This window comes from Pacificoceanicola niger (assembly GCF_048553275.1).
In the GTDB taxonomy this organism is placed as follows: Bacteria; Pseudomonadota; Alphaproteobacteria; order Rhodobacterales; family Rhodobacteraceae; genus Pacificoceanicola.
Genome location: NZ_JBLZMW010000021.1, coordinates 1 through 55,650 on the forward strand (window position 1 = coordinate 1; position 55,650 = coordinate 55,650).

A 55,650-nucleotide genomic window follows, 5' to 3' on the forward strand; every position below is an offset into this window, starting at 1 on the left:
TTCATTCGAAATCTCCTCGTTCATCTTGCCGAGAAAATTCTACGTTTGCAGCCCCTTAAAATCGGGGGGGATTACCCATCATCCCGGGCTTGTAGAGATAATGCTTGTCCCAGACATGCCCGGTCGAGCCGGCCGATATCGCCGGGCGTGCTGCGAACCTGACATTCGAGCGGAACTTGTGAAAGTACGAGTCCACGCTGCGCAGCGTTGCCCGACGCAGCAGGCGCGCAGCGGACATCGGAGATTGCCCTTGCCGCCAGGTTGGTATGCGGACGACCTTGTTGGGTTCGGACTTTCGCGAAAACGCGAAGCGCTTGCCCTTATCCATAGGCCAGCCGGCTACGAGCATATAGCTGGCGAAATCGACGAGTTGCGCGTAGTCCTCGTTCGGCAGCTCGCGAATGGCGCTGATGGGCGTGCCGGTCAGTCCGGCCAGAAGGCTTTGACCTGCGGCGACGACCTGATTGCGCGCATCGTTCGTCATGCCCTTGTCGAAGCTGACCACGGCCAGATCGGCGCGCCTCTCCTGGATCTCATCGACAAAAGCTGCATGAAAGGCAAGTTGCAGGCCCTTGTCGTCGTCCATCATGAGCAGAAGCGGCACATCGGTGCCTGAAAGCATTTCGCGGACCCGAAGCGCGTGCGCGCATTGCAAGACGTCGTAGCGCACCAGCGCACCATCGTGCGGCAACTGGTAGAGTTCCGTGTCTGGGATCTTCTTCTGCTTGCGGAGCTTGAACAGGTATTGATCGAACTCGGACTGCGTCCAGACGCGGGCGTGCTGGCGGAAGGCGACCGAGACATCGTCCTCGTCCGCAGCCAGAGACTGCGCCTCGGCTTGCTCCATGGTCATCGACGGGTCGAACTGGAACGCTGCTTCCATGATGTAGCCCGAGCGGTGGTGGGCCGTGCAGAGGTGCTGAACAGCCACCGGTGTGCGTTTGCGCTTCGTGGGCCAATTCAGCATCAGGGTCTGGCTATCCGTGGCGAACCGCGACCCGACCTCCCCGAAATCAACCCGCCCGAAGTCTTCCCGCTGGGCGATGAAGGCCTGGATTTGGTCGTGAAAGAAGTCGATCTTGCCGTATAGGTCTCGATACGATGTGTCGGTGATCTTGCAGATCTTCGAGAGCGAGACGTCGTTGCAGAGCATCTTGAAGATCACCCGGTTTTTGTCGCTGCGCAGATGGCGTCTGGCGGGCTTGCCGATCGAGAAGGTCTTCTTGCACAGGCCGCACTGGAAGCGAGGGTCACCGTTCGCGGTCCTGCCGTAGCGACGGTAGAACTCCGGATGCTCGTCCGGGGACATGCCATGTGCGAAGCAATCCTTCGAGCGGCATGAGGGGACAGTCGGATCGAACTCTTGCAACCGCTTGAGTCGCTGGTATTCTTCCCAGACGGCCCTGTTATTCTTGATCCTGGCTGTCTTGTTGCAGGTCGGGCACTGGAAAAATTCCGCGTGCTTCGCGCCTGACACTTCGCCACGCAAGACTCCCGGCGGAGCAGGCGGCGCGCCGTTGGGCCGCTTGAACGGATCGGGCGGCACGCCGTAGCTCGCGCAAGTCGGATTGCGGCAGAAGTTGAGATCGAGCCCCTCGAATGCGGGAGGCAAACGCCGTTCCAGTCCGGAATCGGCTGTCGAAGATATTTTCGAGAGATCCAGCACCTGTTACCTCCTTCGAGAGATCATTCAAGGTGCTGTTTTTGAGAGTAATGTTGGCCGCAGTGCGGCCAACAGAAGCGATTAAATCAACATTTGCCGTAAGGGGCTGGCCCCTGTGGCCGCCTTTTCCTTATCAATCCGGCCTGCGCCCGACGGTGGAATCCCTTACCCCGGCGACCGCATAGATAGACTCGCGGCCAATTCTCACTTACCCTTACGTCAGCGGCCAGTATTTTTTTGGTCGCATTTCGCGACGGCTCAGGCCGTCCGATCCGACGATTGCAACAGTGAGAACAGTCCCATGACCCATTTTTCCAAGACCATGATTGCCGCCCTCTTTGCCACCGCTATCGCAGCGCCCGCCGTCGCGCACGATATCGAAAGCCGCACCGTGGCGTTGCCAGTGATCGGCGCAGGCGATGCTTATGAGGTGGTGATCAAATGCCACCACGGCTATGCGCTCTCCGGTGGCGTCAAGAAAGGCAAGCGGATATTTCCCGACGGCCCCTTGGTTGTGTCCGGCAGCTATCCCAAGACCACCCGCAGCTGGGCCATTGAGCTGACGAACCGCAGCGGACGACCGACCGGCGCGATGGAGACCTCCGCCACGGTCTATTCGCTCTGCGGCTACCACCATTGATTCCGGTTTGCGCACCGCACAGACGGTGCGCATCTTTGGACAGGTGATCTCCGGGCCAAACGCGTTACGTTACGGTCAACAATTGGAGAAACCCCATGCAGACAGTACAGGCCCAAGGCGTCCACCACATCACCCTTGTCGGCGCGAACCGCCAGAGTTCAATCGATTTCTGGGAAGGCGTGCTCGGCATGCCCTTCGTTTTCGAGCAACCCAACCTCGATGATCCGGAGCAAAGCCATCTCTATTTCGATCCTGGCGATGGTCGGCTGATCACCATTTTCACGGCCGAGGATCGCACCCCGGACAGGCGCCCGACACCTACGGAACCGGGCTGCGTCCACCACATTGCCTTCAACATCAGCCGCGCCAACTGGCTGTCGGCCAAGGCCCGTCTGGAGGCGCGCGGGATTTCCGTCACGGCGCGTGATCGCGGTTTCATGGACTCGCTGTATTTCCGCGATCCGCTCGGGCTGACCATCGAGCTTGCCAGCTACAAGTTCGAACCGCCCTTCGGGCGCAGCCATACAGAAGTGCTGCACAAGGCGCATTTAATCCGCGTCGAACAAGGCGATCAAGCCATCGAAACCGAACACGTCGCCTTGGCCATTGATCGAATGGGGGCAGAGCGCGATCTGTCTCTGTCGACGGACCGCACACCCAAAAACCCATTCAAGTCAAAAGGCTAGACCTCAATCTGTGGTTTCCACCACCATCAGTTCCCGCTCCGACGCGCCGCGCGCATGGCTCAGCGCCTCCTGGTAGGCGTCGGAGTGGTAGCAGTCCACCGCCGCTTCGACGCTGGGGAACTTGGCCACCACGTTACGCGGCCGTTCCTTGCCTTCAAGCTGCACGAAACGCCCGCCCCGGGCGAGGAACGTGCCGCCGTGATCGGCAATCGCCGGTCCGGCCAGCTTGGCATATTTGCCGTAGGCCTCTTCATCCGTAACGGTCACATGTGCGATCCAGAGTGCTGGCATCTTGGTCTCTCCTTGAAAAATATCTGGCGAAACGCTGCCCCGCATTATCTCCGGGGCAGCAGGCTCAGCCCGCAATCACCGCTTCAGACGCCTTGATGGCCGCATCGGCATTCTCGACGGAGGGGCCCCCGCCCTGAGCCATGTCCGGACGACCTCCGCCGCCCTTCCCGCCCAGTTCGGCAACAGCCGCCTTGACCAGATCCACAGCCGACAGCCCGGCCTTGAGATCGTCGGTTACGCCCGCGGCCACCGCCGCCTTGCCGCCCGCGTCCGCAATCAGCAGCACGGCCCCCGAACCAATGCGCGTCTTGTGCTCGTCGATCAGCGGCGGCAGGTCCTTGCCGGTCACGCCACTGAGCACCTGAGCCACGAACTTAACCCCGTTGATCTCGCGCGTCTCGCCGCCAGAAACGCCCGCCCCGGCGCCGCCAGCCATGGCCAGCTCGCGCCGCAGCATTGCGACCTCATTTTCGAACTTCTTGCGCTCATCAAGCAGCGCCTTGACCCGCGCGGGCACATCCGACGCCTGCGTTTTCAGAACCCCCGCCACTTCGGAGAGCCGCTTCTCCTGCGCCCCCAGATACGCCAGAGCCACCGCTCCGGTCAGCGCCTCGATCCGGCGAACCCCGGCGCTCGAAGCGCTGTCGCCAAGCAGGACAAAAGCGCCAATATCGCCGGTCTGCCGCACATGTGTGCCGCCGCAAAGCTCCAGCGAATAGGTCTTGCCGTCACTGCCTTTGCCGGAACCATCCTGCACGCCCATCGAGACCACGCGCACCTCGTCGCCGTATTTTTCACCGAACAACGCCTGAGCACCGATCGCCCGCGCATCGTCTGGCGTCATGATCCGGGTGTTCACAGGCGAATTCTGCCGGATATAGGCGTTCACATCCTGCTCGACCCTGGCAATTTCCTCTGTGCTCAACGCCTTGCCGTGGCTGAAGTCAAAGCGCAGCCGGTCCGGCGCGTTCAGCGACCCACGCTGCGCCACATGATCCCCGAGCGCCTCGCGCAGGGCCTCGTGGAGCAGGTGCGTGGCCGAGTGGTTCGCCCGGATGGCACCGCGCCGGCCATGATCGACCTCCAGAGCCAGGGCATCGCCGCGTTTGATCGTGCCACGATCGACCGTCACATGATGCGCGAACACCTTGCCGCCGCCCATCTTCTGGGTGTCGGTCACGCTCGCACGCTCGTCTTCGTTTTCCAGCCGCCGCAGCCAGCCGGTGTCACCGACCTGACCGCCGCTCTCGCCGTAAAACGGTGTCTGGTTCAGCACAACCCAACCGCTTTCGCCCTCGGCAATCGCATCGACCAGCGCGCCATCCCGCACCAGCGCCAACGCCTGCCCCTCCGCGGCTTCAGTGTCGTATCCGAGAAAATCCGTCGCGCCATGCTTGTCCGCGATCTCGAACCAGACCGCGCCATCCGCAGCCTCACCAGAGCCGCTCCAAGCCGCCCGGGCCTTTGCCTTCTGTTCGGCCATCGCCGCATCGAAGCCTTCGGTGTCCACCGAACGGCCCTTCTCGCGCAAGGCATCCTGCGTGAGGTCCAGGGGAAAACCATAGGTGTCATAAAGTTTGAACGCCGCAGCCCCCGGAAGCGGCGCATCCTCGGCCAGCCCACCCAATTCCTCATCGAGCAGCTTCAAGCCGCGATCCAGGGTCTGTTTGAAGCGCTTTTCCTCATTCTCCAGCGTTTCCTGAATAAGCGCCTGCGCCTGTCCCAGTTCCGGATAGGCTTCGCCCATCTGGCGCACCAGCGAGGGGACCAGCTTGTGCATCACCGTATCCTGCGCGCCCAGCAAATGCGCATGGCGCATTGCCCGCCGCATGATCCGGCGCAGAACGTAGCCGCGCCCGTCGTTCGACGGCATTACCCCATCGGCAATCAGGAAGGAGGTCGAGCGAAGGTGATCCGCGATCACGCGGTGGTGCATCTTGCCCGGACCGTCGGGATCGGCACTTGTCGCATGGGCGGATGCTTCGATCAGCGCGCGCATCGTGTCGGTATCATAGTTGTCGTGGCTGCCCTGAAGCAGCGCGCCGATGCGCTCAAGGCCCATTCCGGTGTCGATCGACTGCATGTCGAGCGCCTTCATCGAGCCGTCCTCGAACTGCTCGTTCTGCATGAAAACCACGTTCCAGATCTCGATGAACCGGTCGCCATCTTCCTCGGGGCTTCCCGGAGGGCCGCCCCAGATGTGATCGCCATGATCGTAGAAAATCTCGGTGCACGGACCGCAAGGACCGGTCGGCCCCATCTGCCAGAAATTGTCCGACGTGGCGATGCGGATGATCCGGTCCTCTGGCACACCAACCTTCTTCCAGATCTCGAAGGCCTCATCGTCCGTATGGTAAACGGTGGTATAAAGCCGCGAGGGATCGAGCCCGAATTCCTTCGTCACCAGCTCCCAGGCGAAGGGGATCGCGTCATCCTTGAAGTAATCGCCAAAGGAGAAATTCCCCAGCATTTCAAAGAACGTATGATGACGCGCCGTGTAGCCGACATTGTCCAGATCGTTGTGCTTGCCGCCAGCGCGCACGCATTTCTGCGCCGTGGTTGCTCGCTTATAATCACGCGTCTCGACGCCGGTGAAACAGTTCTTGAACTGCACCATGCCAGAGTTGACGAACATCAGCGTCGGATCGTTGCGCGGCACCAGCGGGCTGGACGGCACGACCTGATGCCCCTGCTTCTCGAAGTAGTTCAGGAATGTGGAACGGATGTCGTTCAGACTTGCCATGGGATCGGAGCCTCTTTTCGGGCGAAAACTTGTCCAAACGTCTATCGTCGCGCGTGCCGCGTGTCCATAAGCCAGACCACCCACAGACCGCCTCAAAAGACCTATTTTCAAACGAAAAGAGGCGCCCAAAGGACGCCTCTCGTCAAGAATGGCAATGGTCCGGGATCAATCGTCCTCGACCATATCCCCATCGCTCTCGTCCATCTGGAAATCCAGACCATGCGCGGCACGGATCTTATCCTCGATTTCCATCGCGATCTTTGTGTTTTCCTTCAGGAAATTCTTCACATTCTCGCGGCCCTGGCCGATGCGCTCGTCGCCGTAGGAATACCAGGCGCCGGATTTCTCCACCACGCCGGCCTTCACTCCAAGGTCGATCAACTCTCCGGTCTTGGAGATGCCTTCGCCATACATGATGTCGAATTCCACCTGCTTGAACGGCGCGGCGACCTTGTTCTTCACGACTTTCACACGGGTTGCGTTGCCCACGACCTCGTCCCGGTCCTTGATGGCACCGATCCGGCGGATGTCCAGACGCACCGAGCTGTAGAATTTCAGCGCGTTGCCGCCCGTCGTCGTCTCCGGCGAGCCGAACATGACGCCGATCTTCATCCGGATCTGGTTGATGAAAATCACCATGCAGTTGGTCCGGCTGATCGATCCGGTCAGCTTGCGCATGGCCTGGCTCATCAGACGGGCGTGCACGCCCACGCTGCTGTCGCCCATGTCGCCTTCAAGTTCAGATTTCGGCGTCAACGCCGCAACCGAATCGACCACGACCATGTTCACAGCCCCCGAACGCACCAGCGTGTCGGTGATCTCCAGAGCCTGCTCGCCGGTGTCGGGCTGCGAAATCAGCAGCTCGTCGAGGTCGACACCCAGCTTCTTTGCGTACTGCGGATCGAGCGCGTGCTCGGCATCAACAAAGGCACAAACACCGCCCTTCTTCTGCTCTTCCGCAATCGCATGGAGCGTCAACGTCGTCTTGCCCGAGCTTTCCGGGCCATAGATCTCGATGATCCGACCCTTCGGCAGGCCGCCGATGCCGAGCGCGATATCCAGGCCCAGCGAGCCGGTCGAAGTCGACTCGATATCGCGGATCGCATTGTCTGCGCCGAGTTTCATGATCGACCCTTTACCGAACTGCCGTTCGATCTGGGCCAGGGCGCTGTCGAGCGCCTTTTGCTTGTCCGCGTTCTTCTTGGAATCCATAGTCAGGAGGTCTGCCGTTGCCATCACTTCCGTCCTTATTTCACACGCCGTCTCCGGCGGCAATCACTGCATGTGTTCTTGCCTTGTTCTCAACGGTATGGGATCAAAACAGGAACATTTCAAGACAAATCTTACTCTTCTCACTTTGCAGACGGCGGGTTAAGACTTCGTTGACGCGGGCAAACATGGCACGAAGGGCTGACAATGCTGGTTTTCTGGAAAGCGCGGCTGGTGTTTCTGGCTGTCCCCAAGACCGGAACATCGGCCTGGGAAACCACGCTGCTGCCCTTTGCCTCCATGACGGTGCTCGACCCGCCGGAGCTGAAACATGCGCCTGTCTATCGCTATAATCGCTTTTTCCGGCCCATGTACGACAAGATGGGCGCCTCGGACATGGAGCTGCTGGCAGTGGTGCGCGAGCCGATTTCCTGGCTTGGGTCGTGGTATCGCTATCGGCAGCGCGGCTTTCTCGAAGGCAAATCGACCTCCACGCGTGGCCTGAGTTTCGATGCGTTCTGCCGGGCCTATGCAAGTGACACACGTCCCGCCTTCGCCAATGTTGGCAGCCAGGCGAAATTCATCGAACCGCGGCCCAACGGCGTCTCCGTCAGTCATTTGTTCAAATACGAGAATCAATCCGGCCTGATCGACTTCCTGCAAGATCGGCTGCAAATCGCCATCGAGCTGCCACGGGAAAACGTCTCGCCGCGGCGGGAACTCGATCTCACCGCAGAGACCGAAGCCTTGCTTCGCCGGACCTGCGCAGACGACTTCGCGGTCTGGGACAGCGCCCGCTAACGCTCCCTGCGGGCCGGTCAATTCAACTGCTGGTGCACCGTCTCCGTCAGATCCGTCAGTGAGAAGGGTTTGGGCAAAAAGACGGAATTCGGGATTTCTTCCCGCCCCTCGCCAAAGGCATCCTCGGCATAGCCCGAGACAAAGACAACGCTGACGTCAGGCCGTGTCTTGCGCGCCTCGCGCACCCAACTGGGACCATCCATGCCCGGCATGACCACGTCGGTGACAAAGATATCCACCGCCAGATTTTCATCTTCGAGCGTCGCCAAAGCCTCTTCCGCCGTTTCCGCCTCGATGACCGTGTAGCCGCGCAAACGCAGCGCCCGCGCCGCAAACGCGCGCACCGGAGCTTCATCCTCGACCAACAGCACCACGCCAGAGCCCTTCTCAGGCAGCTTGCGCGCTTCGGGTTCGGGCCTCGCCACTTGCGCCACCTCCGTCGGTTCGAAGGCCGGCAACAACAAGGTGAAACAGGTTCCCTGCCCGACCACGCTGTCCACGAAAATGAATCCGCCCGTCTGCTTCACGATGCCATAAACCGTCGACAGTCCAAGGCCCGTTCCCTCGCCCGGGCGCTTGGTGGTAAAAAACGGCTCGAAGACCTTCTGCAGCTTGTCCTTTGGAATGCCCGTGCCCTCGTCGGTGATCCGCACGGAGACATACGTGCCCGGCTCCACCACCGCCCGGTCACGCTCCAACGCCTCACGCAGGATACGCCGCTCGGTTTCCACGGTAATCTCGCCTCCGTCCGGCATGGCATCCCGCGCGTTGACAACAAGGTTGACGATAACCTGTTCCAACTGCCGCTTGTCACCGCGCACAGGCGGCAGCACCGGATCATGCCTGAGCCGAAGCGAAACCCGCTCGCCCACAAGCCGGTTCAGAAGATGCGTGAGGTCAGAAAGCGTATCGCGCAGATCCAGCACCTCCCGCCGCAGGTTCTGCTTGCGGGAAAACGCCAGAAGCTGGCCGACGAGCGAAGCCGCCCTGTTCGCGTTCTGATTGATCTGCACGAGGTCGCTGTAATCCGGATCGCCCTGATCGTGACGCAGCAACATCAGGTCACAATGGCCGGAGATCGCAGTCAGCAAGTTGTTGAAATCATGCGCAACGCCACCGGCAAGCTGGCCGATCGCCTGCATCTTCTGGCTCTGGACGAATTGCATCTCCAATGTCTTCAGCTCGGTCGCGTCATTCAGAACGGCCACAAGGCAGGGTTTGCCTGCCTCTGTCACCTGCTTGAGCGTCACCTGGACATAAATTTCCTGATCCTCACGGGTCAGCCGAAGGAACTCGGATCTGTGCAGACCGCGGCCCTCGATTGCTTCCTGAAGCCAGTCAGTCAGCGCACGCCCGAGTCCCACCATGTACTCTGCAAGATTGCCACCGCTGGTGGACTCCAGTGAAAGCATGCGCCGCGCTTCGGGATTGGCGCGCAGGATACAGCCTTCTGAATCGACCTTTACCAATGGCACCGGCAGATTGTCGAAACCACCATCGACCTCGCCGGACGCAGTCTCTTGCGGCGCTTTGTCAACGACAGGAACAAGACTGAGCTCTACCCGCCCGGCCCCGATTTCAGAGGCATGGAGCAGCATCGGCTCTGGTCCGCCGGACGTCAGAACCCGGTGCACACTTCCCGACCGCAACGGCATGTCGTCGATCACCTCTTCGATGCGTTTGACGCGCTTTCCAGCCACTTCGCGCGCACGCGGGTTCATGTAGAGAACAGCGCCGTTGCGCCCGAGCGTGAGAACCGCCTGATCATTGCGCGCGGCAGCGGCCTGCGCACCGTCTGGCTCAAGCCTCCAGAACACGATCGGCCCCGGCAGAATCCTTGTATAGACACAGAACCCCTCCGCGTGGCTGGTGATGTCTTCGACCGCGTACCCGTCCTTTTCGGCGCGGTTCTGCAGGCGGTAGATCACCCCTTCGGCACTGGCAAAAACATCGCGCAGAATCACTGCAAGCGGTGCACCATCAGCAACGGAGAACCGCGTACGGGCGGCTTTGTTGGCGCCGATAAGGCCGCCCTCGCCATCCGTGACGAAACAATAATCGGGATCGCCCTCGACCATATCGAGCAGGAGCGACGTGCGTCGCAGACGCCGCCAATCGGACAGCGCCTTGGTCAAAAGCCAGCCAAGCCCGAGACTGCCCATCGCGCCGGTCGCGCCAAGCAAGGAGGTTCGCATCACCCCTTGTGGCACAAACCACGACGCAACAAGCGCCGCGGCGGCCATCATCAGCATCGCAAAGGCGCCATATCGAAAGGCGAGGCCAAGGCCCTGATCGCTCTCTTGGTAAGATGTAGCGGTCAAATTCCGACTCCCATGGCGAATCTTGCGTTTGATTAAAAACACCCGAGCCTTAATCGCTGGTTAACCGATTTTACGAAACACCCTTAAATTGCAATATACCGGGAAAATTCGCAACCTATGGTGCACGAAGACAGGCAACGAAAAAACCATCGCCCCCATCGGAGGGCAAAAATTGCCGCGTTGCAAGGGCTTTCCAGCCCGGATTTTGTTCATGAAATATTTGGGTTTGGCCGGCATTTTCCTCGGACAGCACCGAACATGTGGCATAGGCAAGGACTCCGCCGGGCGCGACCAAGCCGGCACAGGTCTGCAAAATTTCTGCCTGTGTCCGGCACAGGTCTTCGAGCGCCTCCGGCGTCAGTCGCCATTTTCCCTCCGGGGAGCGCCGCCACGCGCCGCTGCCGGAACAGGGAGCATCGGCGAAGACAAGATCATAAGGGCCCGTCGGCCGACCCACCTGCTGCACCGGGACGCCCGCCCGCGCCGCGCGCGGCGCCAGATCGGACATTCGCTTCGGGTCCGCGTCATGCACGTCAATCCGTGTGCCCGGAATGCGGGCCCCCATGGCAAGGGTCTTGCCGCCGCCGCCCGCGCAATAATCGAGGACCCGCATTCCGGGCTCCAGCGGCAGGAAATCGACCACGGCCTGGCTCGCCGCGTCCTGCAGTTCCACCAAACCATCGGTGAAAGCCGTACTCCGCGCCACCTGCCGCGCACCGTCCATCACCGCCAGAGCGGTCCGCGACAGCCCATGCGGCAGAGCCACGACCCCGTCCTGATCAAGGGCCGCAATCGCGCCTTCGACGTCTGACTTCAAAGTGTTGACCCGCAGAAAAACCGACGCGCGACCCTGCAGCGCCCGGGCCGTTGCCCCAGCCTGCTCGCCCAGGCTCGCTTCAAACCGAGCGCCTATCCAATCGGGCACATCCCAGGCTTCGAACCCATCCGGCGCGCGCCCCGCGCCATCCGCAGCGCCAAGCGGTTCCGGCGCATGACGTCCGCCCACGAACATTGTGTCCAGATCAATACCCTGCAAGCGCAGCAGGCCCAATACCCGCGCGCGGCCGGTCTCGCCACCGCCTAGCGCGGCGCAGCTGCGCCAGCGCCGCAGCACATCAAACACAAGATCGCGCACCGCCGCACGGTCCTTGGACCCGGCATAACGCGCGCCGCGCGCCCAATTGGTCAACGCCCGCTCAGCGGCCTCGCCCATGGCAATCCGGTCAATGATTTCGATGGCGGTCTGAATGCGCGCGGCGGGTTGCATGGGCTCTCTCCTGTAAAACCCCGCCGATGTGACGCAAGCGGCGCAGCCTGTCCAGCCTCAGCGCACGTGCAACAGCTTGCGATAGCGCTTCTGCGCGCCTTCCAGATGCAACCGCATGGCACTTGCCGCTGCCTCCGCATCCTGTTCGAGGATCGCATCGACAATCCTTCGGTGCTCTTCGTCGATAAACGCCAGGTAGCTGTCAGGTGCCCGCACCCCGGAGCCCTTCTGCAGCGCCTTTCGGGGGATCGCCGCCGCGCCCAACATGCGCAGCACCTCGGCGAAGCGTGGATTGTTGGTCGCCTCGGCAATCGCAATGTGAAAGGCGAAATCCGCTTCCGACGTGGTCTCATGTGCCTGCACCCGGCGGCTGACCTCGCTTGCAGCCTCAAAGATACTTTCGATCTGCACCGCAGAGCGCCGCACCGCCGCGATCCGCGCACTTTCGACCTCGATCGCAGTGCGCAGTTCGAGCACCTCGATCACCGAGGACACGCGGTCGAAATCGACGTCGGTAAAGGCCAGGCCGTTGTCGATGCTGTCCCGGACGACGAACACACCGGCGCCGCGCCGGGGCTCAACCAGCCCATCCGCACGCAGCGAGGCCACCGCCTCGCGCACCACCGTGCGGCTGACCCCGTATTCCTCGCAGAGCCGCGCTTCGCTCGGCAATCGGGACCCGAGCGCGAACTCTCCACCAAGGATCCGCGCCGAGAGCGCCTCCTTCGTCGAATGCACCAACGTGCCGCCTTGCGCCCTGATCTCCACGGTCGTTCCTCCTGAAAACAATCAGCCCTTATGTCACCGGAGCGGGGTTGAACAAGGCCAAAGCGTTGTACAATCCCAGCGCCTCCGCCTTGGTCGCCTCACCACTGGCGGCGCGCAGGATGTGCTCGAACACCCGTTGTCCCATCTCTTCGATCGTCACCGCGCCGGTCGCAATCGGCCCGGCATCAATGTCCATCAGATCGTGCCAGCGCCGCGCGAGATCGCTGCGCGTCGCCACCTTGAGCGTCGGCAGAGCAGCGAGATTATACGGTGTGCCGCGCCCTGTGGTAAAGATGTGCAGCGTCGCCCCCGCCGCCAGCTGCAGCGTGCCGCAGATGAAATCACTGGCCGGGGTCGCACAGTAAAGCAGCCCCTTGTCCCGTGCCCGCTCGCCGGGCGGAACCACCGCCATGATCGGAGCGTTGCCACTCTTGACGATGCTGCCCATGGCTTTCTCGACGATATTGGACAGCCCGCCGGCCTTGTTTCCCGGCGTGGTGTTCGCAGCCCGGTCGACACCGCTGCGCGCGAGATAATCGTCATACCAACTCAGCTCGCGTATGATGTCGTGCGCCACGGCTTCGGTGTGCGCACGCGCGGTCAACTGCGCAATGCCGTCGCGCACTTCGGTGTTTTCCGAGAACATCACCGTGCCACCTGCCCGCACGATCAGCTCCGCCGCCGCGCCAAGCGCAGGGTTCGCCGTCACACCGGAAAACGCATCCGAGCCGCCGCACTGCATCCCGACCACGAGATCCGACGCCGGACAACACTCCCTGCGCCGTGCGTTCAAAGCCTCGAGATGCACCTCCGCCTCGGCCATGATCCGTTCGATCATCGGCTCGAACCCGTCCTCTTCCTGCAAGGTCACCAGCGCCGCCTCGGGCAGTTGCAACAAGGCCGGCTGCAGTTTTTCACAGCCCAAGGACACCACCAACGCCCGACCGCCGAAATTCGGGTTCTTTGCAATATTCGACAATGTCCGGATCGGGATCACCGCCTCAGCCGCGTCAATCGCTACGCCGCAGCCATAGATATGCTCCAGCGCAACAACACCATCGACATTCGGATAACGCGGCAAAAGCGTATCGCGAATGCGCCGCACCGCGTGTTCCACCACGCCCGCAACACATTGCACCGTCGTCGTCACCGCCAGCAGGTTGCGCGTGCCCACCGAGCCATCGGCATTGCGATAGCCTTGAAACGTCGCCTCGACCGGCGCGCCGAGATCAACCCGGCGTGTCGCCATCGGCAAGGCGTCCAGCCCCGGCGCCTCCGGCAAGCCACTGTTGTGCTCATTGACCCAGGATCCGGCGGTCAGATCCTCTGCAGCGATGCCAATGATCACGTCATAGCGCCGCACCGCATCGCCCGCCTTCAGATCGACAAGCGCCACCTTGTGACCCTGCGGAACCCGGCTCTGAAGGCGTACGCCCATCGCCTCCGCCCCCGCTGGCAGCCCGTCATCGTTAACCACGATGGCCACATTGTCGTTTGGATGCACCCGGATTAGGCGCGCAGGAGTCGTCATCGTTCCATCCATCAGAATTTCGGTCTTTCAAAGGTCCACTCCGGCCAATGCTTTCGCATCTCCGTTTCGTCGTCGCGGTGTGTGTATCCGCAGTCGAGATAATTCTGATGCAGCCGCTTCAGCGCCGCCCGATCCAGTGTCACCCCAAGCCCGGGCCCCTCGGGCACCGTGACACAGCCGCCTTCGATCTTCAGCTTTCCGCCTTCGATCACCTCATCGGTCTGCCACGGGTAATGCGTGTCGCAATCATAGGTCAGGTTCGGCGTCGCGGCGGCCAGATGCGTCATCGCGGCCAGAGAAATGCCCATGTGGCTGTTGGAATGCATCGACAGGCCAAGACCCCAGATCCGGCAAATCTCCGCCAAATCGCGCGAGGCCTTCAGCCCGCCCCAATAATGGTGATCGCTCAGGATCACGCGAAAGGCATCCTGCGCCATGTTCGGCGGCAGATGCTCCTGCGCGACCACATACATATTGGTGGCAAGCGGTATTTCGGTTCGGGCCTGCACCTGCGCGTTGCCTTCAATGCCCACGGTGGGATCTTCGAGATATTCGATCAACCCTTCGAGGCGGGGCAAATACTTGAGCGTCGTCTCGACTGTCCAGCCCCCGTTCGGGTCAATCCTCAGCGGTGCCTTGGGGAACCGCGCACGCAGCGCCTCCAGCCCGGCGATCTCCTCCTCCGGCGGCAGGATACCCGCCTTGAGCTTGATCGCCTCGAACCCATAAGTGTCGAGAAAGCGCTCCGCCTCTCCCACCAGCTGCTCGGGCGTCAGAACCGCGCCCCACTCATCCGCCGCTTGCCCGGCGTGGCCTGCAAACTTGTAGAACAAATAGGCGGAAAACGGGACTTTTTCGCGCACTTTGCCCCCCAGCAGGTCACAAACCGGATGATCAAAGGCCTTTCCGAGCGCATCCCACATGGCCACCTCGATCGCGGCGACAACCCGCGGCAGAAGGGCCTCCTGCCCCATGTAACCGGTCAGATTGCCAACCACACTCGCCCGCGCCTTCGCCCACAGCGCATTGAGATCGGTCACCGTGATCCCCCGCAAGGACGGCGCCAACGCTTCCACTGCGTCGATCAGCTTGCGGGTGCCATAGCTCTCCCCAAGACCGATCACACCGTCCTCGGTCTCCACTTCGATCACCGAGCGCAGCGCAAACGGTTGGTGGCAGCCAGCGTTGTTCAGCAGCGGCGGATCATAGAATGCGATGGGCGTGATGCGTACATCGGCGATGCGAAGGTCAGTCATTTTGCCTCTCATGCCCGTGCCTGTGGCAGGCATCGGGCCAGTTTGGATATTTGCACAGAGAAGAAGAGCGGGGCCGCGCCCTCAGACCAGATGCGTTTCGATATAATCGAGGTTGAGATCCTGCCCGAGCCCCGGCTCCTCGCGCCCATGCACGTAGCCGTCACCATCCATCTCGTCGTCGATGCGGTTCTGATATTCCTTCGGCTTGTCATAGTCGATGAAGGGATGCAGCAGGCCGCGTTCGTAGAAACTTGTGTTGTGGATCGCAAGCGCGACGCTGAGATTGCCAGCGCCGGTGCCGTGCATTTCGCAGGACATGTGAAAGCTTTCGGCCATGTTCGCAGCCTTCATCGATGGCGTGATGCCGCCCACGTCCCAAACGCCGCAGCGCACCAGATCGACCGCGTCGGCCTTCACGTACTCGGCGCGGATCCAGTGTTTCCCGGTCATCGTCTCCGGTCCGAGGATATTGAGATCGCAGCTTTCGCGCAGCCATTTGTAGGAAGAAATCGACGCCTCCTCCATCGGCTCTTCCATCCAGCGGAAATCCAGCTCGGCCAGTTTGCGCGCCAGCCAGAGCGTATCGGTGCGTGAATAGAAATGGTGAGGGTCGAGCATCAGTGGCACATCCGGGCCCACCGCTTCGCGCACGGCGGCGCAGGCGGCATAGTCCTTCTTCGGGCTTGGCGCACCCGGCATAGGGGGCATCCAGCCGTGCAGCTTGACCGCCTTGTAGCCACGCTCCTTGACCATCCATTCGGCAAACCGTGCGTAATCCTCCGGCGTCGCCAACCCGTTTGCCAGATCGTCGCCGCACATGGTCGAGCCATAGGCCAGGATCTTCGGTCGCGCGCCGCCGAGCAGTTTCCACACCGGCTGGCCGCAGATCTTGCCCTTGAGATCCCAGAGCGCGAGGTCCACCGCCGTCAGGGTCCGGTCGCTCAACTGGCCACCCGACAAACGCTGCCATTCGTAGATCCGATACCACAGCGCCTCTGTCACCATTGGGTCCCGGCCGATCAGGTTCGGCCTGATGAACCTTTCCAGCAGAGCTTCGCGCACTTCGGCCGGACGGCAGATTACGCGCCCCTCGCTGCCGTCGTCGCAGGTGATGGTCAGCAAGGCGCTTGTTGTCTGGCTCTCCGGCCCCGGATGGCCGTGGCCATCACTGTCGCGCACGGTGTTCGAGCTGTGGGTGAAAACCTTGGCGGTCACCGATGAAATCTTCATGTCATCTCCGGTTCTATGATGTGTCTGAGAGCCTTGGCCGCGCGGCTCAGGCAGATGTCAGCGGCGGGAATCAACCGTCCGCGATTGATGAACCCATGGGTCACCCCAGGTTCGATGTGCAGGGTGTTCGGCACCCCGGCCTCGGTCAGCCTGGAAGCCAGCCGCCGTGAATCGTCGGCCAAGACGTCAAGCTCAGCGGCGATGATTTCGCAGCGCGGCATGCCGCGCAAATCGCCCTTGAGCGGCACCAGACGCGGATCGTTCCGATACATCTCTTCGGGATCATAGAGCGAGAACAGCTCCTGCATCCGCGCCCGGGTAAGGCCGAAGCCTTCTGCGTATTCGTAATAGCTTTGCGTGTCGAAGTCGTCTCCGCAGACCGGGTAGAAAAGCAGCAGCACCGCCAGCGGTCCGCCCTCGGAGAGCGCACAGGCCAGCGCCAGATTGCCCCCTGCCGAAGCCCCGCCAAGCGCGACGCGCTCTGGCTGGAACCCAAGCCCTCCGCCGCGCAGCCAGCGCAGCGCCGCGCAGCAATCACTGAGCCCTGCCGGAAACGGATGCTCCGGCGCCAGACGGTAGGACACCGACAGAACGGACCAGCCGCCCTCCGCCGCCAGCGCTGCACAGGCGCGCTCGTTCAGGTCGATCGAGCCACCGGTCCATCCGCCGCCATGCATGAACAACAGCACCGGCGCGTGCTCTGCGCCGCGATAGAGCCGCGCCGCCTGGGTCTGCCCCGCGCCGCCCGGCACCGTGAGATCGACGGTCGGCACGGCGGCGGCCCCCTCCGCCCAGAACGCCGCTGCCTCTTTCGGCGAGGCAAACCCCTGGTTTCGGCGCATCGCGTCTTCGACACCTTCGGCGAACATTTACGCCACCTCCGGCACATAACGGTGCCGCTGCCGCGATCCGCGCTGCGACGGATCGGCAATCGGCACCGAACTCAGAAGCGCCTTCGTGTAGGCATGCTGCGGGTTGGTGATGATGTCCTCGGTCTCGCCGATCTCGACGATGCGCCCGCGATACATCACCGCCACGCGGTCGCAGAAGTAGCGGATCACCGCCATGTCATGGCTGATGAAGACAAAGGACAGCCCCTTTTCCGCCTGCAATTTCAGCAGCAGATCAAGCACTTGTGTGCGGATGCTCACATCAAGCGCGCTTGTCGGCTCATCGGCGATGATCACCTTGGGATCAAGCGCAATCGCCCGCGCCACGACGATCCGCTGCCGCTGTCCACCGCTGAAGGCATGCGGATAGCGCTCCATCATTCCCGGATCGAGGCCGACCTCCGTCAGAAGCGTTGCCACCCGGTCTTCCAACTCCTGCCCCTTGCAGATGTTGTTCACGATCAGCGGCTCCGCGATAAGCTGCTTGACCGTCATGCGCGGGTTCAGCGAGGCAAAGGGATCCTGAAAGATCATCCGCACCTCGCGCCGCACTTCGCGCAACCGCTCCGGTCCCGCCTCCACAAGGTTCTCGCCGTTGTAATCGACAAGGCCGCCCTGCGGATTGTACACCCGCGCAATGCAGCGGCCCACTGTGGTCTTGCCCGATCCGGACTCGCCCACGATCCCCAGCGCCTCGCCCTGCCGCAGCGAAAAGGACACACCGTCCACCGCCTTGGTCACATCGGTAACGCGCTGAAAAAACCCCTCTTTCTTCTCGAAATGCAACTGCAGGTCCTGAACCTTCAGCACTTCTTTGGCCGCCGCCGCCGGGCGCAGCTTGGCCTGGGCCGGCTCTTCAAGGCGTTTCACCGCGCCAAGCAGCTTTTGCGTGTAGGGATGTTGTGGCGCGTCGAAAATCTGATGCACGTCGCCCTCTTCGACAACGTGCCCCTTCTCCATCACCACGACCCGGTCGGCGATCTCGGCCACCACGCCCATGTCGTGGGTGATGAACATGATCGCCATGCCATTGTCGCGCTGCAGGTTGCGCATCAGGTCGATGATTTCCGCCTGCGTGGTTACGTCGAGCGCCGTTGTCGGCTCGTCCGCGATCAGCACATCCGGATGACAGGACAGCGCCATGGCAATCATCGCCCGCTGCCGCATCCCCCCCGAAAACTCAAAGGCGTATTTGTCGAGCGCCTTGTCCGGATTGGGAATTTCCACCTGCTCCAGAACATCGCGCGCCATCTGCCGCGCGGTTTTCTTGTCCACGTCGCGGTGGAGCCGGATGGCCTCGACGATCTGGCTGCCGATGGTGTGCACCGGGCTGAGGCTGCTCATCGGCTCCTGAAAGATCATCCCGATGCGGCCGCCCCGGATGGCCCGGATCTCCTTGCCCCGCGGGTCCATGTCCGTCAGGCAAACCGGCCCGGTGCCCTCGGGATCGAACAGGATGCGCCCGCCGTTGATAATGCCGGGTCGCGGCACCATGTTCAGGATCGTGCGCGCGGTGACGGATTTGCCGGACCCGCTTTCGCCGACGATGCAGGTGGTCTTGCCCCGGTGCAGATCAAAGCTGATGCCGTGCAGCACATCGACCACGCCCTGCCGCGAGGAAAACCCGACGTTGAGATTCTGAACGGAGATGATGGGACTGTCGGTCATGACGCAGCTCCTTTGTTACGATGTCCGAAAGACAGGTCCGGCGCGACGGCGCGCCGGAGTGCCCGGTGCAAGGCGACGTCACTGCTCATATGGATCAGCCGCATCGCGCATCCCATCGCCGAGAAAGTTGAAGGCCAGAACCGCGATCACCACGAACCCGCCAGGAATGAAGAGCCAGGGCGCCTGCGAGATCGTCAGGATGTTCTGCGCTTCCTTGAGCAGCACACCCCATGAGATCGCCGGCGGCTGCAGACCGAGGCCGAGGAACGACAGTGAGGTCTCCGCAAGGATCATCAGCGGAATGGCCAGTGTCAGCGATGCGATGATATGGGAGGTCAGCGAGGGCAGCATGTGACGGAAGATGATCCGCGCCTCGCTGGCACCATCAAGCCGCGCTGCAATGACGAAGTCGTCGTTCTTCATCGCCAGGAACCGTCCGCGCACCACCCGCCCAAGCTCGGTCCAGCCAACCAGGCTGACGATCAGGGTGATGACGAAATACTGCTGATAGATCGGCCAACTCGGTGGCAGCGAGGCCGCCAGCGCCAGCCAGATCGGGATCGTCGGCAAGGACAGCACGAACTCGATCAATCGCTGGATGACCGCATCCACACGGCCGCCGTAGTAGCCCGACATCCCGCCCAGCGTGATCCCCAGAACAAGCGCGATGGCCACGCCGACAAGGCCGATGCTCATGGAAATGCGTGTGCCATAGAGCACCCGGCTGAACATATCGCGCCCCAGCCGGTCGGCCCCGAACAGGAAGAACTTGTCGCGGTTGTTGACGGTGGCAAACAGATGAATGTCCGTCCGCCAAAGCCCCCAGAACTTGTACTCTTCGCCGCGCCCGAACAGGGTCAGGTAAATCTTCTCCCCCGACGGCACATAGGAAATCGCAAGCGTCTCCGGATCGCGCTGCCGGTCCATCTCGTAAACCCAGGGCCGGATGCGCGTGCCCTCATCGGTGCGGTCGATAAAATGGATCATCTGCGGCGGATGGAACACCGCGCGGCGGTTCTGCTTGGTCGGATCGGCGGGTGCCACGAATTCGGCGAACAGCGCAATCAGGTAGAGAAAGGCAATCACCCAAAGGCCGATCTGCGCCAGCTTGTGTTTGCGGAACGACCACCACGTCAGTTGCCACTGGCTGGCGATGGCCACGCGGTCCGGATCCATGTCCTTGTCCAGCGCGGGGGCGTCGTGTTGGTGGGCATCAGCCGGAAGCTGCGCCTCGTGCGGCTCGTCCAAAGCCTTGGCATCACTCGGATTATTCATAGCGAACCCTCGGGTCCAGAAGGACCAGCAGAATATCGGAAATCAGCATGCCCACGACGGTCAGCGACGAAAGCAGCAGCACGAAAGCCCCGGCAAGATACATGTCCTGCGACAGCAGCGCCTGCAGCATCAAAGGCCCGGCGGTCGGCAGGCTGAGCACGATCGCCGTAACCACGGCACCGGACACAAGGTTCGGCAGGACCCAGCCGATGGTCGAGATGAACGGATTGAGCGCCACACGCACCGGGTACTTCATGATCAGCCAGAACTCGGACAGCCCCTTGGCCCGTGCCGTGTCCACGTAAGGCTTGTTCAGTTCGTCAAGCAGGTTGGCGCGCATGATCCGGATCAGGCTCGCCGTCGCCCCGGTGCCCAGCACCACGACCGGCAGCCAGAGGTGTTTCATCAGATCCACGAACTTATCCCACGACCAGGGCGCGCCCTGGTATTCCGTCGAGAAAAGCCCGCCCACGTCGGCGCCGAAATGCACCACACCGATATACATCAGGATCAGCGCCAGCAGGAAGTTCGGCGTGGCAAGACCGATGAAGCCGATGGTCGTCGCGACGTAATCGCCGACGGAGTATTTCTTGACCGCCGAATACACGCCGATCGGAAAAGCCACCGCCCATGTAAACAGCAGCGTGGCAAAGGACAGCATCACGGTCAGCCCCATGCGCTGCCAGACCAGCTCACTGACCGGCTGGCGCCACTCGAAGGACATGCCGAAATCGCCCTGAAGCAGATTGCCGACCCACTTGAAGTACTGCACGTACAAGGGCTGATCGAGACCGAAGCGGGCGCGCAGATTGTCGACCGAGGCCTGGTCGAGCACTTCGTTGCTCTCGCCAAGCTTGGCGATGTAGGTGGTCAGATAGTCACCGGGCGGGGCCTGGATCAGCAGGAAAGCCACCACGGAGACCGCAAAGAGAAAGGGCACCATCCAGAGGATGCGCTTGATGATAAATCGCCAGATCATGGGGTATGTCGCCTGTTGTTTGGGCGGGGGGGTGCGGGGCACAGCCCCGCCCTACGAAGGGTCGCGCCAGTCACGGCGGGAGATCACCGGGGTCGCCCACGGTCCCACGCGCACCGGCCCTGTAGGGCGGGGTTATCTACCCCGCCCCGTGGAGCCTTACTTCTCGTAGAAGTAGGTTTGTGGCAGCGTCGGGCCGGGATCGGGATACATCCACGAAGCCGGGATCGCCTCCGGGACGTTGCGCAGGTCCTTGTTGACCACGCCAACGAGGTTCGGCGCCAGCGCAATGCCGATCACTTCGAACTCATCCGCAGCGATCTGGTGGATCTGCCGGAAGATATCCAGCGCCTTGTCCTGATCGGCCTCGGCCTTGTAAGCCTCGTAAAGCTCAAGCCGCTTCTTCATCGCGTCAGACGGCTCCTCGCCATCGGTGCCGCCGGAGATATACCAGCGCACCCACGGAATGGAGAACCAGCTTGCCTGCGGATGTACCGAAAGCACGTCCCGCGGGGACAGCGTCGGGTCAAGACCACCGGGCGCACCCCAGACCATGAAATCATGCTCGTTGGCTTCGCCTCGGCTGTAGTAGATCGAGCGCTCCACCGAGGAGGCATTCAGCTCGACACCGATGTCTTCCCACTGCTCCTTGATGATCTCAAGGCTGTCGCCCCAATCCGGCTGTTCGATGCCGGTGTAGTTGACGTTAAAGGTAAAGCGGCGGCCATCGGGCAAAAGGCGATACCCATCGGCGTCCCGCTCGGTCAAACCCGCCTTGTCGAGCAGCTCATTGGCACGATCCGGGTCATACTCGGTGTGCTGACGGCCAAGCTGTTCATTGTACAGCACATGGTCCGGACGCGGCCCGATCTGCCACGGCTCGCCCTGCCCTTGATAGACAATGTCGATGATTTCATCGCGGTCGATGCCAAGGCTCAGCGCCACGCGCACGTCCTTGTTGCGGATCACCTCCCGCATCACCGGATCCTTGTGGGTCTGGTTGAAGTGGATCGCCATCACGTTCGAGTTCGAGTTCACCATGTTCAAGATCTTGAACCCGCCCTTCTCGGCGTTCTCGGCAAAGACCGGCTTATTCGCAAGGTTGGAGATCTTGCGCCGCTGCATGTCGATATTGCCCGCGACAGCTTCAAGAACCAGCGCCTGGTTGTCCTGTGCCACACCCATCTCAAGCTGATCGATATAGGGCAGCTGATTGCCCGCGGTGTCGACCTGCCAGAAATACGGATTGCGCTCCATGACCACCTTGGTCGAGCCCGCGCTGTAGCCGTCGCCCGTCACGACCCAGGGGTCGAGCGTCGGACGTTCCGGGTTCGACCAGCGGTTCGGCGCTTCCACCTCGCCACAGTTCAGGCGATAGAGCCCGGTCCAGTCCTCGACGGCCTCGGTCGCATCGACCATGGCCTGCACGTTGTCATTGTACTTGGGGTGGAACTGCATGCAGTAATGCTTGGCCCAGAGCACAGGCTCCTGCGCCAGCGGCGTGGCCAGCTCCGTCAGGAAGGTGCCATAGGGCGCGGCGAAGGTGAGCTTGACGGTATAATCGTCGATCTTCTCCGCCTGCATGGTTTCACCGGCCACCACGAAACGCGCCGGGGCGTTGGGATAGAATTCCTTGTTGTTCAGCAGGTCATCGACGAAAAACACGATGTCATCGGCGGTGAACGGCTCGCCGTCCGACCACTTCATCCCTTCACGCAAATGGAAGGTGAACGCGCTGCCGTCCTCGCTGCTCTCCCAACTTTCGGCCACGTTCGGCACGACGCCGGAAAAGTCGGGCTTCCAACGCGTCAGGCCCTGCGGGCTGACCACGCGCAGGATCGAGTTGTGATCGTTCGACCCGCCCAGCATCCGGCGCAACTTGCCGCCGTAAACGCCGACCTTGTCCAGCGGCGTGACAACCTCTGGCCGAACTGGCAAGCGCTCATCGACTGGTGGCAGCTCCCCCGCGGCCACTTTCTCGGCAAGCTGGGGCGCCTCCTCAAACGCCCATGCACCGAGCGGTGTCAGCGCGGCACAAACCGCCAGCATCGAGGCGGGACGCGAAATGCGTCGCATGTATGACATAGCAATAATCCTCCCTTGTGAGACCGCTTGGAACGGCCCGTGACGGTATTGGTGACATTTGGATTGCCAAGCTGTCAACATATTAATATGACAGGTCTTGTAACTTGTATGACTGCACCGGAAATTACCCGGGCAACACATCATGGCAATGCGGAGGAGGCAGGCCAGCATGACGGGAATCACCATCAAGAGCGTCGTCGACAGCCATTCGAAGGTCGGCGAAGGCGCGGTCTGGGACGACCGGGAACAGGTGCTGTGGTGGGTGGATATCCCGGCCGGGCTGATCCATCGCTTCGATCCGAAAACCGGCGAAAACACCAACAAATCTTATGGCGAACCAGTCGGTTGCCTCGCCCTGCGCGACGCGGGCGGCATGATCCTCGCGACAAAATCCGGCTTCTGGACCTACGATTGGGACACGGGTGCGCGCGCGCCGATCCACGATCCGGAACCACACCTCGAACACAACCGGTTCAATGACGGCGCCACCGATGCGCAGGGTCGATTCTGGGCGGGCACCATGAAGGACGGCGGCGGAGGCGATCCCGAACGCCTCGGCACCTTCTATCGGCTCGATCCGGATATGAGCGTAACCAAATGGAAAAACGGTATTTTCACCACGAACGGCATGGCATTTTCGCCGGATGGACGGACGATCTACTACTCGGACAGCAATCCGGCAGAGCGCACCATCTGGGCCTGTGACTACGACACCGAAACTGGCACCCCGGGACCGGAGCGCGTTTTCTTCGACACCCGCGCCGTGGCCGGGCGCCCCGATGGCGGCACAGTCGATTCGGAAGGCTGCTATTGGCAAGCCGGCGTCTCCGGCTGGCAGCTCTACCGGATCTCTCCTGAAGGCGAATTACTGATGACCATCGACATGCCCATCGAGAAGCCCACCAAGCCGATGTTTGGCGGCAAGGATCTCGACACGCTTTATGTCACCTCCATCGGCGTCGGCCTCACCGAAGGCCGCGATCAACCGGACGCAGGCAACCTCTTCGCCATCAGCGGGCTGGGGATCAAGGGAATCCCACAGTGGCGCTTCGCCGGCTGATCCCCGCTTCTTCTTGCCCAAATACTTCAAAACCCGATCCTAAACCGACAGGCGCTACCGATGAAGATTACAGGTCTCAGAAGTTATATGACATGTGACCGCGACCGCCCCCGCGTGCTCGTGGCTATCGATACCGACGCCGGTATCACCGGCTGGGGCGAATGCTACAACCATGGCCCGGACCGCGCGCTGCCGCCGCTGCTGGACTATCTATACCTGCAACTCGAAGGCGAAGATCCGCGCCGCGTCGAGCGTGTCTATCAAAAACTCCTGATGCAATCGCGGTTCCCGCCCGGCGCGCTTGGCCTTTCCGCGATTTCCGCCATCGACCACGCGCTTTGGGACATTTCCGCCAAGGCGCTCGGCGTGCCGGTCTACCAGATGCTCGGCGGCGCCGTGCGCGACCGCGTGCGTGTCTATCTGGGTGTCTACTCCGCACCGGATCCGATGGATGTGCGCAGTTTTTGCAACGACATGAACGAGCGTTTTGGCTTCACCGCTTTCAAACTCTCGCCCTACCGCAACGATTTCCTGGCCGAGCCCTGGGGCAAGACCCTGAAGGCCACCGCCGATTGGGTCGAGGTGCTTCATGGCCTTTGCCCCGACTATGAATTCGCATACGACGCCCACGCCAAGCTCTTCGAGCCCTGGCAGGCGGAGCAGCTCGGCAACGCCATCGCCCCCTTCCACCCCATGTTCTTTGAGGAGCCCATGCGCCCGGAGAACATAGATGCCTGGGGCGCGCTCAAATCCAGGCTTCGCGTCCCGCTCGCCACCGGCGAGAGCTTGTACAACCGCAACGAATTCCTGCGCCTGCTGCAGGTCGGCGGCGTCGACATCGTTCAGCCCGACATCTGCGTCGTCGGCGGCATCTCGGAAATGCGCAAGATCGCCGCCCTAGCAGAGGCTTTCTTTGTCCCGGTCGCTCCGCACAATCCCATGGGGCCGCTGGCCACGGCGGTGAACCTGCATTTCTCCGCATCCTGCCCCAACTTCAAGATTCTCGAATACCGTTTGCCCACCGGCGCGTCGTATCACTCCGATGGCATGCAGGGCGAAGACACCGCCGCCTACGTCAAGGACCCCTACCTGCCGGTTGACGGCCATCTGGAACTGCGTCCAGATCGTCCCGGCTGGGGCGTGGAGATCGACGAAGACTACCTGAAAACAGACCGTTATGTGCATTGGGAGCGCAAGCTCCCGAAACGGCCGGACGGGTCGTGGAGCTTTACATGAGCGATCTGCGCGACAGACTGCGTGGCCTGCTTGCGCTGCCGGGCCCCGGCTCCGCGCCGCGCGAAGTGCTGCTCAACGAGCAGGCGCGCCCGGGCGGGGTCGCTCAACACTGGCACATCGGCGGCCTGCCTGCCACGCTGCTTCATGCCGCGCCGGACGCGCCCACCGTGCTGTACTGCCACGCCCACGGAGGTGATTACACGCTGGGTCGCCGCGAACTGACCGAGGGGGCCCGCTGGCTCACCGGGCCCTACGCGCCGGACCTGCTGGCGCGTGGGCTCAATGTGCTTTGTCTCGACATGCCCGGTTTTGGGGAGCGGCAGAGCGAAGGCAACGAAAACGCCTTGGCGAAGGCGGCGCTCTGGCGCGGTCAACCGCTTATGGGGCGGATGCTTGAAGACCTGCAAACCGCCGTAACATGGCTGCAAAGCCGCTCGACTGCCCCGATTGCCACGCTCGGCATGTCCATGGGCGCGGCCCATGCCTATTGGCTCGCCGCGCTCGACACCCGCATCGCCGCCTGCGCGCACCTGTGCATGCTCGCGGACATGGCTCCGCTGATCGAAACCGGCAGCCACGACCGCCACGGCCATTTCCTCACGGTCCCCGGCCTGCTGACCCACGCGGACATGGGAGATGTGGCCGCGCTGATCGCGCCGCGTCCGCAGACCGTGGCCCTTGGCAGTGGCGATCACTTGACCCCGCCGGAGGCCCGCACTCCGGCCCTCGCCCGGCTGCGTGCCGCCTATGGCGGCATCGAAAACCGCCTTGAAGCCACGATCTTCGAGGCCGATACACACGTCGAAACCCCCGCCATGCGTGCCGCCACCCTCGCGTTCCTTGAACGCTGGGCCGACGCCGCGCGCGGCGATCTCCAAGAGCAAAGGAACTCCGCATGAAACGCCTTCTCATCACCGGCGCCGCAGGCGGCCTCGGCACCGCCCTGCGCAGCAAACTCGCCCCCCTCGCCGAGACACTCCGCCTGTCGGACATGACAGAAATCACCGACCTCTCAGAAAACGAGGAAAGCATGGCCTGCGATCTGGGCGACGCGGCTGCGGTCGAGGCGTTGGTCAAGGGCTGCGACGGCATCGTGCACTTCGGCGGGAAAAGCACCGAAGGCCCGTGGTCCGTCATCAACAACGCCAATATCCAGGGCGTGATCAACCTCTACGAGGCGGCACGCAAGAACGGCAAACCGCGGATCGTCTTTGCCTCCTCCAACCACGCCACCGGCTTCTACCCACAGGATCAGGTAATCGACAACACGGTCTATCCGCGCCCCGATGGCTTCTACGGCATCTCCAAGGTCTTCGGCGAAGCGGTCGCCACCGCCTACCACGACAAATTTGGAATGGAGACCGCCATCGTCCGCATCGGCTCGTGTTTCCCGGAGCCCCGCAACCACCGCATGCTGTCCACATGGATGAGCTATGACGACTTCGCCGCAATGATCACCCGGATTTTCGACGTGCCGAAACTCGGCTGCCCGATCATCTACGGCGCCTCGGCCAACACCGCGACCTTCTGGGACAATTCCAACGTAGCCTGGCTTGGCTGGCAGCCAAAGGACAATGGCGAGGATTACCGCGCCAAGGTGGATGCCGACACGCCCAAACCCGCGCCGGACGCCCCCGATGTGATCTGGCAGGGCGGCATGTTCTGCGCCGAAGACATTCACGAAGAATAACGCACGCCCCGCGCCTGCAATGACAAGAACAAGGACCAACCCAATGATTGCCCCAACCGACCTGAGAGACATTCTCCGCTCCGGCCTGCTCTCCTTCCCGATTACCCCCTTCGACGCGGAGGACGGCGTCAACCACAAAGCCTTTGCCGCGCATCTCGAATGGCTGGCCGAGACGCCGGTCGCCGGGCTGATTGTCGCCGGCGGCACTGGCGAGCTGTTCTCCCTGACCCCTGAAGAGGTGGTCGCGGTGGTCAGGACCGCCAAGGAGACCCAGCCGAACGACCCGATCATCGCGGGCTGCGGCTACGGCACGCGCATGGCCATCGACATGGCCCAGGGCATCGAGGCGGCGGGCGGAGACGGTATCCTGCTGCTGCCCCATTACCTGATCGGCGCGCCGCAAAAAGGCATCGAAGACCATATCCGCCGGATCTGCCACAGCACGAACATGGGCGTGATCGTCTATAACCGTGGCCAGTCCGTGGTCTCCGCCGAGACACTGGCGCGGCTGGCGGACGACTGTCCCAACCTCGTCGGTTTCAAGGACGGCACCGGGGACATCGACACGGTCAAGCGCATTACAGTCCACAATGGCGACCGCCTGGCCTATATCGGCGGCATGCCCACGCATGAACTCTTTGCCCAGGCCTATCGCGGCGCGGGCGTGGACACCTACTCCTCTGCCGTCTTCAACTTCGTCCCCAAGACGGCGCTTAAGTTCCACGCGGCCTTCCTCGCCGGAGACGATGCCACCTGCGAGCAGATGCTGCGCGACTTCTACTATCCCTTCGCCAAGATCCGCGATCGCTGTACCGGCTATGCGGTCTCTGCCATCAAGGCGGGCGTGGCATTGCGCGGCTTTGACACTGGCCCGGTCCGCACGCCGCTGACCGATCTGACCGGCGAAGAGCGTGAGATGATGGCCGACCTGATCAACGGCTACGATTGAAGAGTTTCGCCGCGCTGCTCGCGTCGAGAGCGGGGCGGCCCCTGTGAAGTAACAACTGTTCCTGATAGTGGGTTACAGTGGGTTTTGATGCCGGAAGAGCTGCGAAGTCCGGGGGGTGGTCCGGGATCGTCCTGCGGAGTCTGGTCGTTCCGGACGGGCCTCACCGGAGGCGGGATTGGCGCTTGTACCATGCGTGGATAGCGCTCTTGCTGACGCGCCGGTTCCCCGGGAACACTTCGGCAACAGCCTCGGCGATCTGGTGGAAGGTCAGACAGTCAAAGCGGGGCACGGACGAAGGCGCTAAGCTCCGGGTCCGTGTCCAGCTTGGCATGCCGTCCCATGCGGTATTCGCGGCGGTGGTCCGTGACCGGCACGTCGCAGCGCAAAGCGCTTTGCAGGGCCTCTTCAACAAGGTCTGCAAGCGCCTTCCCAGCCTCATGCAAAGCCGTCTCCGCCGCCAGGTGACGCGCCTGCGCATCGCGAAGGTCTTGCCGCAAGCGATCCGCACGGGCAGGAAAGTCGCTCATGCCGCCCGATCTCCTTTGCCTCGGCTCCGGGCCTGCCGGCAGGTGCGCAAAACGTTGGTGTTGGTAGTTTTGAGCCTTCGGCAGATTTCAGAGGTTCCCTTGCCCTCGGCAGTCAGGGCGAAAATGAGCCAAGCGCGGGGCATGGGATTGCAGACGCAGTTGTCCGGCATCCGCGCTCCAAGCGTGCGCATACGTTCAGCGCCGCTCAACGCTTCGGCCATGCTCTTAACCTTCGGATCGCCCGGGAAGTAAAGCGGCGCTCCGCCAAAAGCGATCAGGAATTGCACCGCCAGTTCCGGCCCGAAGACCTCAACATAGGCGTCGAGATGCGCGGGGTGGCGCGGGTATTCGATGGCGGGTGGGTTGGTCATGGGGCCGTTGCTCCTGCATGGTGTAGGCGGTGCCCGGTCCGGGATGGATGGTGAAGCAGGCACCGCGCCCCAGCGAATTCCCGACGGCGGGAGGAATTGGGCGGCCAAAGGTCTGACCACCGCCCAATGCTTCAACCGCTGATCGGCCGTCCGGGATTGACGCCAAACTGAGCGCTCAGGTGCATCACCTCCGGGGAATGCTCGAGCTTGGCCGCCTTGTCTTGCGCTCCGGGCTGGCGTGCCGGGACAACGGAGGTTGTCAGGTGCGCGCAGGCGGGGGCGATTGTCCGCGCGACAAGGTGAACCGCATCTTCCGGGCACCAGCGCCGAACCTGCTGTGGGATGAGCCATTGGTTCGCCAATGGTCCGAGAGAAAACCGCGAATGATTTTACCGTGGTGTCGACGTGGCAGGGCTTTGTCTTGTTCGGGGCCGTGCTCGGACCAATGGTGCTCTGGCCCCTCACCCTTCGTCATCGATACGTTCGCTGATCGCATCGTCGGGTGGCGGGTCTCGCGGTCCGCCAAAACGGACTTTGTTCTCCCCTCTCGGGACATTGCTACGCAATGCCCTGTCTTGCAGTGGATGCTTTGGAGCAGGCCCTGCACGACCGACGGCCCGTTCAGAAAAGCGGACTGGTTCACAATTCGGACCGCCCCTCTCATGGTTTGCTTTGCAAACCACCGCCGGGTAGCGGGACGGGCAATATTTGTCCATTCGACACACCGAGCGTTTGGCCGAGGCTGGCATCGAACCGTCGGTCGGCAGTGTCGGTGTTTCGTATGACAACGCCCTGGCCGAGACGATAAAAGGTCTCTACAAAACCGAACGGATCCTTCCCCCGCCATCACGCCAATTTGCGCGATCCGAGTGATGGCTCCCATCATGCATCGGAAGCTGTCGAAATCATAAGACAAGAGGGGCCTAGGACCGTGGCGCAACATGCAGGATCTGGAAATGGCAAGCCTCGGCTGGGTCAATTGGTTCAACAACCGTCGACTGCTTGGCCCCATCGCAAACATCCCACCAGCAGAGGCAGAAGAGAACTTCCATGCACAGCGCGACGTGCTCGATATCGTCACGTGAAATGAAGCTATAGCGCTCCGACAGACCAGTGGCGATTCAATCGGACGAACATTTCTTCAACGATGGCACGCCGGTGAAGGCGTTCGCCACGGGCCTCGGACCGGGGGCGGCCACGTCGCTCACCCTCGATGAAGAGCTTCCAGCCGAGGGAAAAGGCGACGTCCGGGTGATCCGCCAGATACGAGTGTGCTGCCTGCATCCTCCCCCGACCGGTCACCGCCGAGCCCGAACCGATGACCCGCCCCAGACACCAGCAGCCGCAACGCAGAAGTTGATTTCCGTGGTGCACGGCGCTCCAACGCGGCCCACGCTTCGAGGGCCGATCCCGACGCCCGGCTGTTCAAGAAGTCACCCGGCGCCGGGGCTATGCTGTGCGTCATGGACATAGGCTGATGGAGAACCGCTCCGATCTGATCGTGCAGGCCGAGTTCACGCAAGCTGGCGGCGACGCTGATCGCCGTGCCGCCCTCGACAGGCTTCACCGTCATTCGCCCGGATCGACCCCGTGCGAGACCCTGACAGCGGACCGCGGCGACGCCAGCGCCAACTTTGTCGTCGAGCTGCGCCAGACTTCGTCACGCCGCAAGTCGCGCAGACGTTCCGGCATTCCGCCATCGACGGCCCCCGCCCCCGCAATCCCGGCCATGGGAAATCCCAGCGGCGGCGGAAGACGATCAAGGGGCCCTTCGGATGGATCAAGACCGCCTGCGGGGTGGCGCAGACCCTGTATCGCGGCATTGAGCGGGGCGCGACGGAAGGGTTTTTTTTGCCCTTGGCCAAGACCCGCCCAGCGTACCCGTAGTGGTAACCCGCTCCGCCCGGACGCCTTTTTCAGCGGACTGTTCGTGATGTTGGAGCGTGGATTTGGCAACGAACGCGACGCAGACGCAGAAACCGGGCCGCTGCGGCCGGAACTTGAACGCACTGTCAAACGGTGGGGTTCTGCGGTTCTGCAATCCGTTCGGATGGCAAGTTGCTGCTGCATCGGCAACGGGACGTTGCCCTTGGCTTGTCGGACATGGCGGCTGGTTTGCTTTGTCTTGTACGCATCGGCCGGAATGCACAGCACCGCCTCACGAGGGACTTCGCCATCTGTTGTCTCCCGCCGTGCCGAAGATTCGGAGCATGATCACCCCCCTGAGCGGACCGCCAATGGGGGGCACCGTGCGGATGACCAAGCCAACGACCAAATCCAAAAGGTTCGACGCCAGCGACAGGAAAGCCAGGTCCGGCGCATCACCAAATGATGGTTCAGATCGCCAAAACGACCGACTTGACCGCGCGATGCGCGAACCTGCAGCGGTAAGAACGGGCCAAAACCCCGAAAAGGCTTGCAGAACCGTTTTGGGCTCGTCTACGCTGGCGGCTGCATTTCAAATGCGGAGTGCTGGAGACATTGCAAACGAAACCAACTCAGGGAACCCATGATGGGAACGTTCAATTACACCCATACCGTCGCTTATCAAAATAACAGTTTTCTAGGGACTCAGGGACCTTTTAATCTAACGATCGACGACGGCGACGTGGACAGCACTTTTGAAGTTGGCGATACGGTCACAACGCAGTCAGCCGGGTATACATACGCCGGGACATTTTCGATTGATGGGACGGACTGGCCGGCGTTTACTTACACCACCGACCCACAATTCGTTGTTGTTTTCATGGACCAGCAACCGGTCTCTCCGCCGGGGACGTTCTCCGCGAACGGTGCCACTGCGAATGTGGCCTGTTTTGGCCCCGACACCAGGATCACAACTGAAAATGGTGATGTTCTGGTCCAAGACCTCAAGGTTGGAGATAGCCTGGTAACGGCGGATGGCGCAACCGCACGTGTCCATTGGCTAAGCGTAATTTCACGCCCCACCGCAATTGCAGGACGGTCTCTGGACGCTGTCCGCATTCGCGCTGGCGCTTTGGGCAACGGGTTGCCGCAGTCTGACCTGACCGTGACGGCGGACCATGGCATGATCCTCGAAGGGCTGGTGATCAACGCCAGCGCCTTGGTGAACGGCACGACGATCGATTTCGTGCCACTGGCAGAGCTGGGCCAGCGGGTCACCTATTACCATATCGAAACCGAGGGCCACGACGTGATCCTTGCCAATGGCGCACCTGCCGAGACCTTCGTCGATGTGGCGGGCCGTCAGGGATTTGACAATTACGCCGAATACCTGGAGCTTTACGGGGTCGAGCGGGTCATCCCCGAGATGCGCGCCCATCGGATCACCACGCAACGCCTGCTGCCTGATGCGATCCGGACGCGGCTGGGCATTGCCGAGAAAGAAATCCCGGACTTCTCCCTCACGGCCTAAGTCGAACCGGTCGGGTGGGCAATGTCGCCCACTCGGCCGTCCCCCTCTCCGAGATCCATATCAGACCGGTGTCGGGACGCGCGCATGGTGTTCGCCCTTCGGACAGACGGGGCTGACTTTGTCCGGAATATTTCATTCACCGTTTACACGAATTGAAATGGGCCTCCAAAACTACTTGAATATTCAGATTATTCTGTATTTTTTCAGTAAATCGCATCTCAAATCCCGCGGTTTTGTTGGGAAAAGGAAACCGATGCGGGTGATTTGGCGGGCTGACACACGACCGGAGGTCGACCTGTCACAGACCGCAGCATTGCTTTGGGCAGCGGTCTTGCCTTGCAGCGCGCACCGGACAAAAAACGGTTTCCAGGGTCAGCGCCCCGATCATCGCATGCAAGGGTCGTCACAGCGATCACCGGCTCTGGCTCGGCCTTTGGACCATCACCGAACACCAAGGGTGCGCCCACACGACGCTGATCGCGCCGCTGCTTGATCTGGTTCGGGTGATCGCCAAAGCCCTGCACCAGCTCGACCATGGCTTTCTCACCTGCGATCGCAGCCACCGCCACTCTCGCGTTGAATGCCGAGCTGTGGGTCCGGCTCGGTCGTCCTGCCACGGTCGGGCTTACGCCATTTGGCAATGGTCTTGACGTTATGCCCACCGCCCGGCTCACCGCCGGGTTCGAAGCTTTCGATCGCATTATGAGAGTTCAGACGGTGCGCGTGGGTCTGGCGCTCCCGTGGAGAACCTGTCCCAAGTACATCCTTGTGGTGGTCACAGATCACCACATGCTGCGACAAAACACCTGGCTCGGCGGCAAACTTCTTCGTCACGAGATTTAGCCACTTGCATTATGCGTTATATTATAACATATCGACCGTATGTAATAGTGTAACAAACTTGGTTCGAGGTCGAGGTGCGCGATGAGGAAGCAAGGCGTGGAGCGCCAGAAGAACATTCAGACGCTACTGAGAGATCAAGGCCGCCGCATGGCGGCCTACGAAGCTCCTGAGGCGATCAAGCGTGAGGATGCCAGACCGGCGCCGCCGACCGTCTATCGCGCATTCTCCGCGCTGACGGGTCGCGCGGCCACCCACCAGAGCGAGCCGCTGAACGCGTGCGGCTCCTGCCGGTGCGACCATGCTGATCGCGTCCCGGTTCTGGCCATCTGTGACGATTGCAAAACGGTGGAAGGGCCAGCAGATCGACCGTTTATGGCGCGGTTTACCTGGATTATGGCGGCGACCGGCGTCCATGCCCGGCGACACGTGGCAGAGCTGCATGGCCTGTTCCGGACCTGCACCTGACCTGACCCTTACTCGGCGACTATGAAACACCTCGGAGCGCGCAGCGCCCGGGAACGGAGACGCTATGACATCCTGGATGCCCGCGATGATCGGAGGACGCTTTCCGGGACTCGCCGCCGCAACGCAGCCCGGCCGCGCCCGCCGGTCGGCCTTGGTGATCGACGATGGACGACCGTGCAACCGACCCTCATTTGCAGCCCATTGGGTGCCGGGCTGGGACAGCGCTGCGCCGACCGAGATTCCGGAAGGGTTCTGCGCCGATCGCTCCGTCTCTCCGATCATCCGTCTCCAGGATGGACCAGGCGGCGGCCTACGGGGTCCGATCGTGGATTTCACGCGCATCCCCGAAATCTCGGCGCCGATGCCGACCTTGCGCATAGTCCTTGCCCTTGGCGTCCGGGATAGTCTTCCCGATAATCCGGGGCTGTCCGCGGAATGGGGGCGGACAGGTCTCAACAGCCCCGACTGCCACGGTTGCGAGACCAAGGGGCAGTCATTGATCGTCCTTGTTCCCGGCACGAGTGCCTCCGACCAAGCTCACGCTTTGCACGGGGACGGGAGCGACGAAGCTACGATGCCGATCAATGGCGAGCACCGCGCGCGCATCGGATCTGCACCCATGGTGCTGGACGAACCAATCCCCGTCGCGATGCTCGATAACCGGCACCCCGATCGCCCTCCAATGCCCCGGCATTCTGCGGATAGAGGGGGCGTCTTCCTGACCGATATGGACAGGCCCTCCATCTTCCACGGTGTCTTCCAAATTTTCGCCGGTCCCGTGGCCCTGACCCACTGGACCGGCGGCAATCACTGCGCGCGGATTGTGGTCATCGCCCATGACATCCCCCGATCCGGAGTCCTGCGCAGCCTCGGCCTGCTCCGCACCAGTCAGCCGAACACCTACAACCATCAATCCAAACAGAAGGAAACCATACTATGACCGACACACGCCTTCCCGTAACCGTCCTTTCCGGCTTTCTCGGCGCGGGCAAGACGACGCTGCTTAACCGCGTGCTGAACAACCGCGATGGGCGCCAGGTCGCGGTGATCGTCAATGACATGTCCGAGGTCAACATCGACGCCGACCTCGTGCGCGCCGATACCGAGTTGTCGCGCACCGACGAGACGCTGGTCGAGATGTCGAATGGCTGCATCTGCTGCACCCTGCGCGACGACTTGTTGACCGAGGTGCGCCGCCTCGCCGCCGAGCGGCGTTTTGACTACCTGCTGATCGAATCCACCGGCATCTCTGAACCGCTGCCCGTCGCCGCGACCTTCGATTTCCGTGACGCCAACGGCGAAAGCCTGTCGGATGTCGCGCGGCTCGACACGATGGTCACGGTCGTCGATGCGGTGAACCTGCTGAACGACTTTTCCAGCCACGATTTCTTGCGCGACCGGGGCGAGACGCTTGGCGAAGCGGATGAGCGCACGCTGGTCAACCTGCTGGTGGAACAAATCGAATTTGCTGACGTCGTGATCCTTAACAAGGTGGCAGATGCCCAACCGCAACAATTGGACGCCGCGCGCAAGATTATCCGCAGCCTGAACGCGGATGCCCGGATCATCGAGACCACCCATTCCGATGTCCCCGCCGATGCCATCCTCGACACCGGGCTGTTCGATTTCGAAAAGGCGCATGAACACCCGATGTGGGCCAAGGAGCTTTACGGCTTTGCCGACCATGTTCCCGAGACCGAGGAATATGGCGTGACGAGCCATGTATACCGCGCCCGCCGCCCGTTCGAGCCGGCACGTATCATCGAAGTTCTGAATGGCGATCTGCCGGGCGTGATCCGCGCCAAGGGACATTTCTGGATTGCCACGCGGCCCGATTGGGTGGCCGAATTCTCTCTTGCCGGTGCGCTTTCCTCGGTGAAGCCGCTTGGGACATGGTGGGCGGCGGTGCCCCGCGACCACTGGCCCGACCACGACAACGCCCGCGAATACATGCAAGCCCATTGGTCCGAGCCTTGGGGCGACAGGCGGCAGGAGATCGTCTTCATCGGCGCGCGGATCGATTGGCCGAAAATCAAGGCGCAGCTCGATGCATGCCTGCTGCCCGAGCACCTCGCGGCGGGGGCGGGTTCGCTGCCTGATCTGCCGGACCCGTTCCCGGTGTGGCGGCGCGCGGAGGCGGCATGACAATGGCCCCTCCCGGACCCACCTTTCCGATCGATCCGCATGTGCTCCAGCCGCTTCGGGTGGCAGGCGTCTCGCTCGCCATGGGGGTACGGTCGTTGCGCGAAGACCATGCCAAGGGACGTGCGGCCCTGCCTGCACACGATCTGCCCCGGCTTCGTCGCAGACCCGGCCACAGGACTGTGGCCGGCGCGATCCGCGAGGCCTGCGACGAGACGGTCACGGGCCAAAGCGCCGCGCTTCCGGTCGCCGATGTTGCGGCGCTCGCGGCCCGTGCGACACGAGTCGTTGAATCGCCTCTACGGAAGCCTTGCCTCCCCGTCACCGTGGGGCCGCCGTCTCCGGCACGGCATATCAACGCCCTGCCCGGCCGGCTGCTCTGCATTCTACGCGGTTCAGGCACCGAATACGGACCGACCGGCGAGCCGCACGCCATTCCCTGCATGAAGCACGTCGTTGTCGGCGTGTTTCGCGGCGCGCCGTTGTCGGGCCGGAAACCTGCCGCGATCGTCCACCGCCCGCCTCCATGCGAAACGGGAGGAAAACGTCCGATCCTCATGATCGACCGCGCCGACGACACCGGAGCGTGCTGATGTCCCGCACTTCCAACATTGGTGCGACCCGGTTGCGCCGCCGCCGCCGCTCCGAAGACCCGATGCGCGCCTATGACAGGCTGCCTGCGCCCCTGCGCGCCTGGCTGTCCCAGGCCGTTCTGCCCTGGTCGCCCGCCTCGTGCCTTCACATCTGGCGACGGGCCCACGCCGAGGGCGCGAGCCTGGAAAGCATCATCGAACGGCTCGAACGCGCCGAGCGGCAAACCCTTTCCCGAGGCGGGCATTCCGCGCCCGCCGACAGTTCACCATCAAGATAGAACAGGTTCGCAAGAGACCTCCATTCGCCATCCCCGCCGCCGTAGCACCCAGCCTTGGGGCAATTGCTGATCATTGGCGCCGGTAGCGTCATCACAAAACAGCATGTCCACGCCTCGGGGCAGCCCGGCACCTGGCCGGGCGATACGGTGTCGCGCAAGCCCGCGACGCCGGTGCGGGTGGCGCTGGCGAACAAGATGGCGCGGGTCGTCCGGGGGCTTTGATGGCTTGGGGCGGTGCCTGCGGGTCTTTGGCTGCGAGGACGCCAGAGCGAAACGCCGTTTGACGCAATTATCGTGAGGCCGGATCGGGCGAAAAAGCGTGCAAAAGAGTGCCCTTGAACAGGCGGCATTGCTCTGGCCCCGACCTTCGAACACCATAGGGGGTCGCGGCACATTAAGGTCCGCCGCTTGGATCCGGACCCATGTCAGCCGCCGATGACGCGCCAAGATCAGCTCGGAAAACACCGTTTGCGCAAGGGGCGGTTATACATCCTGCCCAACAGGTTTGAGGGCCGGGGTTCCGCTTTCCCTGATGGACTTATCCCGCAGCTTCCATGACGGGTATACCGAGCGCATTGTCGCCGTCCTGACCAGCGATACGGATCTGGGGTTCACCGATTTGGCGGTCAACGTTCCACGCCATGCACCACTGGACCAGCAGCTTTAGGCAGTGCATCGGCCGCCAGGCAGGGCATTTCGCGGAAATGATTGCTGGCCGATTATCGCCCTCTCGGCAAGCGCGCTCGCCGCAACCGTTCTGTTCTGGTTATGAACGCTCACGTGCCGGTCTATCGACCCACAGAAACCTTGCACTGATGAGGCATGACCTTGTTCATCCGGCCTGTTCGAGTGCGGCCTGATTTGCATCTGAAGTGGGCGATGGTTTCCGATACGCTCAGACATTTTGCTAAGACCGGGTTCAGCGTTCATCCGCTGAACCCCATATATTATTGGCTTACCCGATCCGGTAGTTCGGGCTTTCGCGGGTGATTTGCACGTCGTGCACGTGGCTTTCCTTGAGGCCCGCGCCGGTGATCTTCACGAACTGGCAATTGCTGCGCATTTCGGCAACCGTGGCACAGCCCGTGTAGCCCATCGCGGCCCGCAGACCCCCGACCAGCTGGTGGATCACCGCACCGGCGCTGCCCTTGTACGGCACCTGCCCTTCGATCCCCTCCGGCACCAGCTTGTCCGAGGCCGCGTCCTTCTGGAAATAGCGGTCCGCCGAGCCCCGCGCCATCGCGCCGAGCGACCCCATGCCGCGATAGGACTTGAAGCTGCGGCCTTGATACAAAATGACTTCACCGGGGGATTCATCGGTCCCGGCAATCATGGACCCGACCATGGCACAGGAGGCCCCGGCGGCGATCGCCTTGGCAAAATCGCCGGAGAACTTGATGCCGCCATCAGCGATCACCGGCACATCGCCCGCCGCCGCTGCGCAGTCCATGACCGCCGTCAGCTGGGGCACGCCAACCCCTGCGACCATGCGCGTCGTGCAGATCGAGCCCGGTCCGATCCCGACCTTGATCGCATCCGCGCCCGCATCGATCAAAGCCCGCGTCGCCTCTGCCGTGGCCACGTTGCCCGCGATAATCTGCACCCCGTTGGAGAGCGTCTTGGCCCGCCGGACCGCTTCGATCACGCCGCGCGAATGCCCGTGCGCCGTGTCGATCACGACAATATCCACTCCGGAATCAACGAGCTGCTCCGTCCGGGCAAAGCCGCTGTCGCCGACGGAACTCGCCGCGGCCACGCGCAGCCGGCCCAGCTCATCCTTACAGGCAGTGGGATTCACCACAGCCTGTTCGGTGTCTTTCAACGTCAGAAGACCGGTCAGCCTGCCGCTGGCATCGGTGACCAGCAGCTTCTCGATCCGCCGTTCCTTCATCATGTTGATCGCCTGCGGACGATCCGCCGGTTCGTGCAGGATCGCCAGCCGTTCATGCGTCATCATCGCCTTGACCGGCGTGCTGTCGTGTTCGGCAAACCGCATGTCGCGGTTGGTGACGATGCCGACAACCTTGTGATCCTTGTCGATGACCGGAAAGCCGGTAAAGCCGTACCGCTCGGTCAGAGCCTTGGCATCCGCCAGGGTCTGATCCGGGGTAAGTGTCACAGGATTATAAACAATTCCGCTCTCGAAGCGCTTGACCCGGCGCACCTGACGGGCCTGCTCGTCTGCGGTGAGGTTCTTGTGAATCACCCCCATGCCGCCTGCTTGGGCCATGGTGATGGCCATGCGGGATTCCGTCACCGTGTCCATCGCAGAGGACAAAAGCGGAATGTTGAGGTCAATGGATTTCGTTACCTTGGTGCGCGTGTCAGCGGTGCTTGGCAGCACCTCGGACGCACCGGGAACGAGCAGAACATCATCGAAGGTCAGGGCCTCGCGAATCTCCATGGGTCGGCTCCTTTGGAGGGGATCGGTTGGCACGTCCCTATCGCATGGATCTTTCCGGGGGGAAAGGGGCTTTCGGGCGCATGCCTCATCAAGCAGCCAAGCCATGATTCCGCCCGAAAACCCGCCTCGCCGGGCAAGGACAGGCTTGCCCCGCGCCACGTTGCGCCGCACGGTGTAAGCGAAAAAAAGGAGCGTTTCATGACACATGGCTACGACCGCGGGCGGCTCGACCTGCCCTTTACCGGGATCTGCACCTTCGGAAAGAACCCCTATCAGCCGGACTGGACCGCGCTGGAGGCTGATGTCGCGATCCTCGGCGCGCCTTTTGACGCAGGGACGCAGTGGCGGGCCGGGGCGCGGTTCGGGCCGCGCGGGGTGCGTGAGGCCTCGACGCTGTTTTCCTTTGGTCACGCGGGCGCTTACGACCATGAAGACGATGTGATCTACCTTGGGCCGGAGGTCCGCATCGTCGACATGGGTGACGCGGATATCGTGCATACCGACACCGTGCAAAGCCATGCCAACATTCGCTCCGGGGTCGAGGCGGCGCTCAAGGCGGGTGCGCTGCCCGTCGTGATCGGCGGGGACCATTCGATCAACATCCCGTGCATCGAGGCCTTCGAAGGGCGCGGACCCTTCCATGTTCTGCAGATCGACGCGCATCTCGATTTCGTCGACGAGCGCCACGGCGTCACGCGCGGCCATGGCAATCCGATGCGGCGGGCGGCCGAAAAGCCCTGGGTCAGCGGCCTGACCCAGGTCGGCATCCGGAATGTGTCGAGTACCGCAAAGGACGGCTACGATGCCGCACGGGAAATGGGCTCGGACATCCTGTCGGTGCGGCAGGCGCGAAAACTCGGGAGCCATGGCACCGCGCAGCGCCTGCCCGAGGGCGCGCCGGTCTATATCACCATCGACATCGACGCCTTCTGCCCCTCGATCGCGCCGGGGACCGGCACGCCGAGCCACGGTGGATTCTTGTATTACGAAATTCTCGAACTGCTTCAGGCGGTGAGCGCAAATCACGAGATCGTCGGTCTTGATCTGGTGGAAGTGGCACCGGACTATGATCCGACCGGATCAACCAGCATTCTCGCCGCGCAACTGCTCATGAACCTGCTTGGGTTTATCTTCCACGCGCGCCAGGCCTGATGTCGGTGCGATGGGCCACAGATCCGCGATTTGTCGCCGAAGCCCTATTGCGACCTTGTCGTCACTCGCGCGTCACGGTCTTGTGTCACGGAGCAGACGAAAACGACCGACAGGAATCACCGCCATGGCCCTGCCCCTTTCAGGCCTCACCATTCTCGATCTGACCCATGTTCTCGCCGGGCCTTATTGTTCCATGACCCTGTCGGACATGGGGGCCCGCGTGATCAAGGTCGAGCGCCCCGATGGCGGCGACGACACGCGCGCTTTTCCGCCGTTCAAGGATGGCAAGAGCGCCTATTTCGCCGCCATCAATCACGGCAAGAAGAGCATCGCGCTAAACCTCAAGAATGACGCGGACAAGGAGATCTTCGAGGGGCTTCTGGCACGTGCCGACGTGATCCTGGAAAACTTCCGTCCTGGCGTGATGGAGCGCATGGGCTATGGCTGGGAGGACCTGCATTCCCGGTTTCCACGGCTGATCTATGGCGCGGTCTCAGGGTTTGGCCACACCGGGCCGGACAGCAAACGCCCGGCCTATGACATGGTTGTTCAGGCGCGCGGCGGCGTGATGAGCATCACCGGCGAAAAGGACCGCGATCCAGTCCGCGTCGGTGCCTCCATCGGCGATATCGTGGCGGGCATGTTCCTGACCGAGGGCATTCTGGCGGCGCTCTATGACCGTGAAAAGACCGGAAAGGGGCGCAAGATCGACGTCTCCATGCTGGACAGCCAATTGGCCATTCTTGAACATGCGGTGGCGATCACATCCGTCACCGGCAAACCGCCGGTGCCCTCCGGCGCGCGCCACCCCTCGATCACGCCATTTGAGACCTTCCACGCGTCCGACGGGCTTTTTGTCATCGCCGCCGGGAACGACAAGCTCTTCGAAAAGCTCTGCGTTGCGCTCAACCTGCCGCTCATCGGGGATGAACGCTTTGCCTCCAACGCCGAGCGCTGCAACAACGCCCGTCTCCTCAAGCGGCTCATCGAAGCGGTGACCCTCGAACACACCCGTGCCCACTGGATCGCCAGGCTGACCGCCGCCGGCATTCCGACCGGCCCGATCCAGACCGTCGATCAGGTGATGAAGGACCCGCAGATCCTCGCAAGGAACATGGTGGTCGACGTCTTGGACAAGAACGGCCGCGCCGCCTACAAGGCCGCTGGCAATCCGATCAAGATGTCGGACGCGCCGGATGCCACCACGCGCGGCCCTGCGCCGGATCTTGATGGCAATCGCGGCGAAATTCTGCGCTGGCTCGGCAAGGACTAGCTCAGGCGGGATGACCCTTCCGGCCTGCCGCAGTGCGCGCCCTGCCCCGCCCCGACGGTTTGCCCCCGAAAGCCTTGGCAAAGGCCGCATGAAGCGCATCACGCGCCTCGCCCGCGGGCCACATGTCGAGATAGACCTCGCTCAGATGTTCGCGAAAGATCCGCACCGTGTCGCGGCGCGGACCATTGGACCAGAACCACAAGGCGTAGGCGTTGGCCTGCGGCTGCCCGCCCGCATGGGCAATGTCGTCCTCTATCGCCCGGTCAAACCGCGCGGCGCTGTAACCCGGCACGTCGGCCAGCCCGAGACAAGGCCGGACGGCGAGCATGATCCGGGCGTAAATCGCGCTGCCATACGCGGCCTTCGTCGCGTCGACCGCACGGTCTGCAACCGCGCCGACCTCCGCCAAAGAGCCGTACCAGCCCGGCAGCATGTGATGGGCGTGCTCTTCCCACAGAGCGAGATTCAGCGGATCGGCCCGCTCGACGCATTTCCAACGGTGACGCAGTTGCGCCGACGCCGATTCGTCATCCAGCGCCAGCGCACAGTGATACCACGCCTGCGCCATCAGCGCCGATTGTCCCGGATCGCGCCCTGTGTCTTTGATCAACCCTTCGGCCTCGGCGCTCCATTTGTGAAAAAGCGCCATACCGTCATGGGTCGGCATCCGGCCATAGACCTGCCCGTGCGCGATCCATGCGGCACGGGTCAGCGCGTGACAAAGCAGCGTGGTCAACATCGGCACATGCGGATTGGTGAGCGCGATCTGCCGGAATCGATCAACTTTTGCGGACAAGACGGAGAAATCGTCGCGTTGCGGCGCTCCGGGCAACGCCGCGCCCGCATCGAGAATGGCCTCGATCAGATGATCGGCAGCATAATCATGGCCCATGATCGCATAGCCCACATCGAAAGGTACCCGCTCGATCTCGCGCAGGAGTTGCCCCACACGCACCCAGTCCCCCGCCCGCCACGCCTCGTCGAGAACCGTGTCGATGTGCACGGACGCCTCGCTGTCCGGCGGCATGTCACGGCTTGGCAGATCAAAGGCCGCCTGCCCCTTGCGCACCAACGCCGCATCCGCGCAGGACCGCCAGACGCGACTCAGCGAGATCCAAAGGGCCCAAGAAGCAATTGGCAGACAGACGAGCAGCCCTGCCGCGCGCAGCACGGCGCCCCAATTCTCCGAAATGACTGTCAGCGCCTCATTCATCGCCACACGCCTGCCTTCTGCATCATGGCCAGTATGCTCCGCAGGAAATAAAGCATGGTTAAGATGGATTTCTGACCGCGATGGCGCGATTTGGCGTGGATGTGACGCGCTGTGGCTTTTCATTCCGGCGTTCCGGCGTATGGTCGCGCCAAACGTACGAGAGATGACATGACCAATACCCAAGACCCCCTCGTCATTTTCACCCCCTCCGGCAAGCGCGGACGCTTTGCCGTGGGCACGCCTGTCCTGACCGCCGCGCGGCAGCTTGGCGTCGATCTGGACTCCGTCTGTGGCGGGCGCGGCATCTGCTCCAAATGCCAGATCACCCCCGCATACGGCGATTTTTCCAAACATGGCGTGCATGTGGCTTTGGACGCCCTTTCGGAATGGAACAACGTCGAACAGCGGTATCAGGACAAACGCGGGCTGAAGGCGGGTCGGCGTCTGGGCTGTCAGGCAACCGTTCAGGGCGACGTGGTCATCGACGTTCCCCCCGAAAGCCAGGTGCACCGGCAGGTGGTGCGCAAAGCCGCAAGCGCGCGCGTTATTGAAATGGATCCGGCCACGCGGCTCTTCTACATTGAGGTCGATGAGCCGGACATGCACGAGCCGACCGGTGATCTCGAACGCGTGGCGCGTGCGCTCAAGGCCCAATGGGATATCGCCGATATCACCGCCGAGTTTTCCGTGCTGCGCACCCTGCAGACAGTGCTGCGCAAGGGCGCGTGGAAGATAACCGTCGCGCTCCACAAGGCAGGCGACAGTGCCCCGCGCATCACCGCCGCCTGGCCCGGCCTGCACGAGGGCGGCCTCTACGGTCTTGCCATCGACCTCGGCTCGACCACAATCGCGGCCCATCTGACCAGCCTCGAAACCGGTCTGGTCGCGGCATCCTCGGGCATCATGAATCCGCAGATCCGCTTTGGCGAAGACCTGATGAGCCGCGTCTCCTATGCGATGATGAACCCCGGCGGGGATCAGGAGATGACCCGCGCCGTGCGCGAGGCCCTTGACACGTTGACCCTGGATATCGCCAGGGACGCTGGCATTGCGCCATCGCTGATCCTCGAAACCGTCTTTGTCTGCAATCCGGTGATGCATCACCTTCTGCTTGGCATCGACCCGGTGGAGCTTGGTCAAGCGCCCTTCGCGCTGGCCACCTCCAAGTCTCTCTCTCTCTCGGCATCGGATCTGGACCTGACCGCCCTGCCTGCCTCCGCCCAGATTTATGTGCTGCCTTGCATTGCGGGCCACGTGGGGGCGGACGCCGCCGCCGTGGCGCTATCGGAAGAGCCGGGCAAGAGCGAGGACCTCGCGCTGATCGTCGATGTCGGCACAAACGCGGAAATCCTTCTCGGCGACAAGAGCCGCGTGCTTGCGTGCTCTTCGCCCACCGGCCCCGCTTTTGAAGGAGCGCAGATCAGCTCCGGACAGCGCGCCGCGCCCGGCGCCATCGAGGCGATCCGCATCGACCCCGTGACCAAGGAACCGCGGTTCCGAGTCATCGGGTGCGAAAAGTGGTCGGATGAGGACGGATTTTGGGACGAAACCGCACAGTCGGGCATCACCGGCATCTGTGGTTCCGGAATCATCGAGGCGGTGGCCGAGATGCGCATCGCCGGGCTGCTGGACTCCAAAGGTCTGATCGGCTCCGCAGAACAGACAGGCACGGCACGCAGCATCCCGGAAGGCCGCACCCACGCCTACCTGATCCATGACGCCAGCGCCGAGGGCGGACCGCGCATCACCGTGACCCAGGGCGACATTCGCGCCATCCAATTGGCCAAATCCGCGCTCTACGCCGGGGCGCGCCTTCTGATGGACGAGCGCGGCGTAGACAAGGTCGACCGGGTTGTCCTTGCCGGGGCCTTCGGAGCCCATATCTCACCTCTGCATGCCATGGTGCTTGGGATGATCCCGGACGTGCCGTTGGACAAGGTCACAAGCGCTGGCAATGCCGCCGGCACCGGGGCGCGCATTGCGCTGTGCAATGTCGGAGCCCGGCGTGAAATCGAACGGGTGGTGCGCGAGATTACCAAGGTCGAGACCGCAATCGAACCGAAGTTCCAGGAGCATTTCGTCAACGCCAACGCCATCCCGCACGCCACCGATCCCTTCCCGGAGCTTGGCAAGATAACCACCCTTCCGAACGTGAGCTTCAACACCGGCAGCGGCGGTGACGGCGGCGGGCGCAGGCGCCGGAAACGCGGTTAACCCCTCCCGCTCGCACGGGGCGCGGCCGAGTGATGGCAAGGCAGACGGGACACCCCGGTCTTGGGCGAGAGCAGCCCTATGCCGACGGGGTGAACTATCCGGGCTGCGCAAAATTGCGCAAGCATGATGCAATGCCTCTTGCACGGCCCCTGTGCCATCGCTAGATAAAGCGGCGAGCGCGGGTATGGTGAAAAGGTATCACGGCAGCTTCCCAAGCTTTAGTTACGAGTTCGATTCTCGTTACCCGCTCCAAGTTTCCGAAATCATGCATGAAGCGACAGCCGTTGGCGCAGCTGCGTCACAGAGTGTCGAATGTCATCCCGGATCGGCCCGCCTCGCGGCGCATCCAGAAGCGTGGTGAGCAGTGTTTCCGATGGCCTGCCGGTCCGGTGCCAGGCAAGCGCCCGCATCACGCTTTGCGCTGGCTGCGGGAGACGTTCCGGCACGTCGAATCCGGAAATCTCGGCCCAAATCCCGCTCCAGCACCGGGCCACGGACCACGGGTTGTAACCGCCGCCACCCGAAACGATCAACCGTGGCGCAAGCGCGCGCAAGGCTGCGACTGCCGCGCGGTGGCACCGGTTTGACAGAGCCAACCGTGAGAGCGGATCTTCGGCAAGGGCATCCGCGCCACATTGCAGGAAAATCGCCTCGGGTTTGAAGTCCGCGACCGCAGGCAGGATCAATTCGGTCATCACAAAAGCAAATTCGTCATCATTGAAGCCACGCGGAACCGGCAGGTTGAATGCAGCGCCGTCAGCCGTATCTTCAAGCAGGCCAGTAAACGGCCATCGCCCGGCCTCATGCACGGAAATCATCCGGACCTGTTCGGAGCCTGAAAATCCGGCCTCAACCCCGTCACCATGATGCGCGTCGATATCGACATAGACTACGCGGGAAAGGCCCATGGCGAGAAGTCGCTTGATCGTCAAAACCGGCTCATTGAGGTAGCAAAAGCCTGCTGCACGATCGGCAAACCCGTGGTGCGTACCGCCGCCAGGATTGTAAACCACCCCGCCCCGCGCGACGAGTTCCGCCGCGAGCAACCCGCCCCCTGCCGCTGTCGCTGGACGGCGAAACATCTCCGGAAAAACCGGGTTCGACAGGGTCCCGAGACCATGACGCGCCCGCACCGCGTCACTGACAAGTCCGGCCTCTTCTGCCGTGATCAGAGCGTTGACGTAGTTTTCGGTATGAAAAGCGGTCAATGCTGCCGGTTTCGCACGTGGGGATGTGCGAAATTGGCCCTCCGGGAGCCACCCAAGCGCTCGGCAGAGGTCAGTAACAGCCGGCACCCGCTCGACCGACAAGGGGTGCAGCCGCCCATAACTGGACCCGCGATAAATGCGCGATCCGATAAAAACCGGCGCCGTCATCGTCCGGGATGCCGCGTCGACAATAGCAGGGAGGTCTCAGAGGTGGCCACCCCGTCCAGCCGCCTGATCCGGTCCAGCACACGGTCCAGCGTTTCGAGATCCCGCGCCCCAAGCTCCACAATCACATCCCATCGGCCATTGGTCGAATGGACCGCGCGTGCCTCCGGAAGGCCCAAAATCTGCCGCTTGATCCGGTCTGCTCCGCGCCCTTCGATGCCGATCATCATCAGCGCCCGAACCGCATCCGCGCTCACATCATCTTTGAGTACAACCGAGAATCCAAGGATGACTCCGGCGGCGCGCAGTCGCTCGATACGGCTGCGCACCGTGGTTCGCGACAGCCCCAATTGCAGCGCCAGATCCGAGAGCGCCGCGCGGGCATCGAACCGCAGTGCCGCGATCAGCCGGTGATCCACATCGTCCAGTTCGGCCATTTATCGCTCCGTTTTGGTTAATATAACGTCAATTCGCACAAAATGAAGCCTTAACCCCTTCGCGTTTTGAACAGACACTCGGAACAACGCAGGCGAAACAGGACACGTATGATGACAAAGGATATTCTATTGATCGGCGCGCCAGTCGACAGTGGCAAAACCCGCAAGGGCTGCCTCATGGGGCCTGATGCCTATCGCATCGCCCGCCTTCCCGATGCACTGTCCGACCTTGGGCATCGCGTCGTGGACCTGGGCAATGTACAGCCGGACGCGGTTGACCTGGCCGAGCACGCCCATCTTCATGAACTTCCGGCGACCATAGGCTGGACCGCCGCTCTCAGCGCGGCCGCGACCAAAGCGATGGCGCGCGGCTTGCCGGTCTTTATGGGCGGTGATCACGCCCTCAGCCTCGGCACGGTGCATGGCGTTGCTGCCCACGCCGCCGCGCAAAATCGTCCGCAATTCGTGCTCTGGCTCGATGCGCATTCCGATTTTCACACCCCGAAGACCACAGACTCCGGCAATCTCCATGGCACGCCGCTGGCCTATGTGACGGGGCGTCCCGGCTTTGACGGCTTCCCTGCCGTGCCGCATCCGATCCCCGAAGAAAACCTCTGCATTCTCGGGTTGCGCTCGGTCGATGGCGCGGAACGCGCCGCGCTGGAGGCGTCCAGCATCCACCGGTTCGACATGCGGGCGATTGACGAGCAGGGTGTGACGGCGCTGCTGAAACCCTTCTTGCAGAAGGTCGCGGAGGCGAATGGCCTGCTGCATGTCTCGCTTGATGTGGATTTTCTCGACCCTGCTGCCGCGCCTGCGGTTGGCACAACGGTCCCGGGTGGCGCTACGGTGCGTGAAGCGCATCTGGTCATGGAAATGATCCACGACAGCGGCCTGATGTCCTCGATGGATCTCGTGGAGCTCAACCCGATGCTTGATGAGCGGGGTCGCACCGCGCAGGTGATGGTGGATCTGTGTGCCTCGGCGCTTGGCCGCAAAGTGTTTGATCGCCCCACGCCAAGAGGTCTCTGAAATCCCCTTTCCCCGATGCTGCGGGCATCCGGGATCATGCCCGAACACCCGAAAATCGTCCTCGAATTCCAGGAATCTCTCATGCAACCGTCCGAAAAAGCCCTCGTTCCCTTTGTGTCCGTCGATCACATGATGCAGTTGATCCACCGGATCGGCCTACCCCGGATGCTCTGCGGGATTGCCGGGGCGATCGAAGAAGATTTTCGCCGTTGGGAGCAGTTTGACAAGACACCGCGCGTCGCCGCGCACAGCGATGTGGGGGTGATCGAACTGATGCCCACGGCGGATGAGACGCATTACGCCTTCAAATATGTGAACGGTCATCCCAAGAACACGCGCGAGGGCCTGCAGACGGTCACGGCCTTTGGCCTGCTGGCGGACATGCACACAGGGTATCCGCTGCTGCTGTCGGAGATGACCCTTCTCACCGCGCTGCGCACTGCGGCAATGTCGGCGCTGGCGGCGAAATACCTTGCGCCAGAAAACGCAAGAACCATGGCGATGATCGGCAATGGTGCGCAATCGGAATTCCAATGTCTGGCGATGGCGTCCCTGATCGGCATCGACACCGTGCGGCTCTATGATAAGGACCCACAGGCCACTGCGAAATGCGCGGCCAACCTCGCGGGTCGTGGCCTGACCATCGTGCGTTGCGACAGCGCCGAAGCGGCCATCGAAGGGGCACAGATCATTACCACCTGCACAGCGGACAAGAAAAGCGCGACGATCCTGACAGGAAACATGGTCGGCCCGGGCGTGCACATCAACGCCATTGGCGGCGACTGTCCGGGCAAGACGGAACTGGCGCCGGACATTCTCGACCGTGCCGATGTTTACGTCGAATACCCCGAACAGACCCGCATCGAGGGCGAGATTCAACAAATGCCTCAGGACCATCCGGTCACCGAACTCTGGCAAGTCTTTACAGGTTTGAGAAAGGGCCGCCGGGACGCGCAGCAGATCACCCTCTTCGACAGCGTCGGCTTTGCCATCGAGGATTTCAGCGCCCTGCGTTACGTGCACGAAAAGGCTTTGGAAACCGGACTGAGCCTGCCGCTGGACCTGCTGGCCGATCCGGACGATCCGCGCGATCTGTTCGGGATGCTGATGCGCGCGGGCGGGGCACAAGCGGCCTGAAATCAGCAACTTCGGCGTGACAGCGGCCCATGGGTCTGGCATGACAGCCAAAACCTCGGAGCCCGCCATGACCCACCGGCTTGCCATCATTCTGGGACTTCTGATCATCGTCGCATTCGCTGTCGATTACGCGTTTTATGATACCAAGCATTTGGTCTTTCTCGCCAAGAAAATGCTCGATCTGATCGAATGGCTCGCATTCTGGCGCTGATCGGGCACTGAGGGTTTCGATACGGCCTTTCCTGTTACACAGGACGGGCTAAGCTCCGAAAAACCGACATCTTGCGGCGCTCTGGCGTTGACTTTCTTGGCTGGCTTTGATTGTTAGCGTTAACAGCCGCACACACCTCTTGGCACAAAGGGAGAGTTCCATGTCAGTCAAGGTAGCCATCAACGGATTTGGCCGCATCGGCCGCAACATCCTGCGCGCGATCATCGAATCCGGCCGTACCGATATCGACGTTGTTGCGATCAACGATCTTGGTCCCGTCGAAACCAACGCCCACCTGCTCCAGTATGACAGCGTGCACGGCCGTTTCCCGGTCGAGGTGACATCCGGCGACGACTGGATCGACGTTGGCCGGGGCAAGATCAAGGTGACCGCCATTCGCAATCCCGCCGACCTGCCCTGGAGCGATGTCGACGTGGTGATGGAATGCACCGGTATCTTCACGTCGAAAGAGGCCTGCCAGGCCCATCTGGACAATGGCTCCAGCCGCGTGCTGATCTCCGCGCCGGGTACCAACGCGGACAAGACGATCGTCTACGGCGTCAACGATGACGTTCTGACCAAGGACGATATCATCGTGTCGAACGCCTCCTGCACCACCAATTGCCTGTCACCGGTTGCCAAGGTGCTCAACGACACGGTTGGCATCGTCAAAGGTTTCATGACCACGATCCACAGCTATACCGGCGATCAGCCGACGCTGGACACCATGCACAAGGATCTCTACCGCGCCCGCGCCGCTGCGCTGTCGATGATCCCGACCTCCACCGGCGCGGCCAAGGCCGTCGGCCTCGTGCTGCCCGAGTTGAACGGCAAGCTGGACGGGGTTGCCATCCGGGTGCCCACGCCGAATGTTTCGGTCGTGGACCTGACCTTCGAAGCGGCCCGCGAGACCACTGTCGAAGAAATCAACGCCGCCATCCGCGCCGCCGCCGATGGCCCGCTCAAGGGTATCCTCGGGTACACCGACAAAAAACTGGTGAGCACGGACTTCAACCACGATCCGCATTCCTCGATCTTCCACACGGACCAGACGAAGGTCATGGAAGGCACCATGGTGCGCATCCTGACGTGGTATGACAACGAATGGGGCTTCTCCAACCGGATGTCCGATACCGCCGTTGCCATGGGCAAGTTGATCTGAGAAAACGCAAATCGCGAGTCAATCGCACCCCGGTCCGGTCGCGGGCCGGGGTTTTTTGCATCTTTTTGAGGATCATAACGATGAAACCCAGCTTTTTCCTTCTTGCCCCGCTGGCCCTGTCAGGCTGCCTTTACCAAGCGCTTGCCCGGCCCGCCGATGCCATTGGCACGAAGGACGGCAAACCGCTTTACGAGACAAGTTGCGAAGTCACGCCCGGCGTTGTCGGACGCCGCGCCCACATCGGACCAAATGCTGGCAAGATCATTACGCCGTATTATGCCTGCGAACCGGTTGCACGAAAGACCTGCGCCTCCGGCTTCACACTCACCGACTTAAAGCGCGGCGGGATACGCTTTGCCACCGACACGATCCAAACCGGCACCATGACCACCCGCAGAACCGTCCGCCTTCAGAAAATCACCATCCAGTTCACCTGCAACGCGGGCTGAGGGCTGAGGGCTGCGATCACCGGTCCGCCTTGCTCTGGGTGGCGGAGACGGCCCCTTTCGCCGCCTTGTACGCCATGGCCGCCTGCGTTGTTGCGGGGGTCCTCTGCTGCAAGGCACCCGGCGGCAGAAAATGCGTTGCGACCGGTACGGGCGGTGGCGAGCTGGCCTGCGCCGCCCCTGATTTCGCTATAGACACTTCCTGCACCAAAGCCGCCCCCCGGCCCGGCGTGCTGGTCAAGGGAAGCGCCGATGCATATCCAATACGCATTTGGCTCTCCATCCTTGCGAGGCCATGCCGCGGCGAAATGACGGGTCTCGAACAGCCTCCAGACCTGACAAGGTTAACCCAGCCTCGGTAAAAAAATCGTTAGCAGCCATACAGGCAAGGGGTTTGCGCAAAACCCGCGTTAACCCTGCCCCGGTTTCATATGCAATTCCTGCAACGCGGGAAGACCAATCCGACAATTGTTCTGCACTGCAGCGAAGCCTATGTTGGCGGTAACAGAAACGACTGGATACAGGAGAAAACCAATGAACAGTTTCTTTGACAGCGTACGCATCCGCATGGAAAAGCGCGCAAAATACAACCGCACCGTCCGCGAACTGCGCGACATGCCCAAAGACGTGGCCTTCGATCTGGGCATCTATCCCGGTGACGCGCACCGCATCGCCCACGAAGCGGTCTACGGCTGAGACGTGCGCCCTTCCAAACGGGCTTTGCCCGCCTCCCTCAAGACCGAGCGCCGATCGCGATCCAACGGATCCCGGACGGCGCTCACCCTCAGGCTTTGCCCAACTTGCTGAGCAGCTTTTGATGCACCGGCGCCGTGACGAATTTTGACACATCCCCATCGAGCCGCGCGATTTCCTTGACAAGCTTCGATGCAATCGCCTGGTGCCGCGCCTCGGCCATCAGGAACACGGTCTCGACCGAACTGTCGAGCACCCGGTTCATACCAACCATCTGATATTCATACTCGAAATCCGCCACCGCGCGCAGGCCGCGCACGATGATCTGGGCCCCCACATCGCGGGCACAGTCGATCAGTAGATTTTCGAACGGATGGGCAACAATCTCCGTGCCGGTCTCCTCCGACAATGCGGCACATTCATCTTCGATCATCATCACGCGCTCTTCGAGAGAGAACAGTGGCCCCTTGTCGCGATTGATCGCAACGCCAATCACCAGCCGGTCCACAAGCGCCGCCGCACGCCGGATAATGTCTACATGCCCGAGGGTTATCGGGTCAAAAGTGCCGGGGTACAGGCCAATCCGCATGGGCATCCCTTTCCATCACGATGCTGCGCACGCAACAATATTGCGCGAAGGAATGCAACCCGGAATTTTTCCTGACGGTCAGTGACCCATGATCATACCTTCAAGCGCGCTTTTCTCCATCGCAAGCTCGGACAGCCGCGCCTTGACCACGTCTCCGATGGTGATCAACCCGATCATCACGCCGTCCTCGACCACGGGCATATGGCGAAATCGCCCCTCGGTCATCTTGCTCAGCACCGCATCGGCACTGTCGGCACGGGTGCAGGTCACCAGCTTGCGCGTCATGTAGCTGTCAACGGTTTCCGTCATGCATGACGCACCATGGGCGGCCAACACACGCACGATATCGCGCTCGGACAGAATGCCGATGGCGTCCTTGCCGGTGTCCGACACCACCACCGTTCCGATCCGCTTTTCGGCCAGCATCTTCGCGGCGTCTTCGATGAGGGTTCCGGGTTTGACCGTGACCACGCCCTCCGAGCCTTTACTCTTGAGAATGTTCTGGACTTGCATCGGTCGTCTCCTTTTGTGCTGCCTGGCGTCAAGCGTCCTTCAGGGTGCGGCATTCTGTCAAGTCAGACGTTTTGGCAAAAGGCCTCCAGACGCGCCAATTCCACGCGCATCCCGTCGACAAGCGCCTTTGCAAAACGATTCATCCGTTCGTGCCTGCGATCATCCGTATGCCGCACCAGGTAAAAACTACGTTTCAAGCTGACCACATCGGTCAGAACCCGGCGCAGGCCCGGCGCGGTCGGCAAAGCGAAATCATGCACGATCCCGAGCCCCGCCCCCTGCCGGACCCAATTGAATTGTACCGAAACCGAATTCGAGGCCAGGGGCACCCGCGTGAGCCCAAGCTCGCCGAGGTAATCGAGTTCCTTGTCAAAGATCATATCCGGGATGTAGCCAGCGATGCGATGACCGTTCAGGTCATTTACCGCACGAATTGGGGCGTTTCTCGCAAGATAGTCCTCCGATGCGGCAAAATGCAGACGGTAATCGGTAATCTTCTGCACCATGAGCCGCCCGGCCGTGGGCGCGCTCACTGCGATCGCCATATCCGCCTCGCGCCGTGACAGGTTCACCACCCTCGGCAAGGCCACAATCTGAACTTCGAGATCCGGGTTCTCATCGGCGATGGCGGCGCAGACCTGTGGCAGCAGAAAATTGGCGCAGCCGTCGGGCGCACCGATCCGCACCTGGCCGCTCAACCCCTCGGCCCCGCCGCGCACCGCTTCCATCGCCAGCGACAGAGCCTGCTCGGCTGCCTCCGCATGGCGCAGCATCCGCTCGCCCGGCTCGCTCAGCGCATAGCCCTGCTGGCTCTTGACGAAAAGCGCTGCGCCCAATCCCTGCTCCAGCCGCGCAATCCGCCGCCCCACCGTCGCCGGATCCATACGCAGCACCCGTCCGGCGGCAGACAGGCTCTCGCCCCGCGCCACCGCCAGAAAAATCCGCAGATCATCCCAACTCTCCGACATCGCCTTTCCTTGCATTTTTGCAAAACCCTTTTGCCAATTTTTGGCTTTATTCGGCATTTTTGCAAGAATAGTCTCGGCCTCAACGAATTAAGGAGGATTCCATGACCGAACTGACCAACTGGATCAATGGCGCCCACGTCAAGAGCACGTCGGGCCGTTTTTCGGATGTCTACAACCCCGCCACCGGCGAAGTGCAGGCACAGACGCCGCTGTCGAGCGTCGATGAGCTGAACGACGCCGTCGCAAAGGCCGTCGAAGCGCAAAAGGCATGGGGTGCGACCAACCCGCAACGCCGCGCCCGCGTGATGATGAAGTTCGGTGCCCTTATCAACGAGCATATGGACGAGCTGGCAGAATTGGTGTCGCGTGAGCATGGCAAGACACTGCCCGACGCGCGTGGCGACGTGCAGCGCGGCCTTGAGGTTGTTGAGGTCTGCATGGGTGCGCCGAGCCTGCTCAAAGGCGAATTCACCGACGATGGCGGCCCCGGGATCGATCTCTATTCCATGCGCCAGCCGCTCGGCGTGGTTGCGGGCATCACACCCTTCAACTTCCCGGCGATGATCCCGCTGTGGAAAATGGCCCCGGCGCTGTCCTGCGGCAACGCCATGATCCTCAAACCCTCCGAGCGTGTGCCCTCCACCGCGCTGCGTCTCGCCGAACTGCTGCAAGAGGCCGGGCTGCCCGATGGCGTGCTGCAGGTGGTCAACGGCGACAAGTCCGTGGTCGATGCGATCCTCGACAACGAAGACATCGCCGGCGTCGGGTTCGTTGGCTCCACCCCGATCGCCCAGTACATCTATGGCCGTGCCGCCAACAACGGCAAGCGCGCGCAGTGTTTTGGCGGAGCCAAGAACCACATGATCATCATGCCAGATGCGGACATCGAAAAGGCCGCCGACGCGCTGGTCGGGGCCGGATACGGCGCTGCTGGCGAGCGCTGCATGGCGATCTCCGTTGCCGTGCCGGTTGGCAAGGACACCGCCGACAAGCTGATCGAGGCGCTGGTTCCGCGCGTCGAGAAACTGCGCGTCGGACCCTACACCTCCGATCAGGAAATGGACTACGGCCCGGTCATCACCGCCGCTTCCAAGGCGCGGATCGAAGGTCTCATCGCCTCCGGCGTGGAGCAAGGCGCGGATCTTCTGATCGACGGGCGCGGCTTCGAGCTGCAGGGCTATGAGAACGGCTTCTTCTGTGGTCCGTCGCTCTTTGACAACGTCACGCCGGACATGGAGATCTACCGCGAAGAGATCTTCGGTCCGGTGCTGAGCCAGGTCCGCGCCGAGACCTATGAGGACGCGCTGAACCTTGTGATCGACAACCCCTATGGCAATGGCACGGCGATCTACACCGCCGATGGCGACACCGCGCGCGATTTTGCCCATCGGGTCAATGTCGGCATGGTCGGCATCAACTTCCCGATCCCCGTGCCGCTGTCCTATCACACCTTCGGCGGCTGGAAGAAATCGGCATTCGGCGATTTGAACCAATACGGCCCCGACGCCTTCCGCTTCTATACCAAGACCAAGACGGTCACGGCGCGCTGGTTCTCCGGCATCAAGGAAGGTGGCGAATTCAACTTCAAGGCGATGGACTGACGCGTTAAAGCTGAACCATATCTGTAAAATCAGGCGGGCGCCGTACTTGGCGCCCGTTTGCCCTCAAGTCGCCTTGCCCAAGCGTCAACAAACTGCAACCCTAAGGCGGTAGAATCAAGTATTCGAAAGAGACGGGCACCTCTTGACGATATCACTGTCGATCCATCCGGACCGCCGCCTCGCGTTTTTCCGGTTTCATGGCAACGTTGACACACGGCAAGGTGTCGAGGTGTTCGAGCGCTACATCGCTTCGCCGGAATTTTCGTCCGAATTCAAGATGTTGACCGACACCAGCGACCTCGAAACTGTCGAAACCGGATATCGCAGCATGCTCTCCAGCATCCTCGGCTTGCGCCGTTCATTGCGCACATTCCAAACGCC

General features: G+C 62.2%; 53 protein-coding genes, 1 tRNA gene and 3 pseudogenes (1 of these 57 only partly in view). 30 read left to right on the forward strand and 27 right to left on the reverse strand.

What is annotated here, in order from left to right:
• Window positions 1-55: 55 nt before the first annotated feature.
• Complete coding sequence (locus ACN2XU_RS20935) at window positions 56-1,666, reverse strand: transposase (protein WP_419412300.1); 1,611 nt, start codon at window positions 1,664-1,666, stop codon at window positions 56-58.
• 298 nt (window positions 1,667-1,964) lie between these two features.
• Here ACN2XU_RS20935 and ACN2XU_RS20940 point away from each other — a divergent pair, with 298 nt between their 5' ends.
• Both ACN2XU_RS20940 and ACN2XU_RS20945 read left to right on the forward strand, forming a co-directional pair.
• Window positions 1,965-2,303 carry a hypothetical protein gene (locus ACN2XU_RS20940; RefSeq protein WP_419412301.1) on the forward strand — a complete coding sequence of 113 codons (339 nt, stop codon included), beginning with the start codon at window positions 1,965-1,967 and terminating at the stop codon, window positions 2,301-2,303.
• Between the two features lie 95 nt (window positions 2,304-2,398).
• On the forward strand, window positions 2,399-2,989 hold the full coding sequence (locus ACN2XU_RS20945; RefSeq protein WP_419412302.1) for a VOC family protein: 591 nt from the start codon (window positions 2,399-2,401) through the stop codon (window positions 2,987-2,989).
• Window positions 2,990-2,992: 3 nt separating this feature from the next.
• On the opposite strand, the gene ACN2XU_RS20950 is transcribed toward ACN2XU_RS20945, so the two are convergent.
• The 3 genes from ACN2XU_RS20950 to recA form a co-directional block, all read right to left on the reverse strand.
• Window positions 2,993-3,280 carry a DUF1330 domain-containing protein gene (locus ACN2XU_RS20950; RefSeq protein ID WP_419412303.1) on the reverse strand — a complete coding sequence of 96 codons (288 nt, stop codon included), beginning with the start codon at window positions 3,278-3,280 and terminating at the stop codon, window positions 2,993-2,995.
• A gap of 64 nt (window positions 3,281-3,344) precedes the next feature.
• Entirely contained in the window at window positions 3,345-6,023 is a 2,679-nt protein-coding gene (gene alaS, locus ACN2XU_RS20955; RefSeq protein WP_419412304.1) for an alanine--tRNA ligase, read from the reverse strand.
• Window positions 6,024-6,188: 165 nt separating this feature from the next.
• Window positions 6,189-7,259: a recombinase RecA gene (recA, locus tag ACN2XU_RS20960; RefSeq protein WP_419412305.1), complete on the reverse strand. Its 1,071-nt coding sequence runs from the start codon at window positions 7,257-7,259 to the stop codon at window positions 6,189-6,191.
• 180 nt (window positions 7,260-7,439) lie between these two features.
• Here recA and ACN2XU_RS20965 point away from each other — a divergent pair, with 180 nt between their 5' ends.
• Window positions 7,440-8,033 carry a gamma-glutamyl kinase gene (locus ACN2XU_RS20965; RefSeq protein WP_419412306.1) on the forward strand — a complete coding sequence of 198 codons (594 nt, stop codon included), beginning with the start codon at window positions 7,440-7,442 and terminating at the stop codon, window positions 8,031-8,033.
• Window positions 8,034-8,050: 17 nt separating this feature from the next.
• On the opposite strand, the gene ACN2XU_RS20970 is transcribed toward ACN2XU_RS20965, so the two are convergent.
• The 11 genes from ACN2XU_RS20970 to ACN2XU_RS21020 form a co-directional block, all read right to left on the reverse strand.
• Window positions 8,051-10,285, reverse strand: coding sequence for an ATP-binding response regulator (locus ACN2XU_RS20970; protein WP_419412360.1), 2,235 nt, complete (start codon window positions 10,283-10,285; stop codon window positions 8,051-8,053).
• A gap of 184 nt (window positions 10,286-10,469) precedes the next feature.
• A complete protein-coding gene (locus ACN2XU_RS20975; RefSeq protein WP_419412307.1) occupies window positions 10,470-11,621 on the reverse strand; it encodes an RsmB/NOP family class I SAM-dependent RNA methyltransferase in 1,152 nt (383 codons plus the stop codon).
• Window positions 11,622-11,678: 57 nt separating this feature from the next.
• A complete protein-coding gene (locus ACN2XU_RS20980) occupies window positions 11,679-12,389 on the reverse strand; it encodes a FadR/GntR family transcriptional regulator (RefSeq protein ID WP_419412308.1) in 711 nt (236 codons plus the stop codon).
• A gap of 28 nt (window positions 12,390-12,417) precedes the next feature.
• Window positions 12,418-13,920, reverse strand: a complete 1,503-nt coding sequence (garD, locus tag ACN2XU_RS20985; protein ID WP_419412309.1) for a galactarate dehydratase — start codon at window positions 13,918-13,920, stop codon at window positions 12,418-12,420.
• An 11-nt stretch (window positions 13,921-13,931) separates the two neighbouring features.
• Complete coding sequence (locus ACN2XU_RS20990; RefSeq protein ID WP_419412310.1) at window positions 13,932-15,176, reverse strand: enolase C-terminal domain-like protein; 1,245 nt, start codon at window positions 15,174-15,176, stop codon at window positions 13,932-13,934.
• Window positions 15,177-15,257: 81 nt separating this feature from the next.
• On the reverse strand, window positions 15,258-16,406 hold the full coding sequence (locus ACN2XU_RS20995; RefSeq protein ID WP_419412311.1) for an enolase C-terminal domain-like protein: 1,149 nt from the start codon (window positions 16,404-16,406) through the stop codon (window positions 15,258-15,260).
• On the reverse strand, window positions 16,403-17,275 hold the full coding sequence (locus ACN2XU_RS21000) for an alpha/beta hydrolase (protein WP_419412312.1): 873 nt from the start codon (window positions 17,273-17,275) through the stop codon (window positions 16,403-16,405). Before ACN2XU_RS21000 ends, ACN2XU_RS20995 begins: the two co-directional genes overlap by 4 nt.
• On the reverse strand, window positions 17,276-18,964 hold the full coding sequence (locus ACN2XU_RS21005) for an ABC transporter ATP-binding protein (RefSeq protein WP_419412313.1): 1,689 nt from the start codon (window positions 18,962-18,964) through the stop codon (window positions 17,276-17,278).
• 78 nt (window positions 18,965-19,042) lie between these two features.
• Window positions 19,043-20,239 carry an ABC transporter permease gene (locus ACN2XU_RS21010; RefSeq protein WP_419412314.1) on the reverse strand — a complete coding sequence of 399 codons (1,197 nt, stop codon included), beginning with the start codon at window positions 20,237-20,239 and terminating at the stop codon, window positions 19,043-19,045.
• Window positions 20,232-21,218: an ABC transporter permease gene (locus ACN2XU_RS21015; RefSeq protein WP_419412315.1), complete on the reverse strand. Its 987-nt coding sequence runs from the start codon at window positions 21,216-21,218 to the stop codon at window positions 20,232-20,234. Before ACN2XU_RS21015 ends, ACN2XU_RS21010 begins: the two co-directional genes overlap by 8 nt.
• Before the next feature lie 156 nt (window positions 21,219-21,374).
• Window positions 21,375-23,300: an ABC transporter substrate-binding protein gene (locus ACN2XU_RS21020; RefSeq protein WP_419412316.1), complete on the reverse strand. Its 1,926-nt coding sequence runs from the start codon at window positions 23,298-23,300 to the stop codon at window positions 21,375-21,377.
• Between the two features lie 169 nt (window positions 23,301-23,469).
• Between ACN2XU_RS21020 and ACN2XU_RS21025 the strand changes: the two genes are divergently transcribed.
• From ACN2XU_RS21025 to ACN2XU_RS21045, 5 genes are read left to right on the forward strand one after another with little or no spacing between them, the layout of a single operon-like run.
• On the forward strand, window positions 23,470-24,360 hold the full coding sequence (locus ACN2XU_RS21025) for an SMP-30/gluconolactonase/LRE family protein (protein WP_419412317.1): 891 nt from the start codon (window positions 23,470-23,472) through the stop codon (window positions 24,358-24,360).
• A gap of 60 nt (window positions 24,361-24,420) precedes the next feature.
• Window positions 24,421-25,596 carry a mandelate racemase/muconate lactonizing enzyme family protein gene (locus ACN2XU_RS21030; RefSeq protein WP_419412318.1) on the forward strand — a complete coding sequence of 392 codons (1,176 nt, stop codon included), beginning with the start codon at window positions 24,421-24,423 and terminating at the stop codon, window positions 25,594-25,596.
• Window positions 25,593-26,495 (forward strand): alpha/beta fold hydrolase, encoded by a 903-nt coding sequence (locus ACN2XU_RS21035; protein WP_419412319.1) that lies wholly within the window; start codon window positions 25,593-25,595, stop codon window positions 26,493-26,495. The genes ACN2XU_RS21030 and ACN2XU_RS21035 overlap by 4 nt, the downstream gene beginning before the upstream one ends.
• Window positions 26,492-27,286 (forward strand): NAD-dependent epimerase/dehydratase family protein, encoded by a 795-nt coding sequence (locus ACN2XU_RS21040; RefSeq protein WP_419412320.1) that lies wholly within the window; start codon window positions 26,492-26,494, stop codon window positions 27,284-27,286. Before ACN2XU_RS21035 ends, ACN2XU_RS21040 begins: the two co-directional genes overlap by 4 nt.
• 46 nt (window positions 27,287-27,332) lie before the next feature.
• Window positions 27,333-28,235: a 5-dehydro-4-deoxyglucarate dehydratase gene (locus tag ACN2XU_RS21045; protein ID WP_419412361.1), complete on the forward strand. Its 903-nt coding sequence runs from the start codon at window positions 27,333-27,335 to the stop codon at window positions 28,233-28,235.
• A 275-nt stretch (window positions 28,236-28,510) separates the two neighbouring features.
• On the opposite strand, the gene ACN2XU_RS21050 is transcribed toward ACN2XU_RS21045, so the two are convergent.
• The gene (locus ACN2XU_RS21050) at window positions 28,511-28,762 is read right to left on the reverse strand and encodes a hypothetical protein (protein ID WP_419412321.1); all 252 of its coding nucleotides are present in this window, start codon (window positions 28,760-28,762) and stop codon (window positions 28,511-28,513) included.
• On the reverse strand, window positions 28,759-29,133 hold the full coding sequence (locus ACN2XU_RS21055; RefSeq protein WP_419412322.1) for a hypothetical protein: 375 nt from the start codon (window positions 29,131-29,133) through the stop codon (window positions 28,759-28,761). Before ACN2XU_RS21055 ends, ACN2XU_RS21050 begins: the two co-directional genes overlap by 4 nt.
• Before the next feature lie 284 nt (window positions 29,134-29,417).
• On the opposite strand from ACN2XU_RS21055, the pseudogene ACN2XU_RS21060 reads away from it, so the two are divergent.
• The 3 genes and pseudogenes from ACN2XU_RS21060 to ACN2XU_RS21070 all read left to right on the forward strand — a co-directional run.
• Window positions 29,418-30,218 (forward strand): annotated as a pseudogene (locus tag ACN2XU_RS21060) (transposase domain-containing protein); the annotation flags it as partial.
• 40 nt (window positions 30,219-30,258) lie between these two features.
• A pseudogene (locus tag ACN2XU_RS21065) lies at window positions 30,259-30,963 on the forward strand (transposase); the annotation flags it as partial.
• A gap of 679 nt (window positions 30,964-31,642) precedes the next feature.
• On the forward strand, window positions 31,643-32,530 hold the full coding sequence (locus ACN2XU_RS21070; RefSeq protein WP_419412323.1) for a Hint domain-containing protein: 888 nt from the start codon (window positions 31,643-31,645) through the stop codon (window positions 32,528-32,530).
• Between the two features lie 218 nt (window positions 32,531-32,748).
• Here ACN2XU_RS21070 and ACN2XU_RS21075 read toward each other — a convergent pair whose 3' ends face one another.
• Window positions 32,749-33,066, reverse strand: coding sequence for a hypothetical protein (locus ACN2XU_RS21075; RefSeq protein ID WP_419412324.1), 318 nt, complete (start codon window positions 33,064-33,066; stop codon window positions 32,749-32,751).
• A 7-nt stretch (window positions 33,067-33,073) separates the two neighbouring features.
• Window positions 33,074-33,364, reverse strand: a complete 291-nt coding sequence (locus tag ACN2XU_RS21080; protein WP_419412325.1) for a hypothetical protein — start codon at window positions 33,362-33,364, stop codon at window positions 33,074-33,076.
• 105 nt (window positions 33,365-33,469) lie between these two features.
• Between ACN2XU_RS21080 and ACN2XU_RS21085 the strand changes: the two genes are divergently transcribed.
• The 7 genes and pseudogenes from ACN2XU_RS21085 (at window position 33,470) to ACN2XU_RS21115 (ending at window position 37,518) form a co-directional block, all read left to right on the forward strand.
• The gene (locus ACN2XU_RS21085) at window positions 33,470-33,838 is read left to right on the forward strand and encodes a transcriptional repressor (protein ID WP_419412326.1); all 369 of its coding nucleotides are present in this window, start codon (window positions 33,470-33,472) and stop codon (window positions 33,836-33,838) included.
• A gap of 76 nt (window positions 33,839-33,914) precedes the next feature.
• The gene (locus tag ACN2XU_RS21090; protein ID WP_419412327.1) at window positions 33,915-34,778 is read left to right on the forward strand and encodes a CobW C-terminal domain-containing protein; all 864 of its coding nucleotides are present in this window, start codon (window positions 33,915-33,917) and stop codon (window positions 34,776-34,778) included.
• The gene (locus tag ACN2XU_RS21095; protein ID WP_419412328.1) at window positions 34,775-35,983 is read left to right on the forward strand and encodes a GTP-binding protein; all 1,209 of its coding nucleotides are present in this window, start codon (window positions 34,775-34,777) and stop codon (window positions 35,981-35,983) included. The genes ACN2XU_RS21090 and ACN2XU_RS21095 overlap by 4 nt, the downstream gene beginning before the upstream one ends.
• Window positions 35,980-36,573, forward strand: coding sequence for a DUF1826 domain-containing protein (locus ACN2XU_RS21100; protein ID WP_419412329.1), 594 nt, complete (start codon window positions 35,980-35,982; stop codon window positions 36,571-36,573). Before ACN2XU_RS21095 ends, ACN2XU_RS21100 begins: the two co-directional genes overlap by 4 nt.
• Window positions 36,573-36,851 carry a DUF6525 family protein gene (locus ACN2XU_RS21105; RefSeq protein WP_419412330.1) on the forward strand — a complete coding sequence of 93 codons (279 nt, stop codon included), beginning with the start codon at window positions 36,573-36,575 and terminating at the stop codon, window positions 36,849-36,851. The genes ACN2XU_RS21100 and ACN2XU_RS21105 overlap by 1 nt, the downstream gene beginning before the upstream one ends.
• A 51-nt stretch (window positions 36,852-36,902) precedes the next feature.
• A pseudogene (locus ACN2XU_RS21110) lies at window positions 36,903-37,073 on the forward strand (IS110 family transposase); the annotation flags it as partial.
• Window positions 37,074-37,383: 310 nt separating this feature from the next.
• Window positions 37,384-37,518: a hypothetical protein gene (locus ACN2XU_RS21115; protein ID WP_419412331.1), complete on the forward strand. Its 135-nt coding sequence runs from the start codon at window positions 37,384-37,386 to the stop codon at window positions 37,516-37,518.
• Window positions 37,519-37,806: 288 nt separating this feature from the next.
• On the opposite strand, the gene guaB is transcribed toward ACN2XU_RS21115, so the two are convergent.
• The gene (gene guaB, locus ACN2XU_RS21120; protein ID WP_419412332.1) at window positions 37,807-39,255 is read right to left on the reverse strand and encodes an IMP dehydrogenase; all 1,449 of its coding nucleotides are present in this window, start codon (window positions 39,253-39,255) and stop codon (window positions 37,807-37,809) included.
• 198 nt (window positions 39,256-39,453) lie between these two features.
• Between guaB and speB the strand changes: the two genes are divergently transcribed.
• Both speB and ACN2XU_RS21130 read left to right on the forward strand, forming a co-directional pair.
• Window positions 39,454-40,407 carry an agmatinase gene (gene speB / locus ACN2XU_RS21125; protein ID WP_419412333.1) on the forward strand — a complete coding sequence of 318 codons (954 nt, stop codon included), beginning with the start codon at window positions 39,454-39,456 and terminating at the stop codon, window positions 40,405-40,407.
• A 124-nt stretch (window positions 40,408-40,531) separates the two neighbouring features.
• Window positions 40,532-41,680, forward strand: a complete 1,149-nt coding sequence (locus ACN2XU_RS21130; RefSeq protein WP_419412334.1) for a CaiB/BaiF CoA transferase family protein — start codon at window positions 40,532-40,534, stop codon at window positions 41,678-41,680.
• 1 nt (window position 41,681) lies between these two features.
• Here ACN2XU_RS21130 and ACN2XU_RS21135 read toward each other — a convergent pair whose 3' ends face one another.
• A complete protein-coding gene (locus ACN2XU_RS21135) occupies window positions 41,682-42,899 on the reverse strand; it encodes a hypothetical protein (protein ID WP_419412335.1) in 1,218 nt (405 codons plus the stop codon).
• Window positions 42,900-43,061: 162 nt separating this feature from the next.
• Between ACN2XU_RS21135 and ACN2XU_RS21140 the strand changes: the two genes are divergently transcribed.
• Window positions 43,062-45,107 (forward strand): ASKHA domain-containing protein, encoded by a 2,046-nt coding sequence (locus ACN2XU_RS21140; RefSeq protein ID WP_419412336.1) that lies wholly within the window; start codon window positions 43,062-43,064, stop codon window positions 45,105-45,107.
• Window positions 45,108-45,285: 178 nt separating this feature from the next.
• Window positions 45,286-45,359: transfer RNA gene (locus ACN2XU_RS21145), tRNA-Gly, on the forward strand.
• Window positions 45,360-45,370: 11 nt separating this feature from the next.
• Here the strand turns inward: ACN2XU_RS21145 and ACN2XU_RS21150 are convergent.
• Both ACN2XU_RS21150 and ACN2XU_RS21155 read right to left on the reverse strand, forming a co-directional pair.
• Entirely contained in the window at window positions 45,371-46,483 is a 1,113-nt protein-coding gene (locus tag ACN2XU_RS21150) for an acetoin utilization protein AcuC (protein WP_419412337.1), read from the reverse strand.
• Window positions 46,480-46,908, reverse strand: coding sequence for an Lrp/AsnC family transcriptional regulator (locus ACN2XU_RS21155; protein ID WP_419412362.1), 429 nt, complete (start codon window positions 46,906-46,908; stop codon window positions 46,480-46,482). Before ACN2XU_RS21155 ends, ACN2XU_RS21150 begins: the two co-directional genes overlap by 4 nt.
• 117 nt (window positions 46,909-47,025) lie before the next feature.
• On the opposite strand from ACN2XU_RS21155, the gene rocF reads away from it, so the two are divergent.
• The 5 genes from rocF to ACN2XU_RS21180 all read left to right on the forward strand — a co-directional run bounded on the left by rocF (window position 47,026) and on the right by ACN2XU_RS21180 (window position 50,908).
• Window positions 47,026-47,949 (forward strand): arginase, encoded by a 924-nt coding sequence (gene rocF, locus ACN2XU_RS21160; RefSeq protein ID WP_419412338.1) that lies wholly within the window; start codon window positions 47,026-47,028, stop codon window positions 47,947-47,949.
• Window positions 47,950-48,030: 81 nt separating this feature from the next.
• On the forward strand, window positions 48,031-49,086 hold the full coding sequence (gene ocd / locus ACN2XU_RS21165) for an ornithine cyclodeaminase (protein WP_419412339.1): 1,056 nt from the start codon (window positions 48,031-48,033) through the stop codon (window positions 49,084-49,086).
• A gap of 40 nt (window positions 49,087-49,126) precedes the next feature.
• Window positions 49,127-49,297: a hypothetical protein gene (locus ACN2XU_RS21170; protein WP_419412340.1), complete on the forward strand. Its 171-nt coding sequence runs from the start codon at window positions 49,127-49,129 to the stop codon at window positions 49,295-49,297.
• Window positions 49,298-49,457: 160 nt separating this feature from the next.
• On the forward strand, window positions 49,458-50,459 hold the full coding sequence (gene gap, locus ACN2XU_RS21175) for a type I glyceraldehyde-3-phosphate dehydrogenase (protein ID WP_419412341.1): 1,002 nt from the start codon (window positions 49,458-49,460) through the stop codon (window positions 50,457-50,459).
• 80 nt (window positions 50,460-50,539) lie between these two features.
• Window positions 50,540-50,908 carry a hypothetical protein gene (locus ACN2XU_RS21180; RefSeq protein ID WP_419412342.1) on the forward strand — a complete coding sequence of 123 codons (369 nt, stop codon included), beginning with the start codon at window positions 50,540-50,542 and terminating at the stop codon, window positions 50,906-50,908.
• A 16-nt stretch (window positions 50,909-50,924) separates the two neighbouring features.
• On the opposite strand, the gene ACN2XU_RS21185 is transcribed toward ACN2XU_RS21180, so the two are convergent.
• Window positions 50,925-51,176, reverse strand: coding sequence for a hypothetical protein (locus tag ACN2XU_RS21185; RefSeq protein ID WP_419412343.1), 252 nt, complete (start codon window positions 51,174-51,176; stop codon window positions 50,925-50,927).
• A 263-nt stretch (window positions 51,177-51,439) separates the two neighbouring features.
• Between ACN2XU_RS21185 and ACN2XU_RS21190 the strand changes: the two genes are divergently transcribed.
• A complete protein-coding gene (locus ACN2XU_RS21190) occupies window positions 51,440-51,601 on the forward strand; it encodes a hypothetical protein (RefSeq protein ID WP_419412344.1) in 162 nt (53 codons plus the stop codon).
• An 88-nt stretch (window positions 51,602-51,689) separates the two neighbouring features.
• Here the strand turns inward: ACN2XU_RS21190 and coaD are convergent, their stop codons facing one another.
• The 3 genes from coaD to ACN2XU_RS21205 all read right to left on the reverse strand — a co-directional run bounded on the left by coaD (window position 51,690) and on the right by ACN2XU_RS21205 (window position 53,668).
• Window positions 51,690-52,187: a pantetheine-phosphate adenylyltransferase gene (gene coaD, locus ACN2XU_RS21195; protein WP_419412345.1), complete on the reverse strand. Its 498-nt coding sequence runs from the start codon at window positions 52,185-52,187 to the stop codon at window positions 51,690-51,692.
• Window positions 52,188-52,265: 78 nt separating this feature from the next.
• The gene (locus ACN2XU_RS21200; protein ID WP_419412346.1) at window positions 52,266-52,700 is read right to left on the reverse strand and encodes a CBS domain-containing protein; all 435 of its coding nucleotides are present in this window, start codon (window positions 52,698-52,700) and stop codon (window positions 52,266-52,268) included.
• Window positions 52,701-52,762: 62 nt separating this feature from the next.
• Window positions 52,763-53,668, reverse strand: a complete 906-nt coding sequence (locus tag ACN2XU_RS21205) for a LysR family transcriptional regulator (protein ID WP_419412347.1) — start codon at window positions 53,666-53,668, stop codon at window positions 52,763-52,765.
• A gap of 101 nt (window positions 53,669-53,769) precedes the next feature.
• Between ACN2XU_RS21205 and ACN2XU_RS21210 the strand changes: the two genes are divergently transcribed.
• Both ACN2XU_RS21210 and ACN2XU_RS21215 read left to right on the forward strand, forming a co-directional pair.
• Window positions 53,770-55,269, forward strand: coding sequence for a CoA-acylating methylmalonate-semialdehyde dehydrogenase (locus tag ACN2XU_RS21210; RefSeq protein WP_419412348.1), 1,500 nt, complete (start codon window positions 53,770-53,772; stop codon window positions 55,267-55,269).
• A gap of 142 nt (window positions 55,270-55,411) precedes the next feature.
• Window positions 55,412-55,650 carry the 5' portion of a vWA domain-containing protein gene (locus ACN2XU_RS21215; protein ID WP_419412349.1) on the forward strand. The gene runs 229 nt beyond the window's last position, so the window shows 239 of its 468 coding nt (coding positions 1-239); the start codon lies at window positions 55,412-55,414; its stop codon lies off the right edge, out of view.

What these genes read in the sequence shown, in the direction of transcription:
- ACN2XU_RS20965 (WP_419412306.1), top strand. Translation starts at nt 7,440, where the DNA reads ATGCTGGTTTTCTGGAAAGCGCGGCTGGTGTTTCTGGCTGTCCCCAAG.
- coaD (WP_419412345.1), bottom strand. Translation starts at nt 52,187, where the DNA reads ATGCGGATTGGCCTGTACCCCGGCACTTTTGACCCGATAACCCTCGGG.
- ACN2XU_RS20970 (WP_419412360.1), bottom strand. Translation starts at nt 10,285, where the DNA reads ATGCTGATGATGGCCGCCGCGGCGCTTGTTGCGTCGTGGTTTGTGCCA.
- ACN2XU_RS20950 (WP_419412303.1), bottom strand. Translation starts at nt 3,280, where the DNA reads ATGCCAGCACTCTGGATCGCACATGTGACCGTTACGGATGAAGAGGCC.
- guaB (WP_419412332.1), bottom strand. Translation starts at nt 39,255, where the DNA reads ATGGAGATTCGCGAGGCCCTGACCTTCGATGATGTTCTGCTCGTTCCC.
- ACN2XU_RS21140 (WP_419412336.1), top strand. Translation starts at nt 43,062, where the DNA reads ATGACCAATACCCAAGACCCCCTCGTCATTTTCACCCCCTCCGGCAAG.
- recA (WP_419412305.1), bottom strand. Translation starts at nt 7,259, where the DNA reads ATGGCAACGGCAGACCTCCTGACTATGGATTCCAAGAAGAACGCGGAC.
- gap (WP_419412341.1), top strand. Translation starts at nt 49,458, where the DNA reads ATGTCAGTCAAGGTAGCCATCAACGGATTTGGCCGCATCGGCCGCAAC.
- speB (WP_419412333.1), top strand. Translation starts at nt 39,454, where the DNA reads ATGACACATGGCTACGACCGCGGGCGGCTCGACCTGCCCTTTACCGGG.
- ACN2XU_RS21180 (WP_419412342.1), top strand. Translation starts at nt 50,540, where the DNA reads ATGAAACCCAGCTTTTTCCTTCTTGCCCCGCTGGCCCTGTCAGGCTGC.
- ACN2XU_RS21170 (WP_419412340.1), top strand. Translation starts at nt 49,127, where the DNA reads ATGACAGCCAAAACCTCGGAGCCCGCCATGACCCACCGGCTTGCCATC.
- ACN2XU_RS21010 (WP_419412314.1), bottom strand. Translation starts at nt 20,239, where the DNA reads ATGAATAATCCGAGTGATGCCAAGGCTTTGGACGAGCCGCACGAGGCG.
- ACN2XU_RS21150 (WP_419412337.1), bottom strand. Translation starts at nt 46,483, where the DNA reads ATGACGGCGCCGGTTTTTATCGGATCGCGCATTTATCGCGGGTCCAGT.
- ACN2XU_RS20945 (WP_419412302.1), top strand. Translation starts at nt 2,399, where the DNA reads ATGCAGACAGTACAGGCCCAAGGCGTCCACCACATCACCCTTGTCGGC.
- ACN2XU_RS21005 (WP_419412313.1), bottom strand. Translation starts at nt 18,964, where the DNA reads ATGACCGACAGTCCCATCATCTCCGTTCAGAATCTCAACGTCGGGTTT.
- ACN2XU_RS21185 (WP_419412343.1), bottom strand. Translation starts at nt 51,176, where the DNA reads ATGCGTATTGGATATGCATCGGCGCTTCCCTTGACCAGCACGCCGGGC.
- ACN2XU_RS20995 (WP_419412311.1), bottom strand. Translation starts at nt 16,406, where the DNA reads ATGAAGATTTCATCGGTGACCGCCAAGGTTTTCACCCACAGCTCGAAC.
- ACN2XU_RS21115 (WP_419412331.1), top strand. Translation starts at nt 37,384, where the DNA reads ATGGACTTATCCCGCAGCTTCCATGACGGGTATACCGAGCGCATTGTC.
- ACN2XU_RS21090 (WP_419412327.1), top strand. Translation starts at nt 33,915, where the DNA reads ATGCCCGCGATGATCGGAGGACGCTTTCCGGGACTCGCCGCCGCAACG.
- ACN2XU_RS21100 (WP_419412329.1), top strand. Translation starts at nt 35,980, where the DNA reads ATGACAATGGCCCCTCCCGGACCCACCTTTCCGATCGATCCGCATGTG.
- ACN2XU_RS21000 (WP_419412312.1), bottom strand. Translation starts at nt 17,275, where the DNA reads ATGTTCGCCGAAGGTGTCGAAGACGCGATGCGCCGAAACCAGGGGTTT.
- ACN2XU_RS20940 (WP_419412301.1), top strand. Translation starts at nt 1,965, where the DNA reads ATGACCCATTTTTCCAAGACCATGATTGCCGCCCTCTTTGCCACCGCT.
- ocd (WP_419412339.1), top strand. Translation starts at nt 48,031, where the DNA reads ATGCAACCGTCCGAAAAAGCCCTCGTTCCCTTTGTGTCCGTCGATCAC.
- ACN2XU_RS21075 (WP_419412324.1), bottom strand. Translation starts at nt 33,066, where the DNA reads ATGGTCGAGCTGGTGCAGGGCTTTGGCGATCACCCGAACCAGATCAAG.
- ACN2XU_RS21095 (WP_419412328.1), top strand. Translation starts at nt 34,775, where the DNA reads ATGACCGACACACGCCTTCCCGTAACCGTCCTTTCCGGCTTTCTCGGC.
- ACN2XU_RS20975 (WP_419412307.1), bottom strand. Translation starts at nt 11,621, where the DNA reads ATGCAACCCGCCGCGCGCATTCAGACCGCCATCGAAATCATTGACCGG.
- ACN2XU_RS21035 (WP_419412319.1), top strand. Translation starts at nt 25,593, where the DNA reads ATGAGCGATCTGCGCGACAGACTGCGTGGCCTGCTTGCGCTGCCGGGC.
- rocF (WP_419412338.1), top strand. Translation starts at nt 47,026, where the DNA reads ATGATGACAAAGGATATTCTATTGATCGGCGCGCCAGTCGACAGTGGC.
- ACN2XU_RS20990 (WP_419412310.1), bottom strand. Translation starts at nt 15,176, where the DNA reads ATGACTGACCTTCGCATCGCCGATGTACGCATCACGCCCATCGCATTC.
- ACN2XU_RS21105 (WP_419412330.1), top strand. Translation starts at nt 36,573, where the DNA reads ATGTCCCGCACTTCCAACATTGGTGCGACCCGGTTGCGCCGCCGCCGC.
- ACN2XU_RS21190 (WP_419412344.1), top strand. Translation starts at nt 51,440, where the DNA reads ATGAACAGTTTCTTTGACAGCGTACGCATCCGCATGGAAAAGCGCGCA.
- ACN2XU_RS21205 (WP_419412347.1), bottom strand. Translation starts at nt 53,668, where the DNA reads ATGTCGGAGAGTTGGGATGATCTGCGGATTTTTCTGGCGGTGGCGCGG.
- ACN2XU_RS21130 (WP_419412334.1), top strand. Translation starts at nt 40,532, where the DNA reads ATGGCCCTGCCCCTTTCAGGCCTCACCATTCTCGATCTGACCCATGTT.
- ACN2XU_RS21070 (WP_419412323.1), top strand. Translation starts at nt 31,643, where the DNA reads ATGATGGGAACGTTCAATTACACCCATACCGTCGCTTATCAAAATAAC.
- ACN2XU_RS21200 (WP_419412346.1), bottom strand. Translation starts at nt 52,700, where the DNA reads ATGCAAGTCCAGAACATTCTCAAGAGTAAAGGCTCGGAGGGCGTGGTC.
- ACN2XU_RS21040 (WP_419412320.1), top strand. Translation starts at nt 26,492, where the DNA reads ATGAAACGCCTTCTCATCACCGGCGCCGCAGGCGGCCTCGGCACCGCC.
- ACN2XU_RS21020 (WP_419412316.1), bottom strand. Translation starts at nt 23,300, where the DNA reads ATGTCATACATGCGACGCATTTCGCGTCCCGCCTCGATGCTGGCGGTT.
- ACN2XU_RS21050 (WP_419412321.1), bottom strand. Translation starts at nt 28,762, where the DNA reads ATGAGCGACTTTCCTGCCCGTGCGGATCGCTTGCGGCAAGACCTTCGC.
- alaS (WP_419412304.1), bottom strand. Translation starts at nt 6,023, where the DNA reads ATGGCAAGTCTGAACGACATCCGTTCCACATTCCTGAACTACTTCGAG.
- ACN2XU_RS21015 (WP_419412315.1), bottom strand. Translation starts at nt 21,218, where the DNA reads ATGATCTGGCGATTTATCATCAAGCGCATCCTCTGGATGGTGCCCTTT.
- garD (WP_419412309.1), bottom strand. Translation starts at nt 13,920, where the DNA reads ATGACGACTCCTGCGCGCCTAATCCGGGTGCATCCAAACGACAATGTG.
- ACN2XU_RS21055 (WP_419412322.1), bottom strand. Translation starts at nt 29,133, where the DNA reads ATGACCAACCCACCCGCCATCGAATACCCGCGCCACCCCGCGCATCTC.
- ACN2XU_RS21210 (WP_419412348.1), top strand. Translation starts at nt 53,770, where the DNA reads ATGACCGAACTGACCAACTGGATCAATGGCGCCCACGTCAAGAGCACG.
- ACN2XU_RS21025 (WP_419412317.1), top strand. Translation starts at nt 23,470, where the DNA reads ATGACGGGAATCACCATCAAGAGCGTCGTCGACAGCCATTCGAAGGTC.
- ACN2XU_RS21030 (WP_419412318.1), top strand. Translation starts at nt 24,421, where the DNA reads ATGAAGATTACAGGTCTCAGAAGTTATATGACATGTGACCGCGACCGC.